At 64.7% G+C, this 57671-nt stretch carries 53 protein-coding genes (2 of these 53 cut by a window edge); 39 read left to right on the forward strand and 14 right to left on the reverse strand.

Annotated features, from left to right (window positions below; translation table 11 throughout):
• Positions 1-1037, forward strand: the 3' portion of a protein-coding gene (locus WKB88_RS02195) for a hypothetical protein (protein ID WP_341392902.1). The gene continues 133 nt to the left of window position 1, outside the view; 1037 of the gene's 1170 nt are visible here — the last part of the coding sequence; the start codon falls outside the window, past its left edge; its stop codon occupies positions 1035-1037.
• 20 nt (positions 1038-1057) lie between these two features.
• On the opposite strand, the gene WKB88_RS02200 is transcribed toward WKB88_RS02195, so the two are convergent.
• On the reverse strand, positions 1058-1789 hold the full coding sequence (locus tag WKB88_RS02200) for a helix-turn-helix domain-containing protein (RefSeq protein ID WP_341392903.1): 732 nt from the start codon (positions 1787-1789) through the stop codon (positions 1058-1060).
• Between the two features lie 217 nt (positions 1790-2006).
• Between WKB88_RS02200 and cynS the strand changes: the two genes are divergently transcribed.
• The 6 genes from cynS (at position 2007) to WKB88_RS02230 (ending at position 7906) form a co-directional block, all read left to right on the forward strand.
• Positions 2007-2459, forward strand: a complete 453-nt coding sequence (gene cynS, locus WKB88_RS02205; protein WP_341392904.1) for a cyanase — start codon at positions 2007-2009, stop codon at positions 2457-2459.
• A 10-nt stretch (positions 2460-2469) separates the two neighbouring features.
• Entirely contained in the window at positions 2470-3297 is an 828-nt protein-coding gene (locus tag WKB88_RS02210) for a formate/nitrite transporter family protein (protein ID WP_341392905.1), read from the forward strand.
• 93 nt (positions 3298-3390) lie between these two features.
• Positions 3391-3936: an NUDIX hydrolase gene (locus tag WKB88_RS02215; RefSeq protein ID WP_341392906.1), complete on the forward strand. Its 546-nt coding sequence runs from the start codon at positions 3391-3393 to the stop codon at positions 3934-3936.
• 190 nt (positions 3937-4126) lie between these two features.
• Positions 4127-5401 carry a hypothetical protein gene (locus WKB88_RS02220; protein WP_341392907.1) on the forward strand — a complete coding sequence of 425 codons (1275 nt, stop codon included), beginning with the start codon at positions 4127-4129 and terminating at the stop codon, positions 5399-5401.
• Between the two features lie 197 nt (positions 5402-5598).
• Entirely contained in the window at positions 5599-6621 is a 1023-nt protein-coding gene (locus WKB88_RS02225; protein ID WP_341392908.1) for a zinc-dependent alcohol dehydrogenase family protein, read from the forward strand.
• 103 nt (positions 6622-6724) lie between these two features.
• A complete protein-coding gene (locus tag WKB88_RS02230; RefSeq protein ID WP_341392909.1) occupies positions 6725-7906 on the forward strand; it encodes a hypothetical protein in 1182 nt (393 codons plus the stop codon).
• A gap of 74 nt (positions 7907-7980) precedes the next feature.
• Here WKB88_RS02230 and WKB88_RS02235 read toward each other — a convergent pair whose 3' ends face one another.
• Complete coding sequence (locus WKB88_RS02235) at positions 7981-9075, reverse strand: AI-2E family transporter (protein ID WP_341392910.1); 1095 nt, start codon at positions 9073-9075, stop codon at positions 7981-7983.
• Positions 9076-9363: 288 nt separating this feature from the next.
• Between WKB88_RS02235 and WKB88_RS02240 the strand changes: the two genes are divergently transcribed.
• From WKB88_RS02240 to WKB88_RS02325, 18 genes are all read left to right on the forward strand, one after another.
• Positions 9364-10488 carry a LacI family DNA-binding transcriptional regulator gene (locus WKB88_RS02240; RefSeq protein ID WP_341392911.1) on the forward strand — a complete coding sequence of 375 codons (1125 nt, stop codon included), beginning with the start codon at positions 9364-9366 and terminating at the stop codon, positions 10486-10488.
• Positions 10485-11438: a carbohydrate ABC transporter permease gene (locus tag WKB88_RS02245; RefSeq protein WP_341392912.1), complete on the forward strand. Its 954-nt coding sequence runs from the start codon at positions 10485-10487 to the stop codon at positions 11436-11438. The genes WKB88_RS02240 and WKB88_RS02245 overlap by 4 nt, the downstream gene beginning before the upstream one ends.
• Positions 11435-12274, forward strand: a complete 840-nt coding sequence (locus WKB88_RS02250) for a carbohydrate ABC transporter permease (RefSeq protein ID WP_207375999.1) — start codon at positions 11435-11437, stop codon at positions 12272-12274. Before WKB88_RS02245 ends, WKB88_RS02250 begins: the two co-directional genes overlap by 4 nt.
• 50 nt (positions 12275-12324) lie before the next feature.
• A complete protein-coding gene (locus WKB88_RS02255) occupies positions 12325-13620 on the forward strand; it encodes an ABC transporter substrate-binding protein (protein ID WP_341392913.1) in 1296 nt (431 codons plus the stop codon).
• A 69-nt stretch (positions 13621-13689) separates the two neighbouring features.
• Positions 13690-14859: an ADP-ribosylglycohydrolase family protein gene (locus tag WKB88_RS02260; protein WP_341392914.1), complete on the forward strand. Its 1170-nt coding sequence runs from the start codon at positions 13690-13692 to the stop codon at positions 14857-14859.
• Positions 14856-16223 carry an ADP-ribosylglycohydrolase family protein gene (locus tag WKB88_RS02265; protein WP_341392915.1) on the forward strand — a complete coding sequence of 456 codons (1368 nt, stop codon included), beginning with the start codon at positions 14856-14858 and terminating at the stop codon, positions 16221-16223. The genes WKB88_RS02260 and WKB88_RS02265 overlap by 4 nt, the downstream gene beginning before the upstream one ends.
• Positions 16220-18187: an SUMF1/EgtB/PvdO family nonheme iron enzyme gene (locus WKB88_RS02270; RefSeq protein ID WP_341392916.1), complete on the forward strand. Its 1968-nt coding sequence runs from the start codon at positions 16220-16222 to the stop codon at positions 18185-18187. The genes WKB88_RS02265 and WKB88_RS02270 overlap by 4 nt, the downstream gene beginning before the upstream one ends.
• Entirely contained in the window at positions 18184-19371 is a 1188-nt protein-coding gene (locus WKB88_RS02275; protein WP_341392917.1) for a CaiB/BaiF CoA transferase family protein, read from the forward strand. The genes WKB88_RS02270 and WKB88_RS02275 overlap by 4 nt, the downstream gene beginning before the upstream one ends.
• Positions 19368-20231 carry an HpcH/HpaI aldolase/citrate lyase family protein gene (locus WKB88_RS02280; RefSeq protein WP_341392918.1) on the forward strand — a complete coding sequence of 288 codons (864 nt, stop codon included), beginning with the start codon at positions 19368-19370 and terminating at the stop codon, positions 20229-20231. Before WKB88_RS02275 ends, WKB88_RS02280 begins: the two co-directional genes overlap by 4 nt.
• Before the next feature lie 54 nt (positions 20232-20285).
• Positions 20286-20606: a hypothetical protein gene (locus WKB88_RS02285; protein ID WP_341392919.1), complete on the forward strand. Its 321-nt coding sequence runs from the start codon at positions 20286-20288 to the stop codon at positions 20604-20606.
• A gap of 149 nt (positions 20607-20755) precedes the next feature.
• On the forward strand, positions 20756-21613 hold the full coding sequence (locus tag WKB88_RS02290) for an HNH endonuclease signature motif containing protein (protein WP_341392920.1): 858 nt from the start codon (positions 20756-20758) through the stop codon (positions 21611-21613).
• 62 nt (positions 21614-21675) lie between these two features.
• Complete coding sequence (locus WKB88_RS02295; RefSeq protein WP_341392921.1) at positions 21676-23151, forward strand: fumarylacetoacetate hydrolase family protein; 1476 nt, start codon at positions 21676-21678, stop codon at positions 23149-23151.
• Positions 23148-23825 carry a GntR family transcriptional regulator gene (locus tag WKB88_RS02300; protein WP_341392922.1) on the forward strand — a complete coding sequence of 226 codons (678 nt, stop codon included), beginning with the start codon at positions 23148-23150 and terminating at the stop codon, positions 23823-23825. The genes WKB88_RS02295 and WKB88_RS02300 overlap by 4 nt, the downstream gene beginning before the upstream one ends.
• Before the next feature lie 92 nt (positions 23826-23917).
• Positions 23918-25435 carry a 5-carboxymethyl-2-hydroxymuconate semialdehyde dehydrogenase gene (gene hpaE / locus WKB88_RS02305; protein WP_341392923.1) on the forward strand — a complete coding sequence of 506 codons (1518 nt, stop codon included), beginning with the start codon at positions 23918-23920 and terminating at the stop codon, positions 25433-25435.
• A 57-nt stretch (positions 25436-25492) separates the two neighbouring features.
• Positions 25493-26608, forward strand: a complete 1116-nt coding sequence (gene hpaD, locus WKB88_RS02310) for a 3,4-dihydroxyphenylacetate 2,3-dioxygenase (protein WP_341392924.1) — start codon at positions 25493-25495, stop codon at positions 26606-26608.
• A gap of 99 nt (positions 26609-26707) precedes the next feature.
• Positions 26708-27493, forward strand: a complete 786-nt coding sequence (gene hpaH, locus WKB88_RS02315) for a 2-oxo-hept-4-ene-1,7-dioate hydratase (RefSeq protein ID WP_341392925.1) — start codon at positions 26708-26710, stop codon at positions 27491-27493.
• The gene (locus tag WKB88_RS02320; RefSeq protein WP_341392926.1) at positions 27478-28278 is read left to right on the forward strand and encodes an HpcH/HpaI aldolase family protein; all 801 of its coding nucleotides are present in this window, start codon (positions 27478-27480) and stop codon (positions 28276-28278) included. Before hpaH ends, WKB88_RS02320 begins: the two co-directional genes overlap by 16 nt.
• Before the next feature lie 13 nt (positions 28279-28291).
• Entirely contained in the window at positions 28292-29725 is a 1434-nt protein-coding gene (locus WKB88_RS02325; RefSeq protein WP_341392927.1) for an MFS transporter, read from the forward strand.
• Positions 29726-29758: 33 nt separating this feature from the next.
• Here the strand turns inward: WKB88_RS02325 and WKB88_RS02330 are convergent, their stop codons facing one another.
• From WKB88_RS02330 to WKB88_RS02340, 3 genes are all read right to left on the reverse strand, one after another.
• Positions 29759-30445 (reverse strand): M23 family metallopeptidase, encoded by a 687-nt coding sequence (locus WKB88_RS02330; RefSeq protein WP_341392928.1) that lies wholly within the window; start codon positions 30443-30445, stop codon positions 29759-29761.
• 94 nt (positions 30446-30539) lie between these two features.
• Positions 30540-30953 (reverse strand): SDR family NAD(P)-dependent oxidoreductase, encoded by a 414-nt coding sequence (locus WKB88_RS02335; RefSeq protein ID WP_341392929.1) that lies wholly within the window; start codon positions 30951-30953, stop codon positions 30540-30542.
• Complete coding sequence (locus WKB88_RS02340; protein WP_341392930.1) at positions 30899-31276, reverse strand: SDR family NAD(P)-dependent oxidoreductase; 378 nt, start codon at positions 31274-31276, stop codon at positions 30899-30901. The genes WKB88_RS02335 and WKB88_RS02340 overlap by 55 nt, the downstream gene beginning before the upstream one ends.
• Before the next feature lie 116 nt (positions 31277-31392).
• Here WKB88_RS02340 and WKB88_RS02345 point away from each other — a divergent pair, with 116 nt between their 5' ends.
• The 4 genes from WKB88_RS02345 (at position 31393) to WKB88_RS02360 (ending at position 34775) form a co-directional block, all read left to right on the forward strand.
• Positions 31393-32325 carry an AraC family transcriptional regulator gene (locus WKB88_RS02345; protein ID WP_341393202.1) on the forward strand — a complete coding sequence of 311 codons (933 nt, stop codon included), beginning with the start codon at positions 31393-31395 and terminating at the stop codon, positions 32323-32325.
• Positions 32326-32427: 102 nt separating this feature from the next.
• Positions 32428-33324, forward strand: coding sequence for an alpha/beta hydrolase family protein (locus tag WKB88_RS02350; protein WP_341392931.1), 897 nt, complete (start codon positions 32428-32430; stop codon positions 33322-33324).
• Between the two features lie 99 nt (positions 33325-33423).
• Entirely contained in the window at positions 33424-34320 is an 897-nt protein-coding gene (locus WKB88_RS02355; protein ID WP_341392932.1) for an alpha/beta hydrolase family protein, read from the forward strand.
• Positions 34317-34775, forward strand: coding sequence for a MarR family winged helix-turn-helix transcriptional regulator (locus WKB88_RS02360; protein ID WP_341392933.1), 459 nt, complete (start codon positions 34317-34319; stop codon positions 34773-34775). Before WKB88_RS02355 ends, WKB88_RS02360 begins: the two co-directional genes overlap by 4 nt.
• 82 nt (positions 34776-34857) lie before the next feature.
• On the opposite strand, the gene WKB88_RS02365 is transcribed toward WKB88_RS02360, so the two are convergent.
• Genes WKB88_RS02365 through WKB88_RS02375 form a run of 3 tightly spaced genes read right to left on the reverse strand, consistent with a single transcriptional unit; the run spans position 34858 to position 38326 of the window.
• Positions 34858-35589 carry a copper homeostasis protein CutC gene (locus tag WKB88_RS02365; protein WP_341392934.1) on the reverse strand — a complete coding sequence of 244 codons (732 nt, stop codon included), beginning with the start codon at positions 35587-35589 and terminating at the stop codon, positions 34858-34860.
• Positions 35586-37127 carry a M81 family metallopeptidase gene (locus tag WKB88_RS02370; RefSeq protein ID WP_341392935.1) on the reverse strand — a complete coding sequence of 514 codons (1542 nt, stop codon included), beginning with the start codon at positions 37125-37127 and terminating at the stop codon, positions 35586-35588. Before WKB88_RS02370 ends, WKB88_RS02365 begins: the two co-directional genes overlap by 4 nt.
• Positions 37128-37168: 41 nt before the next feature.
• The gene (locus WKB88_RS02375; protein WP_341392936.1) at positions 37169-38326 is read right to left on the reverse strand and encodes an ROK family transcriptional regulator; all 1158 of its coding nucleotides are present in this window, start codon (positions 38324-38326) and stop codon (positions 37169-37171) included.
• A gap of 201 nt (positions 38327-38527) precedes the next feature.
• Here WKB88_RS02375 and WKB88_RS02380 point away from each other — a divergent pair, with 201 nt between their 5' ends.
• Genes WKB88_RS02380 through WKB88_RS02400 form a run of 5 tightly spaced genes read left to right on the forward strand, consistent with a single transcriptional unit; the run spans position 38528 to position 44939 of the window.
• Positions 38528-40366, forward strand: coding sequence for a peptide ABC transporter substrate-binding protein (locus WKB88_RS02380; RefSeq protein ID WP_341392937.1), 1839 nt, complete (start codon positions 38528-38530; stop codon positions 40364-40366).
• 43 nt (positions 40367-40409) lie between these two features.
• Positions 40410-41405 (forward strand): ABC transporter permease, encoded by a 996-nt coding sequence (locus WKB88_RS02385; protein ID WP_341392938.1) that lies wholly within the window; start codon positions 40410-40412, stop codon positions 41403-41405.
• The gene (locus tag WKB88_RS02390; protein WP_341392939.1) at positions 41402-42280 is read left to right on the forward strand and encodes an ABC transporter permease; all 879 of its coding nucleotides are present in this window, start codon (positions 41402-41404) and stop codon (positions 42278-42280) included. Before WKB88_RS02385 ends, WKB88_RS02390 begins: the two co-directional genes overlap by 4 nt.
• Positions 42277-44019, forward strand: coding sequence for an ABC transporter ATP-binding protein (locus WKB88_RS02395; protein ID WP_341392940.1), 1743 nt, complete (start codon positions 42277-42279; stop codon positions 44017-44019). Before WKB88_RS02390 ends, WKB88_RS02395 begins: the two co-directional genes overlap by 4 nt.
• A 2-nt stretch (positions 44020-44021) precedes the next feature.
• A complete protein-coding gene (locus tag WKB88_RS02400; RefSeq protein WP_341392941.1) occupies positions 44022-44939 on the forward strand; it encodes an ROK family protein in 918 nt (305 codons plus the stop codon).
• Here the strand turns inward: WKB88_RS02400 and WKB88_RS02405 are convergent.
• Together WKB88_RS02405 and WKB88_RS02410 are read right to left on the reverse strand one after the other, a co-directional pair.
• Positions 44929-46191 carry a glycosyltransferase 87 family protein gene (locus tag WKB88_RS02405; protein ID WP_341392942.1) on the reverse strand — a complete coding sequence of 421 codons (1263 nt, stop codon included), beginning with the start codon at positions 46189-46191 and terminating at the stop codon, positions 44929-44931. The genes WKB88_RS02400 and WKB88_RS02405 overlap by 11 nt on opposite strands.
• Before the next feature lie 10 nt (positions 46192-46201).
• Positions 46202-47566 (reverse strand): MFS transporter, encoded by a 1365-nt coding sequence (locus WKB88_RS02410; protein ID WP_341392943.1) that lies wholly within the window; start codon positions 47564-47566, stop codon positions 46202-46204.
• Between the two features lie 125 nt (positions 47567-47691).
• Here WKB88_RS02410 and WKB88_RS02415 point away from each other — a divergent pair, with 125 nt between their 5' ends.
• A complete protein-coding gene (locus WKB88_RS02415; RefSeq protein ID WP_341392944.1) occupies positions 47692-48531 on the forward strand; it encodes a formate/nitrite transporter family protein in 840 nt (279 codons plus the stop codon).
• On the opposite strand, the gene WKB88_RS02420 is transcribed toward WKB88_RS02415, so the two are convergent.
• Positions 48528-49949, reverse strand: coding sequence for an aminotransferase-like domain-containing protein (locus WKB88_RS02420; RefSeq protein ID WP_341392945.1), 1422 nt, complete (start codon positions 49947-49949; stop codon positions 48528-48530). The genes WKB88_RS02415 and WKB88_RS02420 overlap by 4 nt on opposite strands.
• Between WKB88_RS02420 and WKB88_RS02425 the strand changes: the two genes are divergently transcribed.
• Complete coding sequence (locus WKB88_RS02425; RefSeq protein ID WP_341392946.1) at positions 49948-50883, forward strand: DMT family transporter; 936 nt, start codon at positions 49948-49950, stop codon at positions 50881-50883. The two genes, WKB88_RS02420 and WKB88_RS02425, sit on opposite strands and share 2 nt — an antisense overlap.
• A gap of 25 nt (positions 50884-50908) precedes the next feature.
• Here the strand turns inward: WKB88_RS02425 and WKB88_RS02430 are convergent, their stop codons facing one another.
• The 3 genes from WKB88_RS02430 to WKB88_RS02440 all read right to left on the reverse strand — a co-directional run bounded on the left by WKB88_RS02430 (position 50909) and on the right by WKB88_RS02440 (position 55033).
• Positions 50909-52882, reverse strand: coding sequence for a heavy metal translocating P-type ATPase (locus WKB88_RS02430; protein WP_445818852.1), 1974 nt, complete (start codon positions 52880-52882; stop codon positions 50909-50911).
• The gene (gene cmtR / locus WKB88_RS02435) at positions 52879-53238 is read right to left on the reverse strand and encodes a Cd(II)/Pb(II)-sensing metalloregulatory transcriptional regulator CmtR (RefSeq protein WP_341392947.1); all 360 of its coding nucleotides are present in this window, start codon (positions 53236-53238) and stop codon (positions 52879-52881) included. The genes WKB88_RS02430 and cmtR overlap by 4 nt, the downstream gene beginning before the upstream one ends.
• A gap of 151 nt (positions 53239-53389) precedes the next feature.
• Positions 53390-55033 carry a Na+/H+ antiporter gene (locus tag WKB88_RS02440; protein ID WP_341392948.1) on the reverse strand — a complete coding sequence of 548 codons (1644 nt, stop codon included), beginning with the start codon at positions 55031-55033 and terminating at the stop codon, positions 53390-53392.
• A gap of 201 nt (positions 55034-55234) precedes the next feature.
• On the opposite strand from WKB88_RS02440, the gene WKB88_RS02445 reads away from it, so the two are divergent.
• The 3 genes from WKB88_RS02445 to WKB88_RS02455 form a co-directional block, all read left to right on the forward strand.
• On the forward strand, positions 55235-56299 hold the full coding sequence (locus tag WKB88_RS02445) for an alanine racemase (RefSeq protein WP_341392949.1): 1065 nt from the start codon (positions 55235-55237) through the stop codon (positions 56297-56299).
• The gene (locus tag WKB88_RS02450; protein WP_341392950.1) at positions 56299-56886 is read left to right on the forward strand and encodes a DJ-1/PfpI family protein; all 588 of its coding nucleotides are present in this window, start codon (positions 56299-56301) and stop codon (positions 56884-56886) included. Before WKB88_RS02445 ends, WKB88_RS02450 begins: the two co-directional genes overlap by 1 nt.
• 107 nt (positions 56887-56993) lie before the next feature.
• Positions 56994-57671: the beginning of an alpha/beta fold hydrolase gene (locus tag WKB88_RS02455; protein WP_341392951.1), read on the forward strand. The gene runs 1818 nt beyond the window's last position; the window shows 678 of its 2496 coding nt (coding positions 1-678); the start codon lies at positions 56994-56996; its stop codon lies off the right edge, out of view.

Here is a 57671-nt window from a genome sequence, read left to right on the forward strand (position 1 = left end):
AGGTAGCCAAGGATCCCAACGATCCGGACGATTATGAGGACGGCGGTTCGTTCATACCGTCGAACTCCTTCGACGGCATCGTGGGCAAGGGCTGGAGCGGAGGCAGCGCCAGTAACTTCGGCGGGACTCCTGGAGGAACGGGCGTGATCGGCAGGGGAGGCCGCAACCAGGGCACCGGTGTGTTCGGACTGGGCGGCGGGACACCGGAACCCGGAAACGGCGGAGCAGGCGGCATCGGCGTTCACGGTTTGGGCGGACCGCAAGCCGACTACTTCGCGGATTATTCGACGCCGCCCGGTGCCGGGTTGGTGGGGCAGGGTGGCCGACAGTCAGAACTCGACAATCGGCTAAGGCTCCCTCATGCGGCCGGTGTTATTGGCATCGGCGGAGGAACCGGGCACAATAAGGACCTTTTGCCGGCCCATCAGCTCTCGGACACCGGGGGCGTCGGTGTCTACGGGCAGGGGGCCGGACTCAGCGTGGCTATGGTCCCTCCGCAGGATGAAGCCGGGACGGTTCCGGGCCCGAACGTCGCGAGCGGCCCCCGGGCAGCCGGAGCCGGAGTGCTCGGCCGGGGTGGCGAGTCGACCGAGCCCAGGGAAAGAAGCGCCTCCGGCGTCGTCGGGCTTGCCGGAGGTGTCCCCATCCCCTCCAGCAATCAAACTCTGGGATTCGGAGTGGTGGGGCACGGACCGGTTGGTGTGCACGGCCGCGGCCTGGCCGGGCCCGGTGTCGAAGGCACCTCGGCAGGAGACCGTGGCGGAACTTTTCAGTCTGATCATGCTGCCCAGGTACAGCTTGTGCCCGGTTTTTCCCGGGGGACGTTTCCTCCTCCCACAACGGTGACGCCCACGGCGCTCCCCACCGGACGGGAGGGAGTCGTCCAGTTACCCAAAGACGGCCGGGGCGGGGACCTGATGGTCCTTTCGGACGAGGAACGCAGTTGCACCCTGTGGTTCTGTGTTGAGGGGGTGAATTCCGGGCCGGCGAAATGGGCACAGGTACTGACGGGTCCGGTTTTCGACGGGGTCGCCTGAGGGCTTAATAGCCCGAAAGCTCACACCGCCGGTGACGCAGTTACCCGGCTGGGAGCCATGCCGTAACGCTGCCGGAAGGCGCGCCCGAACGACCCGGGATCCAGGAACCCTGAAGCCAGGCATGCGCTCTGCACTCCAGCCCCCTGTTCCAGCAGTCCTCGCGCATGCTCCAGCCGCACGCGGCGGATCTCGGCAGCCGGCGACGTCCCGGCCTCGGCAAAGACTGCCTGCACCGCACGGAGGGAAAGGTGCGCTCCGGAGGCGAGCTCCGCCGTCGTGAAGTCCGGGTCTGTGAACCTGGCCTCGATGGTGCGCCGCATGGATTCGAGCAGTTCGGCACGCACCTGCTCAGCAGGCGCCCGGTGCGATGGTCCGCGCCTGCGCAGGTCGCGCACCATCACTGTCTGACTCCGCGGCAACGGGTTGAAGCTCAGGAGCGTGCTGCGTTCGGATCCCACGCTGCGGGTAGTCCACTGCACCGGGCGCGCGTCCCCTGCGCGGGTTACGAACCATTCCATCGCAGGGGCGGAGCCGGCAGATCCGACAATCGGGCACTCGTGCCCCGGGTACGGGGAACCGTCCGGGCGGCGGCAGTGCAGAAGGTCGTGGCTCGGACCGCCAACGACGTCGTCGTCTCCCCGGTAGCCCAGGAACCGAACTGCGGCCTTGTTCGCGAGAGAGACCAGACCCTGGTTATCAATGACCCACAGGGGGACCGGTGCTTCACGGATGACCTGTATCAGCAGATCCATTTTTAATCCTTTCCTGCGCTTTCCATCGGCCCCCGGTCTAACACCTTACGAACGGCGGAAGGCGGAGCAGTTGCCGGTTTGTTTCGCGCAGGTAAAGAGTGAACTGCCTGCGTTTTTTGCAGGTATCCCTTCGCAAAAAGCCTGTTTCCGGCGCTCATCCGCCTCCTACGTTGTTGTTGCGGCAAGTGCCGGCAGAACTACTCAGGAGGAAACAGAAATGACTAACTGGAACGCGAAACGAGATCAGGCCACGAGCAGCGTGCGCAGCGCCGTCGCCCGTTCGGATTCCTCCTGGGCTGACCTCGCCGAGCAGCTTGACCGCCCGCTTCTGTGGACCATTGCAGCCTTGCTCGGTTCCCACCCCGTTCCGGCTGAACTCGCCGAGAAAGCCGGAGAGCTTCTGGATCTGGATGAGGAAACCGTGCTGGCCCTGCAGGAGCAGCCGTACAGGATCATGGGCGATGAGCTGAAGGCAGATCCGACGATTTACCGGTTCTACGAACTGCTGGCCGTGTATGGGCCGGCACTGAAGGAGGCCATCCACGAGGAGTTCGGCGACGGCATCATGAGCGCAATTAACTGCAACGTGGAGCTGACCCGCCGTGAGGATCCCGAGGGTGACCGCGTGCGGGTCATCATTGACGGCAAGTTCCTGAAGTACCAGTGGTAGGGGGCCGGCGATGAGTTATGTAATTCCGAAGGACTTTGCAGTCCGTATGATCGACGCCGGCCAGGCCAAAGTTGCGCTGTCCACGCGCGACACCCTGATCCGCAGCTACATGGCAGGTGCCATCCTGGCGCTGGCCGCGGCCTTTGCCGTCACGATCAGCGCCCAGACCGGTTCGCCGCTGCTCGGCGCCGTCCTGTTCCCCGTCGGCTTCTGCATGCTGTACCTGCTCGGGTTTGATTTGCTGACCGGCGTGTTCACCTTGGTGCCGCTGGCCTGGCTGGACAAGCGCCCGGGTGTCACCTGGCGCTCGATGCTCCGCAACTGGGGGCTGGTGTTCGTCGGCAACTTCGCCGGCGCGCTGACCACCGCACTGCTGATGGCCATTGTCTGGACGTACGGCTTCTCCGCCGAGGTGAGCGAAGTCGGAAAGGCGATCGGGCACCTCGGTGAAGGACGCACCGTGGGCTACGCCGAGCACGGCGCAGCCGGCATGCTCACCCTCTTTGTCCGCGGCATCCTCTGCAATTGGATGGTGTCCACCGGTGTCGTCGGCGCGATGATGAGCGACAGCCTGCCCGGCAAGGTGATCGCCATGTGGATGCCGATCATGCTCTTTTTCTACATGGGTTTTGAGCACTCCGTGGTCAACATGTTCCTGTTCCCGATTGGCCTGATGCTCGGCGGTGAGTTCACCCTGATGGACTACTTGATCTGGAACGAGATTCCGACCGTGCTCGGCAACCTGGTGGGCGGCCTGACGTTCGTTGGGCTGATGATCTACGGAACGCACGCCCGGACGGCGCCCGGGCGGCAGTTCGCGGCAAAGGTGAAGGTCTAGCTTCCGGTAACGACGACGTCGGGCCGTTTGCTTCCGAAGGGCCCGACGCCGCGTTTGTTAAGACGGGCGTGCTGCCTGCGGCAAGATATAAGGATGCCACTTGACCACCTGCTCACAAGCCTCAGTGCACTTCCTGGTTCAGAACCGCGAGACGCGTATCTGCGGTTCCTCAACACAGCCGGCGATGCCGCTCTCTACAGGAATGGCGGCCCGGAGCATGTCACGGGGTCATGCTTCGTCTTTTCGCCTGGATTTGATCGTGTTCTCCTGTGTTTCCACGGCAAGGGGCAGTTCTGGGTGCAGTTCGGCGGTCACGTTGAGTCGGCGGACGCGTCGGTGGCAGATGCCGCACAGAGGGAGGCCCGCGAGGAGTCCGGAATTGGCGATCTTGTCCTGCTTAGCCCCGCGATCATGGATCTTGACCGGCACGATCTGCACGCGGGATTCTCGTGCGCCGCTCATTGGGATGTCGGGTTCGCCGCTGTTGTTGCGCCGTCTGTCGTCACGTCCGTGAGCGATGAAAGCGAGGATGTCCGTTGGTTTCCGATCAACGAATTGCCGGCTCAAGTGCCACCAAGCTTCCGCGCGCGCTTGGAAAAAGTCCGGCACGCGGCCATGGCGCTGACTGGCGCTCACTAATCAGCAAACCACCGGCGGGTTGAGTCATGGTGTGTCCTTTCCGAGCTGCTGCAGGAGTGATCCGAAGAAAGCCGGCATCGGCCGAGCACTTCGAAAAGAGACAGGAGAGCGGCGGTTTGACTGACTCCTGTGCGCCGCTTGGGAGAGAATGATCCAGCGATTCAGCATTTACTTTCGACAGGAGCAAACGGTGGATGACGAGATCCAGTTGATTAATGACGGCGATGGCCTGGCAGTCATTGGTGACCCAGGCGCCGTCGACCGTTTCCTGTCCTCCGAAGGCCTGGAGTCGAAGGATCTGGGGCTTCGCAAACTCGGCCCCACCCTCGGTAAAGCAGCCGGTGTAGCCGAAATGGGTTCGCAGATCGCTGCCAACTCCGGGCGCTGGGTGAAGCTGACCGAGGAATCCGCGCAAGCCATAAAGAAATTCGGCCTGATGAAGAACTCTCAAACGGGGCTCAGCATGGGTGTCGTGCAGGCCAAGGGGCAGGGCGGAGGCATCAAAGCAATCGTTCAGTTCAGCAGCGGGAATGCATCCAAGCTGGCCAACCCCGCACTTCTGGCTGGCGCAGCGGGCATCATGGCGCAGGCAGCGATGCAGCAGAGCATGGATGAGATCACCGACTACCTCGCCGCTATTGACGAGAAGGTTGACGACATTCTGCGCGCCCAGAAGGATGCAGTGCTGGCGGACATGCTGGGGGTGGATTTTGTCATCGAGGAGGCACTGACCGTCCGCGCGGAAGTGGGCCGGGTGTCCGACGTGACATGGTCGAAAGTGCAGGCGACGTCAGGCACGATCGGCCGGACGCAGGCGTATGCGCTGCGTCAGCTTGAAGCCTTGGCGGAAAAGCTCGAAGAAAAAGCAGGGGTCGGGGACCTCGCCAAGGCAACAAAGAATGCCGAGGAAAAGGTGCGGGAGTGGCTTGCGGTCCTCGCGCGTTGCTTCCAGCTCCAGGACGCCCTGAACATCCTTGAGCTGGATCGTGTTCTTGATTCCACGCCGGAGGACCTTGACCAGCACCGCCGCGGTTTAAAGACCGCCCGACGGCACCGGACCGAACTCATAGCCCGGAGCACAGGGCGGCTGATGGCCCGGCTGGATGCCGCTGCTGGAACGGCAAACGCAAAGGTCTTGCTGAACCCCACATCGTCCCGCGCCGTCGTGAAGTCCAGTAACCACGCCGCTGCCGGCATTGCTGACTTCCAGGGGGTGCTTGGCATCGATACCGGGCGGGAGGCGTTGGAAGCCAGGCTGTGGCTGGAGGCAGCGGAAGACGTCAAAGACCGAGTTGTCGGTGCGGGGGCCGACGGCGTGGATGCGGCGAAACGGCTCAGCATGGAAGGTGTGGACGCCGCTAAACGGATGGGGACCGGCACCATGGGCAAGGCGAAATCGGTATCTGGGAAGGTGGCCTCCCGGCTCGCCGAGCGGTCAACCCGCTGGCGGCGCGACGCCGATTAGCGCCAAACGGGCGGATTAGTGCTCCGTGCCCAACCGACGACGGCGTCGAGCGATCCCCGCACCCCATGCTCCCGGAGCGCGTGCGACGCCGGATTGCCCGGCCGGTGTCCGCTGCCACCGGCCGGGACTTCCCGAGCGCGGAGGGCAATGGTCTGCTGGATAAGGAACTGCAGAGGATCTTTGAAGGGAGCAACCCCATGCGCGGAGTAGTCATTCATGCCCCCGGTGACATCCGGGTGGAGGACCGCGGAGACCCGCGGATCATTGAACCAACCGACGCCGTCATCCAGCTCGCCGCAACCTGCATCTGCGGCTCCGATCTCTGGCCATACCGCGGCATCGAAGATGTTCCGGCCGTTGCGCCGATGGGCCATGAATACGTAGGCACCGTGACAGAGGTTGGCAGCGAGGTCCGCACGGTGAAACCCGGAGACTTCGTCGTCGGATCCTTCTGGGCCTCCGACAACACCTGCGAGATTTGCCGGGCCGGTTTCCAAAGCCGCTGCGTCCAGGCGCAGCCGATGGGCGCTATCGGCACCCAGGCGCAGTTCGCCCGCATCCCGCTTGCCGACGGCACCCTGGTTGCTACGCCCGGCCAGCCCGACGCCGACCTGCTGCCATCGCTGATGGCCGCCTCCGATGTGCTCGGCACCGGCTGGTTCGGTGCCGTGGCCGCCTCCGCCGGTCCCGGCAAGACCGTGGCGGTGGTGGGCGACGGTGCCGTCGGGCTCCTTGCCGTCCTGGCCGCCCGCCAGCTCGGCGCCGAGCGGGTTATAGCCATGAGCCGGCACCCCGAGCGGCAGGAACTGGCCCGCCGCTTCGGCGCCACCGACATTGTTGCCGAACGCGGCGACGACGGCGTGGCCGTCATCAAGGACATGACGCACGGGCTCGGAGCACACTCAGTAGTGGAGGCAGTGGGGACACAGGAATCGATGATGCAGGCGGTCCGCTCCACCCGGCCAGGCGGGCACATGGGATTCGTGGGCGTATCCCACGATGTGGCGCTGCCCGGGCTGGAATTGTTCTTCGCCGAGATCAACATGCTTGGCGGGCCGGCACCTGTCCGCCGGTTCCTGCCCGAACTGATCGACCTGATCTGGAACCGGACCATCGATCCCGGCCAGGTCTTCGACCTCACACTTCCCCTCGAGGACGCCGCGGAAGGATACCGGGCCATGGACGAACGCCGGGCGGTGAAGGTACTGCTGACTCCCTAAATCATGCTCAGTGCCGTCCAGCCGGGGCCGTCGCCTCTATTGCGCGGCGGACATCTGCTGGACACTGAAGACATAGGCCCCGGGACCGCGGAAAGGCATTCCGATGAGACTTCCTTCTCCTGCCCGGCGGGCTTTCTCCGCAGTTCTCACCGTCTGCATTCTGCTTCTGGCCACGGGGTCAGGTGCCTTCGCCTCATCCCCGGTTTCCAGCCCACAGACCGCGCCCTTTGCCGTGGTGAACGACGGCACCGGTCCGCAGTTCTACAGCGGACTGAACATCGATGTCCAGGATGACGTTTCCGGGGACGTGTACGCCTCCGGGCAGAGCGTCACCATCAGCGGAAATGTCACGGGGGATGTGATCGCGGCAGCCCAAACGATCACCATTACCGGCAACGTCGACGGAAACGTGCGGCTCGCCGGGCAGGACGTGAACATAAGCGGTGACGTTGCGCGCAGCGGAACGATCTTCGCCGCAACCCTCACCATCACCGATGCCGGGTCATTCGGGGAGGATCTGGTGGGTGCCGCGGGTGACATCGCCATCAATGGTGCGGTCGGCCGTGATGTCGAGGTTGGCGTTGGGAACCTCACCATCAGCGGGACGGTCGGGGGCAACCTCACGTACAACTCCGACGAGGAGGCAAACATCTCCGCGGATGCTGTCAGCGGCACCGTGGAGCGCATCGCCCCGGAGCCTGAGCAGGAGCCCTCGGCGGGGGAGAAGTTCGTTGGGTGGCTGCTCGGGTTGCTGTATGCGCTGGTTGCGCTGAGCCTTATCACGGTGCTCGCGGGCTGGCTCTTCCCCCGTTTGCTGCACCGGGTGACCGACCGGCTCCTGCCTCGGCCGTGGCGGGCGCTGCTGGTAGGATTCGTGGCATCAATCGCCGTTCCGTTTGTGGTGCTGCTCCTTCTGGCCACAGTCATCGGGGCGCCCCTGGGGCTGTCAGTCCTGTTGGTCTGGATCACGCTGACGCTCGCCACCTTCGTCTTCGGCGCCTATTTCATTGGACGGCTGATCTTCCGCGGCAACCAGCACCCAGTGATCAAAGCGCTGGTCGGGGGTCTGATCCTCATTGTCGCGCTGCACATTCCGTGGTTGAACATCGTCGTATGGCTGGCCATGGTGTTCCTTGGACTGGGTGCCCAGCTGCTGGCAATCTACGACCGTCGTCCCTGGCGCCGCGTACCGCCAGCTTCCGACGTCTCCGGCGTCTCCGGCGTCTCCGGCGTCGAGCAGCGGAGGGGCGAGGGCGGGGGCCTTCCCTCAGTCTCCGACCCGTAGTGAAGACGAGCTGGCCGCTCTGTGAAGATTTACCCAGTGGTTGTATCGCTTCACCGTCGATGAGTTGCACGCACTCATTCCGGGTTACGAGGTTCATCCGGAAGCGCCGGGGCGTCCTCCGGGTCATCATCTCCGCTGATCCAGTGTGCAAAGCGCGAACCGGGATCCCCGCCGATGATCAGGAAGCGGGCAAAGAGAGTGAGCGGCACAGCCAGCAGCGAGCCGACCGCTCCCAGCAGGGTTGTCCAGAGGACCACCGAGGCGAAGGTCAGCGTGACGCTTAGCCGAACTGTTTCCCCCACGAACCGGGGCTGGACCAGCACTTGGAGAGTGACGTTGACGATGCAGTATATGGCCAGCACCAGCAGCCCCAGCCCCCAGCCGCCAACCGCGACAGCGAGCACGACGGGAGGCACCACGCCGAGGACGAAACCGATATTGGGGATGTAGTTGGTAACGAACGCGAGCACCGCCCAGACGAATGGACCGGGTACACCGAGCAGCCAGAGGGCGAGTCCGTCAATCACCGCGACGATCAGCCCGAAGATCGAGTTGACGAGGAAGTACCGGTTGGTTCCGGCGGTGAACCGTTGGAAAGCGTGCAGTCGCCGGCTGCTCGCCTCCGCGAGCTCCTTCGGGGGGTTCTGCCACCGTGCAGCATCCATCCCGAGAAACATCGCGTAGGCGACGACAAAAAAGACGGCCGTGCCCAGACCCAACAGTTGCGTGCCGGCGTTGAAAACGGTCGTCAGGAGGGTTGACGGCTGGATTGCCCCGGCAACCTCGTCCATCGACACGGTGCTGAATCCGAGGCTTTGGAAAAACGAATCAAGTGTCTCCGCGCTCTCTTCCAGCTGGCCTGCATAGGTGGCCAGAATGCTCCCGAATTGCCCCAGAGCCAGAAGGACCAGCACTGCCAGAACCACCAGGATTCCCCACGCGATTGCCACGACGACGAGCGTGCCTACCCAGCTTGGGGTGCCGCGCCGATCCAACGGTCTTCGTGCGGGCAGAGCGATAATGATGAGCGCAGCGGCCAGCACCAGCGGCGCCAGGATCGATCGGCCTGCCCATACCGTCCAGCAGGCACCACCCGCAGCCGCCAGAGTCAGCAGAATCCGTGTTGGCCTTGCAAGTCCGGGTGTCCCGGGCGGCTCACGATCACTCATGGGGCCTCACAGTTATCAGGGAACGACGACGCTAAAGTCCAGGTTCCGCTGCTTCTTCCCGGCGGCCCCTACCACCACAGGTTGGCGCACAGGGCAATCTCCGTCTAGAGGGGAGTCTTGCAATGCGGCGTCTCAGAGGCGGGAATTCTTCATTCCGTCAGAAAGCGGGCAGGCAACGCGGCCGAAGCCTGAAGCTGCTGGCGGCGTGACGCCTATTAGCGCAGCGAGTTCCACATTGCTGGCTCCCTATCCCTCCGCAAAAGTCATGCTTGACACAACAGCTCATCAATGGAATCGTCTCGTGCATCCACTGTAAACGTTTACAACACTCGAAGGAGAGCGTTGGCTCGGGTCACTATCACTCAGGTTGCGGCACACGCGGGCGTTTCTGTCGCGTCTGCTTCACGGGCGCTCAACGGGCTCATAGCGAGCCCCCAGACGGTTGCGAAAGTGCAACACGCAGCCGAGGAACTCGGTTACGTAGCTGATGCGACGGCACAGTCCTTGAAGCGGGGCCGAACAAACCAACTCGCCTACGCCGTTGCCGACATCGGCAACCCGGTCTACGTCGAGATGATGACCGCGGTGGAACGGGTCGTCTCGGCATCCGGCTACCGGCTGGTGCTGTCCTCGATGGGTACGTTGTCCTCCTCGGTCGACGTGGTGCGTGACCTGAGCCGGGGATATGTCGACGGCATGATTCTGTCGCCGCTTCGCGTCACGGATGAGCTCCTTGCAGTGCTGGCGAAGACGCCGGTGCCGGTCGTCGTACTGGGACATTTGCCGGACAACCGGAGCATTGACAACGTGCGTGCGGATTCGCGCACAGCCATGCGTCTTGTCGTTGACCATCTCGTTGCCGAGGGCCGACGTGATGTCACTTTTGTGAACGGACCCAGCGACACCACCCCTGGTGCTTTCCGGCGCGACGGATTCGCCGCGGCGGTCGCTGCGCACCCGAAAATTCTGGCGCGGAGCGTCGAGGCTGAGGACTTCACCATCGCAGCCGGCTACGCCGCGGCCCGCCTAGTGCTGTCCGATGAATCACGTCCCGATGCCATCGTCGCGGCCAACGATCTGATCGGGATCGGCGTCATTCGGGCCGCCGAAGATTTTGGGCTGTCCATTCCCGGCGACATCGCCGTCACCGGTATTGATAACACGGAGCTCGCCGGAGTCGTCCGGCCGGGCCTCACGAGCGTGGACCTTGGCGCAGAAGAGCGCGGCCGTGCCGCAGCGGAGCTGCTGCTCCAACGCATCATGGACGCTGAACGTCCCGCGCACACCATTGCCGTTGCGCCCTCGCTGGTTGTTCGCGGATCATCCCTTGCACGCAGGCCGGACCCCGCCTCATCTCCTATGCGTGAACACACTGAACACACCGATCTCAATGAGGAGAGGGAAGCCGGATGAGTACCGCAGCCACAAGCACTCCACGCGAGGTGAAGGAGGCACCGCGTCCCGTGAGACGGGTCGGCCACCGCGTTCGCGCCCAGCGGCGAGAAGCCATCACCCTGGTGATCCCCGCGCTCCTGCCGATTATCATCTTTTCCGTTATCCCGCTTGTCAGCGGAGTTGCACTCGGCTTTACCGACGCCACGCTGAAGCGGAATGCAGAGATCAACTTCATCGGTTTTGGAAACTTTATTGAACTCTTCGGCGACCACCGTTTCTGGGGATCTTTCGGCATCGGCATTGTCTGGGCCGGATCAGTCGCACTTCTCACCCTCGTATGTGCCATGGGACTGGCACTGTTGCTCAACAGTGATTTGCGGCTGAAGGGCCTGACCCGGGTGCTTGCCTTAATCCCCTGGGCGATGCCGCCCGTGGTAATTGCGATTGTGTGGCGGATGATCTACAACCCCAATTCAGGTCCGCTCAACGGCATGCTCGAAGTGTTCGGTATTCCGGGCATCAACTGGCTCGGGGACTTTTCCACCGCTCTGCCCGCCGTCATTGTGGTGGGAGTCTGGGCGGGAATTCCGCAGACCACTGTCCTGCTGCTGGCCGGCATGCAGTCCATCTCCGCGGAACAGCATGAGGCAGCTGCAGTCGACGGTGCCGGCGCGTTCCGCCGGTTCTGGCACATCACTCTCCCGGCCCTTCGCCCGGTTGTTTTCGCAGTGACAGCTCTGGACTTCATCTGGCAGTTCAACTCCTTTGGCCTCATCTATGTCCTCACTGAAGGCGGCCCCGGCGGGCGGACGATGATACCGCCGCTGTTCACCTACTTGGAGGCCTTCCGCAACCGCGAAATCGGATACGCCTCGGCAATGGGTGACGTGCTCGTCATCGCGATCCTGCTGGTTCTGTCTCTGTACCTTGTCAACCAGTTCCGTCAGACAAAGGGAGCACGTTCATGATCTCCAGGCGTCCCTGGTACGCGACGGCGCTCATGTACGTCGCGCTCACCGCATTTCTCTTGTTCCTCGGGTTCCCGCTGCTGTGGCTGCTGTCGGCGTCGTTCAAATCCTCAGGAGAGCTGAACTCGCTCGCCGTCAACCTGCTGCCGGCCACATGGGACTTCAGCAACTACGGTTCCGCTCTCGAGCGCCAGAACCTTCTGACCGCCGCCGGCAACTCGGTGCTGGTATCCCTCGCAACGATGGTGATCACCGTACTGCTGTCGATGCCGATGGCATACGCCCTCGCCCGCCTCAAGGGACGGCTTCGCGCCGCCGGTACGGTGTGGATACTGACCAGCCAGGTATTCCCCTCGATTCTCATCATCATCCCGTTGTTTCTGGTGCTGCGCACGATCAATCTCAACGACACCCTGCTTGGACTGACCCTCGTGTACGTCACCTTCACCCTGCCGTTCACCCTGTGGATGCTGCAGGGTTACGTCTCCGCTATTCCCGCGGAGCTGGAGGAGGCCGGTGAAATGGACGGCGCTTCGCGCATCACGATTCTGCGGAGGATCATCCTTCCGCTGCTCGCACCGGGGCTGGTGGCAACGGCCATGTTTACCTTTGTCTCAGCCTGGAATGAGTTCTTCCTCGCCCTCGTCCTGCTGCAGAGCCCAGAGCTCTACACACTTCCCATCGCCCTGCGTTCATTCCTGGGCGCGGAAGGGCAGACCCAGCTGGGTCCGCTGGCAGCAGGGGCCATTCTCGCGACCATTCCGTCGCTCATCATCTTCACCATCCTGCAGAAGAAGCTGACCGGCGGAATGCTCGCCGGAGCAGTCAAAGGCTGACCCTGCCCACTAAGAAAGATCGACCACAACAGAACAAGAAAGCGAGCATTATGAAGAGAATACGAGGCATTGGCGCCGTCGCGTTCGCGGGCGTGACCATCCTCGCCCTGAGCGGTTGCCAGCAGGGCAGTGCCAGCAATGAATCGGAGAACGCCGACGGCGGCCCCGTGACCCTCCAGTTCCAGTCGCTGTCCGACCAGCCAACCACCCAGGCTGCCGTGAAATCCATCGTCGATCAGTGGAACACGGAGAACGAAGACGTTCAGGTAAAGATTGTCCAAGCCGGATGGGATGGGACATTCGACAAACTCATCACCCAATTCACCGGCGGAACGGCACCGGACATCATCCACTATGAGGCGAGTTCCATTGCCTCCTTCGCGGCGGACGGCTACCTCGCTGACCTGACCGACCACATCGACGAGGACTTGAAGTCGGACATCTCCGAAGGGATCTGGGACTCTGTCACACAGGACGGAGAAATCATCGCCTATCCGTCCACTTTGCAGTCCTACATGGTGTTCGCCAACGCTGATCTACTCAAAGCTGCCGGGATGGAAATTCCCAGCGGCGACACCATGACGTGGGAGGAGCTGCAGACGATTGCCCAGGCAACAACCACCGGTGGCAATTACGGCATCGGATGGGGTCTTGGGTCGCCCACGGCGACGATGATGAGCCTCTCGCTCGGTTTCGACGGTGGCTTCTTTGACGGAGAGGGCACCGACGCGTCGATCGACGTCGGCGACTCCGAGCTGGCGGTGCCCGAACTTATTCATGAAATGGCCTACACCGACAAATCGATCGAACCCACGTCACTGACACAATCCGGGTCGGACGTGCTGGCCTCGTTCTACGGAGGCAAGGTCGCAATGACCGTGCAGGGATCCTTCCAGGCGACGAACATTGCCAACGACGCCCCCGAAGGATTCAACTGGGTGGCGCTGCCTCCGCTCGAAGGTTCAGCCGGCGCCATCCAGGCAGCAAATCCGCAGACCTACTCGGTGAACGTCGATTCCGAGTACGTGGAGGAGTCGGCTGATTTCCTCAACTTCTTCATGAGTGCCGAGAATCTGGCCTCGATCGCCTACGCCGACGCACTCATCCCGTCATCCAGCTCTGCCAGGACCGAGGTGGAAACACTGGCCGCGGACAACCCCGCCTGGGCCCAGGTGCTGGCATCGGGCGAAGGGCTGCAGGGACCGCCGTTCCTCAAGGTCGAAAAGTACACGGAGTGGAAGGACACCATCGCCACCCCGGCCTTCCAGCAGTACCTGGCTGATCAGATCACCAGCGACGAGCTCGCTAACCAACTTTCCACCGGCTGGACTGACATCGCCGGCTGATGACGCGCGGGGGTGAGCCGCCGGCTCGCCCCCGCCGTCGTCGTTTTCGGAGGTAAACAAGGAGTGAGAATGAACGTGTTGCAGAACAAAGTAGCCGGAGTACTGACAGGGGCCGCCGTGGGAGACGCCTTGGGCGGTGCGACGGAGGGCTGGACCCCCGAGCAAATCGAAGAGCGCCACGGCGGCCGGGTCGAGGGCATCGTGGGGCCCTTCCTCGCCGATTGGAAAACTGCGCGGCCGATTGCGCCCTACCACAAGGGTGACGGACATGTGACCGACGATACGCTCATGACCCATGCTCTCGTGGAGGTCTACACCAAGCAGCGCCGGCATCTTGACGCCTACGACGTCGCCAGCGATCTGGTGCCGCTGATGATCGGTGAACGGCGCTGGGTCCCAGAACTCGAGGACCATGCCCTGATCCTGCAGCGCGTCTTCCTCGCCGAAAAGTGGATCGTCGCGAAACTGCATTACGGCCATGCCGACCCGCGGGAAGCGGGTGTGGGAAACATCGTCAACTGCGGAGCCTCCATGTACATGGCGCCGGTCGGACTCGTGCACATCGGCGACCCACAGGGTGCCTATGCCGAGGCTATCGACATTGCCGGAGCTCACCAGTCGTCCTACGGACGTGAGGCCGCAGGCGTATTCGCGGCCGCAGTGGCAGCATCCGCTGCTCCCGGCGCAACCGTCGCCGACGTACGGCAGGCCGTGCTGGATGTCGCCCACGACGGGACCGCCGCAGCCATCCGTGCCGTTTTTGACGCCGTCGATGCTTTCCTTGCCGACGGCGGATCGGATGACCCGCGGGATATCGCCCGGGTTGTGCGCGCCGCTGTTGCGCCGTATGACACGGTGGGGGAGCAGTACCGCGCCCCGGCGATGGATGCCCGCCTGCCGTCGCGCACCAAGTCGATCGAAGAGCTGCCTGCGGCGCTCGGGTTCGTCATCGCCCGCAACGGAGACCTTCGCTCGTCGGTGCTCGACGCCGTCAACTACGGTCGCGACGCCGACTCGATCGCCACGATGGCCGGTGCCATCTGCGGTGGTCTCCACGGCATTGAAGCAGTGCCCACGGACTGGGTCACTGATGTTACGGCCGCCAGCCGCCTCGATCTGGATTCCGTGGTGGCTGCGATGACGGAAGTGGTGAGTGATATCGCCCGGGCGGACGCAGATCGTGCCACACAACGAGCCGCGGCCCTGGAATCGCTGCTCGACCCGGTATACGCGAAGTGAGGCTGACATGGTCCCAGCCGGAGGACTTGGTCGCCGCCGAGCTGGCAGCTCTCCGAGAGCAGGGGGTCGCCGAAGCCGAAATTGCGCCGATTGAGCGCCGGTGGGCGGAAGCCGGCGGCTCGACGCAACTCGCTCCATCAGGGGCGAGCGCTGAACCCGCAAGCCAAGAGATCCGTGCCCTCGCACGCACGGTGCTCGACGAGCTGCAGACCCTGCAGACGCCGAGCGCCGGGGAACCGGACGAGTGGGAGGACATCGTCGCCCTGCTCCCGCCGGCCGCTCCAGGTATAAGGACATCCCTGAACTTCGAACGGATGCACGGGGCATGGCTTGGCCGGGCGGCGGGATGCCTGCTCGGCAAGCCCGTAGAGAAGATTCCCCGCGAGGGCATCGAGCAGATAGCCCGGGCAACCGGTAACTGGCCGATCCGGTCCTACTTCACTGCGGTGGGGCTCCCACGGGAGATAGCGGAGCGCTGGCCCTGGAACCGCCGCTCCGCGCCCACCTCGCTGGTCGAGAACATCGACGGGATGCCCGAGGACGACGATCTGAATTTCCCCATCCTCACCCTCGAGCTGATGGAGACACACGGCCGCAATCTCTCCACAGAGCACTTTGCAGAAGCCTGGCTGGCGGCACTGCCGGCGGGCAGGGTCTTCACCGCTGAACGAGCGGCGTACCGGAACATTCTCGATGCCCGCACCGTTCCGGATACGGCGCGGCACCACAACCCGTTCCGAGAATGGATCGGCGCGCTCATTCGGGCCGACGTGCATGGCTGGGCTCATCCCGGGGATGTGCGCGCGGCTGCCGCATCGGGCTGGACCGATGCGCGGTTAAGCCACACCCGCAACGGCATCTACGGTGAGATGTGGGCTGCTGCTATGTGCTCAGCGTCCCTCACCGCGACCTCTGCCGATGCTGTGCTGGACGCCGCAGACACGGTCGTACCGCCGGATTCACGTCTGGCTGCCGCCGTACGTCTCGGCCGGCAGACAGGTACGGCCCTCGCTGAAGGATCGCTGACCTCTGCCGCGGCACTCGACGTGCTCCATGCGGAGTTCGACGGTATGCATTGGGTTCATACTCTCAACAACGCGGCGCTCACAGCATGCGCCATCCAGGCCTACGGCGGGGACTTCGGTGCCGCCATCGCGCTCGGAGTCTCGGGTGGATGGGACACTGACTCGATCGGCGCGACCATTGGATCCATCGTCGGCGGGCTTCTGGGCGCTGACGGAATTGGGGAGGCCTGGACCGATCCGCTCAAGGACTCCGTCGCGACCTCTCTCCCGGGCGGCGCCGAGCGGTCCATCCGTGAACTCGCAGAACGCACCTTCCGGTTGTCGGAGGGAACATCATGAGCGGCGGTTTCAACCCCATGCAGCCCCGTGAACTCGATCTACCCACCCGGGTGCCGCTCGAGCTGAATCTGATGAGCGGGGAAGCGGCAGCCGCGCTTGATGACGCCAAGATTTTTGCGGCGCCTGCCGACCCCGATGACCTTGCCCAGTGGCGCGCCCAGCTCAATGTGTGGCGGGATGGTGCGCGAAAGCGCCATGGCGAGCCCACCCGGTACGACGACGACGCCTCCGCCTGGGCAAGCAGATGCTTTACCGTGGCGCAGGTCTGGTTGTGGGACGAGCTGTTCTTCGATTTTGAGGCGCAGCGTTTCACGCCCGAGCGCTTCCTCGCTGACGCGCACGAGCGTTTCGGCGGGCTTGACGGCGTCGTACTGTGGCACGCCTATCCGGTCATCGGTATTGACGACCGCAACCAGTGGGACTTCTACGATGTCCCGGGTCTTGCAGAAGTTGCAGCGACGTTGCGCGCTGCCGGAGTCGCAGTGTTCCTGGACTACAACCCCTGGGATACGGGGACCCGCCGGGCAGGCGACGATACAGATGAGCTCGCGGCGGCAGTGCGCCGCCTCGGTGCGGACGGAGTATTCCTCGACACGCTGAAGAAGGCAGATCCCGGACTGGTCACTGCGCTGGATGAGGCGCGTCCCGGCATCGGCCTCGAAGGCGAATCGAAGCTCGCAACCGAGCGGATCGCTGACCATACGTTGTCCTGGGCACAGTGGTTCGCCGACTCCGAGATGCCCGGTGTCCTCCGCGCACGGTGGTTTGAGCGGCGGCATATGCAGCACCACATTCGCCGCTGGCACCGAGACCATGCTGAAGAGCTGCGCTCGGCCTGGCTCAACGGTGTTGGAGTCATGGTGTGGGAGGTGGTTTTTGGAGCCTGGGTCGGCTGGAATGACCGGGATGCCGCGACGCTCCGCCGCATGCTTCCCGTCCAGCGCGGATTCCACCGTTGGCTCGTCGAGGGGGAGTGGACACCGCTCTCGGTAGCCGACGGCCCGGTGATGGGATCGGCTTTCGAACTCGACGGTGTCACGTTGCTGCTCCTGGTGAACACCTCGAATGTGGATGCCCAATACCGTATGCCCGGCAGCGGCTGGCGGCCGCTGCACGCCGGTGACACAGCGAGCACGGTCACCGTGCCGGCCGGCGGAATAGCCGCTGCGGCGCGCATTGGTGCCGGTGCCGACGCACCCGATGAGCTCGACGTCGTCCATGCCGCTCTCGCCGGGCAAACCGCTCAGTCTGATACGTCCTTTCGGCACCGCCCGGTACGCCGCATGAGCGCGCCTGACTGGAACGGCCCCGTTGCTCCGGCATCCAGCCGGGCTATCCCCACCGTCACTGTCGCGGCCGGCGAATACACCCTGACCGTGTGGTTCCGGATGCGTGAGACGGGCATGTATGACGGAGCGCCCTACGTGGACGAGTGGAAGCCGCTGCCTCCCCGCCTCCACGACCAGCGCACGCTGGACCGGAATGTTGTCCTCCCGCGGCCGGTTTCAGTTGCCGCCGCAGAGGTGAGCGAAGCCGAGTACGCCCGTTTCCTCGACGCGATCGGAGAGCATACGGATGCCCGTGACCCGGAGCGTCCCGCGACGAAGGTGACGTTCTCCCGGGCCCGCGAATACGCGGCCTGGGCCGGCGGCCGGCTCCCCACCGAGGACGAATGGCAGCTTGCAGCAGCCCGCCCCGGTTTTCTGCGCAGAACGCCGGAAGTGTGGAACTGGACGGAGTCCGAACATTCGGACGGCCGCACCCGCTTTGTCATGCTCAAGGGCGGCAGCGCACACCGGTGTGAGGGCTCGGACTGGTACTTCGACGGCGGTGTGAAGTCGCCGGAGTTCAGCGCCAAGCTGCTTTTGCCCGGACTCGGCCAGGATGCTTCCAGCTCTGTCGGGTTCCGTATCTGCACCGAGCAGCACAATGACCAGGCGCTTGAAGAGGAGGGAACCGCATGAGCCCGCTCAACGGTCTTCGCGTCGTGGATGCTTCGACGCTCTTTGCCGGCCCAATGGCAGCAATGCATTTGGGTGACATGGGCGCCGACGTCGTCAAGGTCGAACATCCAAACCGGCCGGATCCTGCGCGGGGTCACGGGCCGAGCAAGGATGGACAGAACCTCTGGTGGAAGACCCTCGGCCGCAATAAGCGCACTGTAGCCATCGACCTGCATACGGCAGGCGGGCGCGACGCGTTTATCCGCCTTGCCCGTACCGCGGATGTTGTCATCGAAAACTTCCGTCCCGGGACGCTGGAACGCTGGGGGCTGGACTATGCCGCGTTGTCCGCGGAGAACCCCGGGCTTGTTCTTGCCCGTGTTACCGGATTCGGGCAAATCGGACCTTATAAGAACCGGCCGGGGTTCGGCACCCTCGCCGAAGCGATGAGCGGCTTCGCATCATCCACCGGCGAGCCGGACGGGCCACCGACACTTCCGCCGTTCGGCCTCGCGGACGGCGTCGCATCACTGGCAACCGCCTACGCGATCATGGTCGCGCTGCACTCGCGTGACAAGGACGGCAAAGGCCAGGAAGTCGACGTGGCCATCATCGAGCCGATCCTTGCCATGCTTGGCCCGCAGATCACGCGCTGGGATCAGTTGGGCACCGTGCAGCCGCGCACCGGCAACCGCTCCGTCAACAATGCGCCCCGCAATGCGTACCGCACAGCCGACGGTTCCTGGGTGGCGGTGTCCACGAGTGCGCAGTCCATTGCTGAGCGCGTGGTCGCGCTGGTCGGGCGCCCCGAGCTTGCTGATGAGGAATGGTTTGCCAGCGGAGCAACCCGTGCCGAGCACGCCGACCTCCTCGATGATGCTGTTGGGGCATGGATCGTCCGGCACTCGCGGGAGGAGGTTATTGCCGCGTTCGAGGCTGCGGAAGCCGCGGTGGCACCGATCTATGACCCTTCGGACATTGTTGCCGATCCCCAGTTCAATGCACTCGGTACCATCCACCGTATTAAGGACGCAGACCTCGGCGACATGGCCATGCAGGGACCGCTGTTTCGGATGTCCAGAGATGAAGCGAAGATCGCGTTCACTGGGCGGGCGCATGGTGCGGACACGGATGCCGTGCTGACCGAGCTGGGGTACTCGCCCGACGAGTTGGCGGTGCTGTACGGCGACGGAAGCATCCGATGAGCCGGCCAATCGTGGTAGCGCTATACGCACCCGCTGACCGGCCCGAGCGCTTCGAGAAGGCGCTGCGGGCCGGGGCGGATGCGGTCATTGTTGATCTCGAAGACGCCGTCACCGCATCGCGCAAGGCGGATGCCCGTGCGGCGCTGACAGACTTCGCCGCCGCATGGGAGGCTTGCGGTGAGGGCGCCCCCGCCGTGCAGGTCCGGCTGAACGCGGCCGGATCCTCGGCTCATGACGCCGACGTCACAGCGGTCGCCGCGCTTCCCGCTGCCTTCGGGGTGCGGTTGCCCAAGACGCAGTCAGCTGCCGACGTTGAGGCTCTTCGGGCCGCACTGCCCGGGCGTCAGGTGCATGCACTTCTGGAATCCGCTCTATCTATTGAGCGTGCCTTTGAGATCGCCTCCTCGGGAGTATCCACCATTGCCACTGGAGAAGCTGACCTCCGGGCTGAACTGGGGGTTCCCGCCGGGCCCGGCGGGGAAGCGGGTCTGGCCTGGTCACGCAGCCGCATCGTCAATGCGGCCGCGGCTGCCGGCCTGCCCGCCCCGCTGATGGCGGTTTACGCCGATGTCGTGGACGTTGAGGGTTTGGAGGCCAGCTGCCGCGCCGGCCGCGCCCTGGGCTTTTCTGGACGAACCGCCGTGCACCCGCGGCAGCTGGACATCATCCGCCGTGTTTTTACTCCTGATGCCTCGGAGGTGGCCCGGGCACAGAGCATTGTCGACCAAGTGAGCGCCGGGGCAGTCGACGGCACCGGAGCGTTCGTGCTGGAAGACGGCACCTTCATTGACGTGGCAATGGTGCGGGCCGCCGAGCGGGTCATCGCCCTCGGCGGCGCGGAGCCGCGTCCCGGAGGTTGATGATGGTATGCGCGGGGCGCCGCGCTGGCGCTGTGGACGGTGATGTTGTGCGCGGTGCTGGTGCTGCTTGGCGTGGGCGATCCTTCGTTGATCGCTCTGGGCGCGCTAGCTGGTGTCGGGTTTGGTGCGTCGGCGGTGCGAAGTGCCTACCGGGTCCAGCCCGACTGGACAGCTCATCCCCTTGACACCCCGTTCGGCCCGACGCCGAGCGCGCAGGCCGGCTCAATGGTCCGCAGCGTGGACACGACTTTGCTGGCGCTAGTTCCGCTGCTGCTCGGACCTTTCCTGGGGTACGTGCCCAGGGTTCTGCTGCTTGCGCCGGCTGGGTTTTCGGCGGTGTGTGTTCTTGTGATGATGTATACGTGGGTGAAATAGTACCTCGCATGAAGGACCCTCGGTCGTCAACTTCAACACTGCTGAAACCCGATCGTCCCAAAAGGTACCCCGGCCTATTTCGTGCTCTACCATTGGTCCAATGACGAAAAGGTCACCGGACCAAATAAATATAAGACGGAAGAAACACCATGAAGAATCTGTCTAGGACTCCTCCTGTAGATATCAGGCGACAACTGCGTCAAGAGGTTGGCTTCGGCTGTCCGGTTGAGGGATGTGGCAATCCGTACCTTGAGTACCATCATTTCAATCCATCTTGGGCCACAAAACAACATCACAATCCGGAGGGAATGGTCGCGCTATGCCATGAACACCATGCCAAGGCTGACGCTTGGACCATCGAACAGACGACGGCCCTAAAGAAGCCGAACTTATCTAGAATCGAGGTGACGGGCCGTATAGAGTGGCTGCGCCAAGACATTCTGGCAATCGTGGGCGGAAACTACTACTACGAGACAGAGAATATTCTTGTCTTGAACGATCAAAACAGCATTTGGTTTGAGCGGGATGAAGATAACCACCTGCTCCTGAACGTATTTATAAATCTGCCCGGCGAGCAACCAAAGACGATCCTCCAGAACAATGACTGGATCGTCTTGGGTAACCCCGACGACGTAGACAGCCCACCCAACGGCTCCTTGCTCGAAGTAAAGTATCCTGATGGCGACTATATTCGCCTGAAATTTAAAAATTACGTCTCGCCAGAATCACTGTTCAATCAATACACGGACTTATCGCGGTTTTCTGGTGAACTCACATTTCCTCTAATTACTGCCGAACTCACGATGAAGATTGGTGCCGCTGGGATCGAACTCGGCACGTCGAAGACCACACTTCCCGGAAACATAACCTTCACTGGCAACTTTGTCAGCGGCCCCGGGACCGCCTTCTCGATCGAGCTACCTTCCAATGGGACTCAGGCAATACAGAGCATTCTACAAAAAAACGATCACCTGCTGAGTCAGGAATACGGACACCCCGTGTCTTGACGTGACCCCGACCACATGGCACTCTGGATGATATACGATTTCGTACTTGATCCAGGAGAGACATGTCCCCGAGCAATGAAGCCACCACGGACACGCTGAAGCAGGCCGGCAAGGTTATCGCCGTCCACATCAACTACCCCTCGCGGGCAGCAGAACGCGGACGCACCCCGGAGCAGCCCTCCTACTTCCTCAAGCCCGGCACCTCGCTGGCCCTGTCCGGCGGCACCGTCGAGCGCCCGGCCGGCTGCGAACTGCTCGGCTTCGAAGGCGAAATCGCCCTCATCATTGGCAAGACCGCCCGCCGCGTCAGCATCGAGGACGCCTGGGGACACGTCGGGGGAGTGACTGCCAGCAACGATCTGGGCGTGTACGACCTGCGCTGGGCCGACAAGGGCTCCAACCTGCGCTCCAAGGGCGGCGACGGGTTCACCCCCGTAGGCCCGGCCATCCTGGACGCCACCGACGTCGACCCCGCAGCCCTGCGCATCCGCACCTGGGTCAACGGCGAACCGGCACAGGAGGACACCACCGCGGACCTGCTCTTCCCGTTCGCTCAGCTGGTTGCAGACCTCAGCCAGCTGCTCACCCTGGAACCCGGCGACATCATCCTTACCGGAACCCCGGCCGGCGCCTCCGTTGCCGTCCCCGGCGACGTGATGGAAATCGAAGTCGACGTCCCCGCCACGGGCGTTACCACCGGCCGCCTCACCACCACGGTCAGCGAGGGCACGACGGCGCTGGCCGCCTTCGGAGCGCAGCCCAAGATCGACGACAAGCAGCGCGAAGAAGCCTGGGGCTCCGCCGAAAAGGCCGGCCTCAAGGCCGAAGAAGAGCAGAAAACCCTTACCCCCGAGCTGAAGGCCAAGCTGGAGTCCGTGGCCACCGCCACCCTGTCCTCGCAGATGCGCGCCCGCGGCCTGAACAACGTCTCCATCGACGGACTCAGCGGCACCAAGACCGGCCGCAAGGTTGTCGGCACCGCGCGCACCCTGCGCTTTGTCCCGAACCGCGAGGACCTCTTCAAGTCCCACGGCGGCGGTTACAACGCACAGAAGCGCGCCATCGACTCCGTCCGCGACGGAGAAGTCCTGGTCATGGAAGCCCGCGGCGAAAAGGGCACCGGCACTTTGGGCGACATCCTCGCCCTGCGCGCCAAGCACAACGGCGCCGCAGCCATCATCACCGACGGCGGCGTCCGCGACTACTCCACCGTGGCCGGCATCGACCTGCCCGTCTACTGCGCCAACCCGCACCCCGCGGTCCTTGGCCGCAGGCACGTCCCCTGGGACACCGACATCACCATTGCCTGCGGAGGCGCCACCATCCAGCCCGGCGACATTATTGTGGCCGACGACGACGGCATCCTGGTTATCCCGCCGGCCATCGCCGAGGAGCTGGTGGAAGCCTGCATTAAGCAGGAGCACCAGGAAGAGTTCATCGCCGAAATGGTCAAGGCCGGCCACGGCGTCGACGGCCTCTACCCGATGAACGCCGCCTGGAAGGAAAAGTACGAGGCCTGGGCGGCGGAACAGGCATGACCGGCACCGGCACGGACACCGGCTCCAAGTCGGAGCAGGCGTACGTCCAGCTCAAGCGGCGGATCCTCGGCGGTGAAATGAGTTCCGGGTACCGGCTGGTTCTCAGCAGCATCGCCAACGATCTGGGTTTCAGCGTGGTGCCGGTGCGGGAAGCCATCCGCCGGCTTGAAGCCGAAGGCCTGGTGCACTTTGAACGCAACGTCGGGGCGACCGTGGCCGGCATTGACCCGGACCTGTACCTGCACACCATGCAGACGCTGAGCATCATCGAAGGCGCGGCCACCGCCCTGGCAGCGCCTGCGGTCAACGGTGAGGAACTGGCTAAGGCGCGTGTGCTGAACGAGCAGATGCGCGAGGTGCTGCAGGATTTCGATCCGGTCCGCTTCACCCAGCTGAACACCGAGTTCCACGCCCTGCTTTACGCCCGCTGTCCCAACCCGCACATCCTGGACCTGGTCCACCGCGGCTGGTTCCGGCTCAGCAGCATGCGCACCTCCACCTTCCGGTATGTGCCCGGCCGGGCACATGAGTCGGTGGCGGAACACGACGCGCTGCTGGACCTGATCGAATCCGGCGCCCCGGCGCCCGACGTCGAACACGCCGCCCGCGCGCACCGCACCAACACCCTGAATGCATTCCTGGCCCAGAACAACCAGCCCCCGTCCCCGATCTAGAGACTCCCCGTTCTAGAGACTCCCCGTTCTCAAGACTCCGGTCCACAGACTTCCCCTTCAGAACCTCCCGATAAGACGAAAGAGAAAAACCAATGTCACAGCACTTCGTCCCCGAGGACCTTCCCTCGCACATCCAGCACTTCATCAACGGCAAGTTTGTCGACTCGGTCAACGGCGCAACCTTTGACGTCCTGGATCCGGTCACCAACAATACCTACGCCACCGCCGCCGCGGGCCAGAAGGAAGACATCGACGCCGCCGTCGCTGCCGCCCGCGACGCCTTCGTCAACGGACCCTGGCCGAAGATGAAGCCGCGCGAACGGGCCCGCATCCTCAACAAGATTGCCGACGCCGTGGAAGCCCAGGAAGAACGCCTGGCCGAAATGGAAACCTTCGACACCGGCCTGCCCATCACCCAGGCCAAGGGCCAGGCCCTGCGCGCTGCCGAGAACTTCCGCTTCTTCGCGGACCTGATCGTGGCCCAGTTCGACGACGCCATGAAGGTCCCCGGCTCCCAGATCAACTACGTGAACCGCAAGCCCATCGGCGTTGCCGGGCTCATCACGCCGTGGAACACCCCGTTCATGCTCGAATCCTGGAAGCTCGCCCCGGCCCTGGCCACCGGCAACACCGTGGTGCTCAAGCCGGCCGAGTTCACCCCGCTCTCCGCCTCCCTCTGGGCGGACATCTTCACCGAAGCCGGCGTTCCCGCCGGTGTGTTCAACCTGGTCAACGGCCTGGGCGAGGAAGCCGGCGACGCCCTGGTGAAGCACCCGGACGTGCCGCTGATCTCCTTCACCGGTGAAACCACCACCGGCAAGACGATCTTCCGCAACGCCGCGGAGAACCTCAAGGGCATGTCCATGGAGCTCGGCGGCAAGAGCCCCTGCGTCATCTTCGCGGATGCTGACCTAAACGCCGCCATCGACTCGGCCCTCTTCGGCGTCTTCTCCCTCAACGGCGAACGCTGCACCGCGGGCTCGCGCATCCTGGTGGAACGCCCGGTCTACGACGAGTTCTGCGAGCGGTTTGCCGCCCGCGCCAAGACCATCGTCGTCGGCGACCCGCATGACCCCAAGACCCAGGTGGGCGCCCTGGTGCACCCCGAGCACTTCAAGAAGGTTGCCTCCTACGTGGAGATCGGCAAGACCGAAGGACGCCTGCTCGCCGGCGGCGGACGCCCCGAAGGCCTGGAGGAGGGCAACTACATTGCGCCCACCGTCTTCGCCGACGTCGCCCCGGACGCCCGGATCTTCCAGGAGGAAATCTTCGGCCCCGTCGTCGCCATCACCCCGTTCGACACCGAGGACGAGGCGCTGGAACTGGCCAACAACACCAAGTACGGCCTGGCCGCCTACATCTGGACGCAGGACCTGACCCGGGCGCACAACTTCGCGCAGAACACCGAGGCCGGCATGGTGTGGCTGAACAGCCACAACGTCCGCGACCTGCGCACCCCCTTCGGCGGCGTGAAGTCCTCCGGCCTGGGCCACGAGGGCGGCTACCGCTCCATCGACTTCTACACCGACCAGCAGGCCGTGCACATCACCCTGGGCAAGGTCCACACCCCCAAGTTCGGGACCGACGACGCCGCCAAGGTTGACGGCTAGGCACTCTCCGCCTGCCCGCGTCCCCGACATCTTTACAGTTTGCAAAGGAGCATTCCCATGAGCATTTCCGCCATCAACCCCAACCCGATCCCCACGCCGGGCATCCAGCCGCCGGACATTGTCCGCTGCGCCTACATGGAGCTCATCGTCACTGACCTGGCCAAGTCCCGCGAGTTCTACGTGGACGTCCTGGGCCTGCACGTGACCGAGGAGGACGAGAACGTCATTTACCTGCGTTCCCTGGAGGAGTTCATCCACCACAACCTGGTGCTGCGCAAGGGGCCGGTTGCCGCCGTCGCCTCCTTCGCCTACCGTGTGCGCACCCCCGAAGACGTGGACACCGCCGAGGCCTACTACAAGGAACTGGGTTGCCGTACCGAACGCCGCGCCAACGGCTTCACCAAGGGCGTGGGCGACTCGGTTCGCGTGGAGGATCCGCTGGGCTTCCCGTACGAATTCTTCTACTCCGTGGAGCACGTCGAGCGGCTGACCCAGCGCTACGACCTCTACTCCGCCGGTGAACTCGTGCGTCTGGACCACTTCAATCAGGTCACCCCCGACGTCCCGCGCGGCCGCGCCTACCTGGAGGACCTGGGCTTCCGCGTCTCCGAGGACATCAAGGACTCCGACGGCGTCACCTACGCCGCCTGGATGCACCGCAAGGACACCGTCCATGACACCGCCCTCACCGGCGGCGACGGCCCCCGCATGCACCACGTGGCCTTCGCGACCCACGAAAAGCACAACATCATCCAGATCTGCGACAAGATGGGCGCCCTGCGCATCTCCGACCGGATTGAGCGCGGCCCCGGCCGGCACGGCGTCTCCAACGCCTTCTACCTCTACATCCTGGATCCGGACGACCACCGCATCGAGATCTACACGCAGGACTACTACACCGGCGACCCGGACAACCCCACCGTGACCTGGGACGTGCATGACAACCAGCGCCGCGACTGGTGGGGCAACGCCGTCGTTCCCTCCTGGTACACCGAGGCTTCCCTGGTGCTGGACCTGGACGGCAACCCGCAGCCGGTCACCGCACGCACCGACACTTCCGAAATGGACGTAACCATCGGCGCTGACGGCTTCTCCTACACCCGTCCGGCCGACGACGGCGGCACCTCCGCGGGTGAGGCAGCCAAGGGCTTCAAGATCGGCACCCAGCTCTAATCCCAGCAGGACAGCGAGGTGCGACGGCGGCGCCGGCCCGGCGCCGTCGTCGCACCCGCCCCGGACGAAGAGAAACCGGACCGAACAGAAAGTAGTGCCGTGCTAGATAAACAGACCATCCAAGCGGTGGCCGATGAACTGCTCGAAGCCAAAGAGACCCGCACCCCGGTCCCGCTGCTGACCGCACGCTATCCCGACATGACCATCGAGGACTCCTATGCCGTGCAGAACCTGTGGCGGGAGCGGCTCATTGCCTCCGGACGATCCCTCGCCGGACACAAAATCGGCCTCACCTCCAAGGCCATGCAGGCCGCCACCGGCATCACCGAGCCCGACTACGGCGTCATTCTCGATGACATGGTGCTGGAGAACGGCTGCACCCTGGACTGGGACTCCTACACGCATCCCCGCATTGAAGTGGAGCTGGCCTTTGTGCTCGGCAAGCCGCTGTCCGGTCCGGGCTGCACCATCTTCGACGTCCTGGATGCCACGGACTATGTGGTGCCCGCCCTGGAGATCCTGGATTCACGGATCGAGATGCAGGGCCGGACCATCGTGGACACCATCTCCGACAACGCGGCAATGGGCGCCATGGTGGTGGGCGGGAACCCGGTGAAACCGGCCGACGTCGACCTGCGCTGGGTCTCGGCCCTGCTCTACCGCAACCAGACCATCGAGGAAACCGGCGTGGCCGCGGGCGTGCTGAATCATCCCGCCGCCGGTGTCTACTGGCTCGCCAACAAGCTCTCCGCGCACGGCACCTCGCTGGAAGCCGGAGAAATCATCCTCGCCGGATCCTTCACCCGCCCCATGTGGGTCTACAAGGGTGACTCGGTGCTCGCAGACTACGGACCGTTGGGAACCATCACATGCCGATTCGAGTAGAAGAACCCTTCTCCGCGCGGCTGGCCGGCGGGAGCCGGCAGACCGGAATGTGGGTCTGCTCCGGCAGCCCGCTGGTGGCCGAAATCTGCGCCGGCTCGGGCCTGGACTGGCTGCTGATCGACGCCGAGCACAGCCCCAACGGCCTGGAATCACTGCTGGCCCAGCTGCAGGCGGTGCACGGCTACCCGGCAGTGCCGGTGGTCCGTCCGCCGTCCGGGGACGCGGTGCTGCTGAAGCAGTACCTGGACCTGGGCGTGCAGAACCTGCTGATCCCCATGGTGGACACCGCGGAGCAGGCCGCAGAGATGGTCCGCGCCGTCCGCTATCCGCCGCACGGCATCCGCGGCGTGGGCAGCGCCCTGGCGCGTGCCTCGCGGTGGAACCGCATTGACGGCTACCTCGAGAACGCTGCGGAGAGCATCACGCTGCTGCTGCAGATCGAGTCCGCCGCCGCCGTCGAAAACGTGGCGGAAATCGCCGCGGTCGACGGCGTGGACGGGCTCTTCATCGGCCCGTCCGACCTCGCCGCCTCCATGGGCCACCTCGGCCAACAGGACCATCCCGAGGTGCTGGCCGCCGTCGAGCACTGCATCCGTGCGGTGAAGGCGGCCGGAAAACCGGTGGGCGTCAACGCGTTCGCCGAAGCAACCGCCCGGCGCTACATCGAGGCCGGCGTCGACTTCATCCTCGTGGGCGCCGACGTCGCGCTCCTGGCCCGGGGCAGCGAGGCCCTGGCCGCAAAATACATTCCGGCTGCGGACGACGACGCCCGCGCCAGTTACTGATAAGGACCCTCCCATGGCTTCTGTCTCCGGCATCTCCCCGCCCCCGTCATCGGCGCCGCGCACCAGCGCGAAAGACAACCGGCGGGTCGCCTTTGCCACCCTGATCGGCACCACCGTCGAATGGTATGACTTCTTCATTTACGCCACCGCGGCCGGGCTGGTGTTTTCCACCCTCTTCTTCGAACCCGCCGGCAAGGAAATCGCCACCCTGATCGCCTTCGCCTCGGTGGGACTGAGCTTCCTCTTCCGCCCTCTCGGCGCCTTCCTGGCCGGACACTACGGCGACAAGATCGGCCGCAAGGCCATGCTCGTGATCACGCTGCTGCTCATGGGCGGGGCCACCACGCTGATCGGCGTCCTGCCCACCTACGAGACGGCCGGCGTCTGGGCACCGATCCTGCTGCTGCTGCTGCGCATCATCCAGGGCATCTCCGCCGGCGGTGAATGGGGCGGCGCCGTGCTGATGTCGGTGGAGCACGCACCGCGGAACCGGCGCGGGCTCTTTGGTTCCTTCCCCCAGCTGGGAGTGCCGCTGGGCATGCTGCTGGCCTCCGGCGTCACGGCGCTGATGACCGGCGTGATCTCCCCGGGCGACGAGTTCATCGAGTGGGGCTGGCGGCTGCCGTTCCTGCTCAGCATCGTCCTGATCGGCGTCGGCTTCCTGGTGCGCATGTCAGTGAACGAGTCTCCGGTGTTCGAGGAGATCTCCGAGAAGAAGCAGCAGACCAAGATGCCCATTGTCGAGCTGATGAAAAACCACTGGAAGCTGGTGGTCCTGGCGGCCCTGGTCTTCGCCGGCAACAGTGCCGCCGGGTACATGACCACCGGCGGGTTCATCCTGAACTACTCGACCAACCCCGAAGGTTCCCTGGCCATGGACCGCACGGACGTGCTCCTGGCCGTCTCCGGATCGGCTGCTGTCTGGTTCCTCTTCACCCTGATCAGCGGACTCATGGCCGACCTGATCGGGCGGAAGAGGACCTACCTGATCGGGTTCGGCATCCTGGCGCTGACGGTTTTCCCGCTGTTCTGGCTGATCAACACCGGAAACCTCGCGTTTATGTTCGTGGGCCTGGCCCTGTTCTCCGTGGGACTGGGCCTGACCTACGGTCCGCAGGCCGCCTGGTACAGCGAGATTTTCCCGGCGTCGATCCGGTTCTCGGGTGTTTCAGTGTCCTACGCGCTGGGCGCGATTGTCGGCGGCGCCTTTGCCCCCACCATCGCCCAGGCGCTGGTGCAGGCAACCGGCAGTACGCTGGCGGTCTCCGGTTACCTGCTGCTCATGGTGGCCATCGCTACGGCTGCCACCATCATGCTGCGCGACCGTCCCGGCATCGACCTGTCCATCCGCAACCAGGCGGAGCAGGAAGTCGGAGCAACCATCTTCGACAAGCGCCGGGGCGTCTCCACCGACGACGCCGTCCGGCCGGATGCCGCTCGGGTCTGACCTGGTAAGCGCGGTTGGCTTAGCCGGCTCGGGCTAGAGCGCCTCGACAATCGAGGACTCCTCCGGCAGCGTGTTCCGGCGGTCGATGAAGGCACCGGCGCGGGGGAGCTTTTCGCTGAAGGACGTGAAACTCAGCGGAAGCCCCCGCGCCGTCCGCGGGTCTGCGGCGTCCATCGCCTGCAGGTGCACGTGGGGCTGCGTGGAATTTCCGGAGTTGCCGCAGGCACCGATGTGCTCGCCCTCGCTCACGCGGGAACCTGCGGCAACCCGGACGGAACCGAACTGCAGGTGCATCACGCCCACTACGGCGCGGCCGTCCTCCGCGGCGATGAGAATGTAGTTGCCCCCGATGGCTTCGATCCCGCTCCGCAGCCGGGCCGGCTGGCCCAGCACGTACGGGATGAGGGCCAGCTGGGACCGGCGGGCCCGGTGGTCGTCCTCGCCGTCGTGCACCGCAACAACTGTTCCGCTGACCGGGGCCAGGATCTGGCGCCCGAAGGCGAAGAAGAGCTCCGGCGGCTCCGTGGCGAACGCCGACCGCCAGCTGACCGCGGGCGCCGTCCGTCCGGCGTCGTCCACCCCCACAAAATCGATTGCATAAGTGGTGGCGAGCAGATGGGTGCCGTGGCTGGGCACCCGGCGCAGCGGGCTGTTTTCCACTTTCCACTTCCCGGTGAAGGGAAGGGACACCGGGACGGTCCGGTCCTGGCCACTCGTCATGGTTCCCTTGTACACCAGGCCTTCCGGCAGGGTAAATCCTCTTGGGACGCTGCCGCGCGGGTCGGGCGGAACCGCGCGGGCGCCGGCAGCCGCTCTACCAGGGGAGCGGGCCGTCCTCGTCGGTAAAGGTGCCGGTGGGCCCGCCGGCGGGGATGGTGGCCATCCGGACGGCGGCAAGGGCACCCTGGGCCGGAGTGCGGGTACCGCGGAAACCGTTCAGGTCCGTGGCCACGAAACCCGGGCAGACCGCATTGACCAGGATGCCCTCCGGTGCGAGTCCCTTGGCGTATTGCAGCGTCAGGGAAGTCAGGGCCGTTTTGGAGGGCGCGTATCCGGCGGCGATCGGATCCGTGCTGGCAGGGTCCGAAACCGCGGCAAGGGACCCGGCAACACTGGAGACGTTGACGATGCGTGGTGCGGAAGAGAGGCGCAGCAGGGGCAGGAAGGCCGCGGTCACGGAAATGACCCCGAAGAAGTTGGTCTCAAAGACGGAGCGGATCTCGTCCACCTCGGCGAGCCCGGCTGCTGGGCTGCGAAGCTGACGCCCGGCGTCGCCACAATCCCGGCATTGTTCACCAGCGCATCCAGCCGCCCGAATTGGCGTTTGACCGCATCCGCCGCGGCTGCCACCGAGGCGGGATCGGTGACATCGAGTACGACGGCGACGGCGCTGCCGCCCCCCGCGCGGAGTTCCGCTGCGGCGCGTTCACCGGCGTCGGCTTTCCGCGCCGCTACCACCACCGTGTGGCCAAGGGCAGCCAACTGGCCGGCAATCTGGCGGCCGATGCCCTTGTTGGCGCCGGTGACGAGGGCAATCATTTGCTCATTCATGGGACTCCTAAAAATCTGCAGCCGACCCGATCGGGAAGACACCTCCAGTCTGCCCACCTAGTCCCGTACGAGGAATAACAAAAAGTCCGCATATTTTGCTCTAGAGTACAAACGTGATGGATGACCGGTTATCGGAGGTGCTCGACCTCATTGAGGTGAGGAGCATTATTTCGGGCAGCACCGCGGTGTCCGGACGGTGGGAAACCGAAAGCAGCATCGATGAGGACCTGAAGTTCTTTGCAGTGGTGCAGGGCACGGTGCGTCTCTCCACAGACGGGTCGACGACACCCCTAATCCTGGCGGGCGGCGATGTTGCCGTCCTCAACGGCCGGCGCTGGCTCAGGCTGGAGGGCGGAAGCGGCGACGCCGCGCCGCAGCTCCTGGAGCCGCCGGCCAGCGGAACCTTTGTCCGACTGGGCGAGGGCGCCCCGGGCGCCGAGGACATTGTCATCGGCGGTCGAATAGCCGTGAACGCCACGGGCAGGGAGCTGCTGCTGCAGGCCCTTCCGTCCGTGGCGCACATCAGATCGGGAACGGATGCCGCACCGCACCTGCATGACCTGATCGACCGGCTGTTCACGGAGGTGTCGAGCCCCCGGGCCGGCTCCGCCTTTGCCGTCCGCCAGTACGGACAACTGCTGCTGGTGGAAGTACTTCGGGCCTTCATGCAGAACTCGGAGCTGCCCCGGGGGTGGCTGAAGCTGGTTGCCGATGAACGGTTGCGGCCTGCCGTTGCACTGATCCACGACCGGATTTCCACGCCGCCCAGTCTGGAAGACCTGGCCCGCGCGGCCGCCATGTCCCGCACGGCCTTCACCGAACGGTTCCGCGAAGCGGCGGGCACGCCGCCCCGGTCCTACGTGAACCAGTGGCGGATGCTGGTGGCGCAGCGGGAACTGCAGTCGGGCGATGTTCGGATCCGGTCCCTGGCCCTTGACCTTGGCTATGCCTCCGAGAGCGCTTTCAGCACGGCGTTCAAGCGCAGCGTGGGTGAGTCGCCACTGCGCTACCGGTCAAGGATGCGGGCGCCGCAGCAGGCGACGAACTAGCCACAGCCGTTTGAGCCACAGGCGACGAACTGGCGGATGAGGCAGGCAGCCGGCTGCGCGTCGCAGGTACGCGGAACCCGGCGTCCTGCGTATATTGTTCGCATGCCCAACAAGAACGCGTCTCCGGTCACCTCTGAGCAGGTCACGATCCCCGTGGCGGCCGGGGGAGCGGTCGCCGGAATCCTGCGCACGCCCTCCGGGAGCCTGCCGACCGCTGCCGTGGTCATCCATTCCGCAACTGCAGTCGCGCAGCGGCTGTACACCGGCTTTGCCGAGTACCTGTGCGAGAACGGATTCGCCGTCCTCACCTACGACTACCGCGGAATAGGAGCCTCAGGGAGCCCGAAAGTGAACCGGAACCTGCGGATGCGGGATTGGATGGAACAGGACGTTCCGGCAGCGGCCGAGTGGATGGCCGGCCGGTACCCGGATCTTCCGCAGTTCGCCGTCGGGCACTCCCTCGGCGGCCAGGCCCTGGTTCTCAACAACGGAACAGAGGGTCTTGCCGGCTTTGTCGCCGTCGGGTCGCACGGCGGAGTCACCCGCGCCGTCAAGGTCCGGAAGGAACGGATTCGGGTGACCCTGGTGCTGCGGGTGGTCGGCCCGCTGTGTGCCCGGGTGCTGGGTTTCGCTCCGGCGCGGCGGCTGGGACTGGGAGAGGACATGCCCGCAACCGCGGTGCTGGAATGGAGCGGCTGGTCCCGGCAGCCCGGTTATTTTTTCGACGACCCGAGCATGCACGCCGCCAAGCGAGCCGCCCAGGTAAAGGCCGATGTCCTCGCCGTCGGACTCAGCGACGATCTGTGGGCCACTCCGGCCCAGATTGGCCCGTTCTTTGGCCATCTGGTGAACGCGCGCGTTGAGCGCCGCAACTACACGCCCGACGACGGCGGCGTCCCTGCCATCGGACACATGGGTTTTTTCCGGCGCAGCGTGAAGGACAGCCTGTGGCCTGAAGTCCGGGACTGGCTCGGCGAGCGGATTCCCAACCGGTCCTGACCCGGTGACCACCGAACGGCTCCTCTGACGGAGGTGCCGGATAACGGGAGCCAGGCACAGGGCTACTTGAAACCGCGGGTCCCGTGTATATTGCTTCGCATGCGAAATAACAGTGTGGCAGCGGTCACGTCCGAGCGAATCTGTATTCCTGTGCCTGCGGGCGGCGCGCTGGCCGGCACCCTGCGTCTGCCGGCCGACGTCGCGCCCCGGGCCGCCGTCGTCGTCCATCCGGCAACTGCGGTTGCCGAACGCCTGTACACCGGCTTTTCGGAATATCTCGCGGAAAACGGGTACGCGGTTCTCACCTATGACTACCGGGGGACGGGCGCGTCCGGCAGCCCGAAGGCCAACCGGAGCCTGCGGATGCGGGACTGGATGAACCAGGATGTCCCGGCCGCCGCCGGATGGATGGCCGGGCGGTTCCCGGACCTGCCGCAGCTGGCCGTCGGACACAGCATAGGCGGGCATGCGATGGCACTGAACAACGGCACGGACGGACTGCTGGGGTTCGTGGCCATCGCCTCGCACGCGGGCGTCACCAAAACCATCTCGGATCCGAAGGAACGGCTGCGCGTGGGACTGGTCCTGCGGGTCCTCGGCCCGCTCACCGGCAGGCTGCTCGGCGTTGTGCCGGGCCGGAAGATGGGCCTGGGCGAGGATATGCCCGGTGCCGCCATGCTCGAGTGGAGCCGCTGGTCCCGCCGGCCAAACTACTTTTTCGACGATCCGAGCATGCAGGCCGCCGAACGCGCCGCCCGGGTCAGGGCCGAAGTGCTGTCCGTCGGTTTCAGCGACGACCTTTGGGCCACGCCCGGGCAGATCAACGCCATCTACGGCCGGCTTCCCAACGCTTCACTGGAGCGGCGCACCTACACCCCCGACGACGCCGGTATGCCCGCTATCGGGCACATGGGCTTCTTCCGCCGCGGGGGCAAGGAGAAACTGTGGCCGGAGGTCCTCGCCTGGCTGGACGAACGGATCGCGACGCAGCGGTGAAGCAGGACGACGACGGCGGGGCGCACGACGGCGGCCGGAGACGTCCGCCCCGTCTGATCTTCCTCACGCTGACCGCCGAACGGCGGCTGCGCCGGTGGATCGGGCGCCGGGGCGAGGACCGCGGCCTCAGCGCGGCAGCCTCCGGAGTGCTGCTGTACCTGGCCACCCGTCCCGGCGCGAGCACCGGCGAGGTGGCCGACGCAGTGGATGCCTCCCCGGCGGGACTGAGCGGGCTGCTGTCCCGGCTCGAGAAGTCTGGACTCATCACCCGGGCACCGGATCCGGGGGACCGCCGGACCATCCGGGTGAACCTGACCGCTGACGGGAAGGCCGCGCTCGGAGCGGTGCAGTCCGTCCTGGGCGAGCTGAACGGGAAGATTACCGACGGGTTCAGCGGCGAGGAACTCGCCGTCGTCGCCCGGTGGCTGCGGCATGTCGCTGAGGTGCTGGACTGAGGCTGGTCCGTCAAACCCGGATCCGACCAGCAAAATCGCCGGCGGGGGCTGAAAGATCCTACGGCGATGGCGGCGGAACAGGCTATCCGTGGGACACAGCTGCAATCACTGCTGAAACCAGCTCCGGGCTAGTAACGTCATACTGGCTCGGTCCGCCTCCGGGGCCTGACCTACCTCCGCGACGCTGTTCCCGCGCGGAAAGATGGATACCGTCGAGTCCGCGAAGTGCGGCAACGTCTTTTGCGGCTATTCCGCCACCGGCCTGAATCTGCGGTTTCCCGGAGGCGTAGCGCCGCAATTGTTCCAGGACCCCGGCCCCTTGACGGGAGATCTCCGCTCCGCCGGAAGTGAGTATTCGATCCACGCCCAGAGCACGCAGCGGGTCAATAAGGTCCCGGACGTGAATACCGTTTTCGATCAGCACATCGACGCATCTATGCACGGTGATTTCCGCGGCGGGATTCTCCTCCCGTGCTGCAGCGATTAGGACCTGCAGCGCTTCGGCATCGAGTGCTTGGTCACCGTGTGTTAGGGCTCCAATCACCACGCCGGCCGCGCCGGCGCGGACCGCGTGGCGGATATCAGCAACCATGAGGGCGGTTTCTGCTGGAGAGTAAACATAGTCGCCGGCGCGCGGGCGGATCAGGACGTGTACGGCAATGCCCACGGACACCGCCTGCTCGATCGTAGCCAAGGACGGGGTGAGCCCGCCAAGTGCCAGCGCCGTGCATAGCTCTATCCGGTCAGCCCCCTTTTCCATGGCTGTTTGTGCGCCTGCCAGGTCTTGGACAGCAATTTCAACCCGGGGCCTCATGAGGCACCTGCTGAAACAGCTGCGTAGACCGTAGCGCTCAGATCGGGACTCGGCATGTCGGTGTCAAAGGGGAACATGGGCCGGTCAATCTTCCGGTGACCTAGCCGGATCAGGTCCTGATCTACGCCGCCGGGGGTCAGGGCCAACCGCCAATCCGCAGCGAGCTCAAACAGCTCGGGTTCCAGATAGCCGATTTTGACCACCAGAATGTCAGCATCGAAGACGGTAAGCCCGGCTGCGGCAAAGTCTGATATCCGATGGTACGGCTTGCGCCGCTCGGTGATGATGGCTTCAATTGAACCTACTTTGATGACCGCGACCCGCCCGGAAGTGTCATCGCCACCAGTCGCCCGTAACACCACGCCGGCAAGTGTGACAGGGCCCGCGTGGATGGAGTCGACACCGGCACCGACCGCAATTTCGACCTCCGCGCCTACTCCCGCGTCGTGGCACGCGGCGACGGCATCGGCGTCGAAGACCGATGCAACGACGGTACGGGGCCCGGCTTCCCCGAAGCGGGCATCCTTGACGAGCTGGGTCAACGTCCAAGTGACGTCCCCTGAGCCTCCAGCTGTGGGGTTGTCCCCGGAATCTGAAAGCACGAACGGGCGGGCGGCGCCCGGTTCCAGCGCGGCACTTAGGCACTCTTCCAATGGTGCTGCGGGTGCCACAAAGCGGAAGTCCTGCCGCGCTTCCCAGACGCTCCGGGCAAGCTCGGATGCCTTATCTCCAGCGAGCCGAGCATCGTCCCCGGTCACGACGACGGAGGCGTAGCAACGCGGCTCGTCTGCCCATGCGTACCCTATCCAAATAGATGCATCCACAATGCCGTCCAAGGCCTCTATGCGTGGAATAGCATCGTAGATCCGCTTTGCCGGATCCAATCGGGTTGAGGTCTTTTCGCCGGGCAGCAGAACCGGGATTCGCACGTGCGCCTTCGCCGGTGCCCCCGTTCCGTCGGCCAGCCTGACAAGCAGGTTCTTCATGGCTCGGGTTTTCGTTTCCTGCTCGTCTTCGTGCGGTGCCATGCGATAGCACGTCATCAGATCACACACCGCGACCAAATCCGCCGAGACATTGCCGTGCAGGTCCATTGTGGCGGAGATCAGGGTGCGCGGGGACCCTGATCTGGCGCTGACCTCGTTCAAAGCGGTTCGGACTGCAGATGCCAAATCCGCTTCGGCGTCCTCTCGTCCCACAACGGTCATGGCCCCGTGGATGTCCAAGAGAAATCCGTCGAAGGGCCCGGACTTGTGAATCATCTCCACCAGTTCTGATTTCAAAGCTTCATAAACCTCGGGCAGGACCATGCCGCCGGGAAGCGACCGGGCATGGACCAGGGGGAACCACTCCGCAGTACCGGCCACTTCCGGAGAATACCCGCTGCTAACCGGCTGCAGGGCGGTGTAACGCGATAGCAGCTCCCCGTTCCTGGTGAAGTTGAAGGCGTCGAAACCTGAACGGTGGGGTGAGAAGTTTGATGATTCGATAGACATTCCGCCCATACCGATGCGGGGGCGGTGAGATTGTGAACTCATGCTGGGGGACTCCTTTGGCTGATGCAGGGCGGTGTCGGGTCTTAGCCGGCGGGGCGCGTGAGCGAAGCGGGCAGGGTTCGGGTGTTGAGCAGATGCATGATGGACAGCTCGGCGGCTCCAATCAGCCCTGTCTCGACGCCCGGTTTGGATGCCTCAACCCGCAGTCCTGACGTAACCAGCGGTAGGCAGCGTTCATAGAGCTGGGATCGTACGGCGGCTACATATACGTTGGCTGACGAGAGGCCGCCGGACAGGTACACGTCTCCTGGATTGAAGAAATTCACCACTGTGCTGAGGGCCAACCCCAGCTGTCTGCCAGCTTCACGGACCACTCCATTCGCCGCGGGATCCCCGTCCCGCACCTTCAGCAGGACTTCGTTGATGTTCTTGACGGCAATACCGGATTCCGAAAGATCGCGGACAATGGCAGCGCCGGATGCGATCGTTTCCAGGCATCCGCGATTCCCGCAGGAGCACATCCGGTCATTGGCTGCTTCGACCTTGGTATGCGTGATGTCCCCGGAAGCATAGGACGAACCGCGGTAAAGCTCGCCGCGCGCGATGATGCCGGTACCGATGCCTGTACCAGCCAGAACGGTGATTGAGTTTGTCGCGGCGTCGGTCCGGGACAGGAACTCGCCCAGGGCAGCCAGATTTGCGTCGTTGTCGGTGACAGTAGGAACGGAGAGTGCGCCTTCCAAGAGTGCTCCAACATCCTGTCGGTGCCACCCGGGCATGCGGGCGGGTGCTATGACCGTCCGGCTTTCGGTGTCCACCGGGCCGGGTAATCCGATCCCTGCGGCGAGCAGGTCGCCGCCGGTGCTCCGTATCAGCGCCTGAACCTCCTTTGCCAGCAGGTCCACTGTCGCTTCTGGCCCGTCGGCAACGTTCACGACAATCGATGTGGAAGCCACCACGTTCCGCGACAAGTCCGAGAGGCCTACGGTGGCATGCCGGGCACCCAAGGCGATAACCGCGGTCCGCCCCGAACGATGAGCGATCGAGAGAAGGCGTCCGGGCCGACCGCCGAGCGAAGGGGCTACTCCCTGCTCTTCAATAACTCCGGATGCGATAAGTTCCGTAACTTTTGCGGACACCGTGGAGGGCGCTAGCCCCAGAGACTTCGCCAAGGCGGAACGCGTGGTGGGCTCAACGGAAATTCTGCGGAGTACATCGACGGCGAGATTGCCCGCGCTCATGGGTTTCCTTTCGGTGGATGTGCACTGTTTCATCACGAAGGACCGCAGATGGTTCTGAATCCGAAATTCATAAACGATTGGAAGTTCCAAAAACGAACTTTGTGCTCTAGATTACACATAGTTCTTCCAAGAACGTATGTACTTTGTTCGCGTTCGAATTAAGTGGATTCCCGGTCACCGACCCGTACAGGAGAAACTCCCATGCCTAGAGACCACAAACGATTGAAAGTGAGCCTGACCGCCGCCATCGCTGCGGCGGCACTGCTGCTCACCGGATGTTCTGCAAGTTCCGGAGGCCAAACGGAGACCTCCGGCGGTGACGCCTCTGTGCCGGCCGGGGTGGACACTGATACCGTCAACTACGCACTTCCGCCTAACGCCACACCGAACTGGATCTTGCCCATCGGGACGGCGGGCAAGATGGCTACGCATAATTCCTCCATCACTCAGGCCCTGTGGTCTCCGCTGATGACCTTTGACGGTTCCAAGGGCGAGATGAAGCTGGACCTTGAGACTGGTATTGCGGACAAGATGGAGTATTCCGAGGACGGAACGTCGGTGACTTTCCATCTGCGGGACATGAGCTGGAGCGACGGCACGCCTATAACCACCCGCGACGTTGAATTCTGGTTCAACCTGATTGGGGCGAACAAGGAGGCCTGGGGCGGATACAAAGAGGGTCGCCTTCCGGACAACATAACGAACATCGATTACACCGATGAGAAGACATTCACGCTGACCTTCGACAAGGTCTACAACCAGGATTGGCTGTCCTCCACCCAACTCATCAGCATCAAACCCTTGCCGCACCATGCATGGGCAAAGACGGCGGACGATGCCCCGGCCGGCGACGGTGACCGTACGGATGAGGGCGCCAAAGCGATCTTCGGATACCTTGTGAAATCAGCGGAGGACATGTCCTCCTATGCGAGTAACCCGCTGTGGCAGACCGTTTCCGGTCCCTTTGCGCTGGGTGGTTTCGACAACTCCGGAAAAGTCACCCTGGTCAAGAATGATGCCTACAGCGGCAAGGACACCGCGCAGGTCCAGACCGTCAACCTGCTTCCGTTTACGTCTGCGGATGCGGAAGTAAATCTGCTGCGTTCCAAGGGCATAGATTACGGCTACATCCCCACGTCCCTTATGGACCAGAAATCACAGTTTGAATCGAACGATTATGTGATTGACCAGTGGGAAGGATGGGCAGTCACTTACATGCCCTACAACTTCAATAATCCGGAGATGGGGAACACCTTCAAGCAGCTGTACGTCCGCCAGGCGCTGCAAAGCGCCATCGATCAGGAGACTATTTCAAAGACCGTTTGGAAGGACGGCGCCAACCCGGTCTACGGCCCGGTTCCCCAGGACATCGACTCCTCTTATCTGTCGGATGAGCAGAAAAACAATCCGTACCCCTTTGATTTGGACAAAGCAAAGCAGCTGTTCGCGGACCATGGGTGGGAAGCCGGTTCTGACGGCGTTCTGGTGTGCGAGGACGCAGGAATCGGTAACAGCCAATGCGGCGAGGGCGTGGAAGCCGGAACCAGGATGGACCTGACCATGATGGTCCAGTCAGGCTCCGACGAGGCGGATAAGCAGTTCGCCGCGATGCAGTCATCCTTCCGCGACATCGGCGTCGCAGTGACGTTCGACCGGGCTCCGCTCAACACCGTGCTTAACCGGACCGTCCCCTGCGAACCCGACGCCGCGGACTGCTCTTGGCAGTTTTCCTACTTTGGGGCCGCCGGCTCCTGGTACTTCCCCGCGTATCCCACAGGGGAACGAATCTTCGCCACCGGCGCTTCCGTGAACTTCGGCAACTACTCGAACACTGAGGCCGACCAGCTGATGGGCGATGCCCTGGAAACGAATGATCCCGCCACCATGCAGAAGTACTCCGCACTTCTGGCCGAGGACCTGCCGGTGATGTGGCTTCCTAACCCCGTTTACCAGGTCTCAGTAATCCGCGAGGGCCTGACCGGTACAACACAAGACCCCACGGCTAATTTCTTCCCCCAGCGCTGGGGCTGGAACAACTAACCCGGATTCCTCGAACCAAGTAAACCAAGAAGGAGAATCGCTGATGTCGACCACCGCCACTCGCGATCGCTCAGGGACACGGATGTTTGGCTGGTTTTTGGCCAAGCGGCTTGTGCAGGCGGCGGTCGTCATCGCGATCGTCTCAATAGTTGTCTTCATGCTGCTTCAGGCACTCCCGGGCGGGCCAGCCCGGGGGATCCTGGGACAGCAGGCTACGGAGGCACAGATTGAGGCCTTCAACCACGAGATGGGCTTCGATCTGCCTCTCGTCCAGCAGTATCTAAATTATGCAGGCCAATGGCTCCGCGGGGATCTGGGCCGATCATTTGTCATGAACACCGAGGTCTCCGATGTAATCATGCAGCGGCTTCCGAAAACGCTGGTCTTGGCTCTGACTGCCGTGCTTGGTGCTCTGGTGGTTGCGATCCCGCTCGGAATGGCCCAAGCGCTCAGGCGTAACAAGCCCTTCGATTATGTGATGACCGGGCTGAACTTCATTGTGTATTCAACTCCGAGCTTTTTCCTGGGATTGCTGCTCATTATGCTCTTCAGCCAGGTGCTCGGATGGCTTCCCGCCAACGCGCCGCAAGGAAACAGTGTGGCCGAAATCCTTGCCCATCCGAAGGAAATGATCCTGCCGGTACTCACCAGCGGGCTGGCCGGCGTGGCCACCTTCTCGCGCTATATGCGCTCATCCACCATCGATAATCTGCACGAGGATTACGTTCGGACGGCCAGAGCAAAGGGGACCCCGGCCAACAAAGTGGTTTTTCGACACGTCCTGCGAAACTCCCTGACCCCGGTGGTGACAATGCTCGGCTACTACCTGCCAGTAATGTTCGGTGGTGCGCTGGTGGTTGAGCAGCTCTTCAACTTCCCCGGGATGGGCCTGCTCTTCTGGAACGCAGCTCAGACGAGCGACTTCCCGGTTCTGCTGGGTTGTGTCCTGGTCATCTCAGTGGCGACCGTCATTGGATCGTTGCTTGCCGACATCACTCAGTTCATTCTCGACCCCCGTGCCCGTGGAGGTGCCCGATGAGTGCCATATCGCTCGACCGTCCTGCCCAGAAATCCCCGGGGGCGCGCGCCCTGCGGCAGTTCCGGTCCAACAAGCTGGCGCTTCTGGGGGTGGGCATAGTGCTGGCCTTGGTGGTTTTTTGTTTTGTAGGGCCGCTCGTCTATCCGACAGAACAGGTCTCCACCAACCTGATGCAAGCGGACCTGCGGCCGGGCCAGGACGGGCATCCGCTCGGTACTGACGGTCTGGGGTACGACGTTCTGGGACGGCTGATGGTAGCAGGCCGCACGTCCATCCTCATCGGTCTCGCCGCCGGTGTGCTGGCAACTATCCTTGGCGCGCTGTGGGGATCGATTGCAGGTTACCTCGGCGGAGTGGTGGATTCTGCCATGATGCGGGTTGTAGATGCCGGCATCGCCATCCCCGGCATCTTTCTGCTGCTCGTAATATCCGCTGTCGTCCGGCCGAGCGAATGGATGTTGGTGCTGATTATCGGCGCGGTCTCTTGGCTGGTACCGGCCCGGCTCACGCGTGCGGAAGCCTTATCCCTGAAGAGCCGGGAGTATGTCCTGGCGATCAAGGCAACCGGCGGAAGTAATCGGCGTGCCATATTGCGGCACATCATCCCGAATACCATCGGCACCGTCGTGGTCAATGCAACCTTTCAGGTTGCGGACGCCATTCTGTTGATCGCGTATATCAACTTCCTCGGAATGGGCCTGCAGCCGCCGGCCACTGACTGGGGTGCCATGCTTTCGGACGGCATATCCTCCGTCTATTCCGGCACCTGGTGGCTGATCTTTCCGGCGGGAATCGCCATAGTCCTGGTCGTGAGCGCCTTCAACTTCATAGGTGACGGCCTCCGCGACATGTTTGATGTAAGGGGTAGATCGTGAGCAGCGCGAGGACAGCACCGGCAACACGTCTTGTTCCAGCGCTCAGCGTTAAAGACCTGACCGTTGACTTCAAGACGGACAACGGGACGGTCAATGCGGTCCGAGGGGTGTCGCTTGAGATCGCGCGTGGGGAGGTGCTGGCACTTGTCGGGGAATCCGGCAGCGGAAAGTCCATCACGTCCTTGGCGGTCATGGGCCTGCTTCCGGGCAACGCCCGGACTGAAGGCGTTGTTGAAGTTGACGGCACCAGCGTCTTGAATGCCTCGGAATCGGTCATGAATGCAACCCGCGGCAACGTGGTGTCGATGGTCTTCCAGGAGCCCATGACCGCGTTAAATCCGTCCATGAAGGTGGGCAACCAGGTGTCCGAGGCGATCCTGAACCATAACAAACTATCAAAATCCGAAGCTGGTAGGCGTGCTGTCGCGCTCTTGGATGATGTCGGCATACCCGACGCTGAGGCGAAGGCGAACAGCTATCCGCATCAGTTGTCAGGAGGCCAGCGCCAACGTGTCGTCATCGCCATAGCCTTGGCCTGCAACCCCACCATGATCATTGCCGATGAACCCACGACTGCACTCGACGTCACGGTGCAGGCCGAGATACTGGAACTGCTGCGGGGATTGGTGAAGGACACCAACACGGCTCTGCTGCTGATCACCCACAATATGGGCGTGGTGGCAGATCTGGCCGACAGGGTCGTTGTGATGAACGCCGGCAAAGTCGTCGAAACCGGTTCCTCGGTGCAGATACTCACCGCCCCCGCCGAGCCCTACACCCGGGCTCTGCTCGCCGCTGTACCCACTCTTCCCGAGGCGCAGTGGGACAGGATTATTGCCGAAGAACGTGCGGGACAATTCGGCAGCTTCGAGGAGCCTGTCGCTGAACCACCCAAAGACGCCATTCTGGACATGCGGGGGATATGCGTCGATTACAGCTCCGGCGGGCACAAAGTCCGTGCCGTCGACAGGATCAACCTGTCGATCGCACAGGGGGAGATTGTGGGCCTGGTGGGTGAATCGGGCTCAGGAAAATCCACGCTCGGAAGGGCTCCTCTGGGCCTGGTTCCGATCACGGCGGGCGACATCACACTCTTCGGTGCGCCCCTTGGCGCCGTTTCCCGTCGTCAGTTGCGGAAGCTGCGTTCACGCATCGGAGTTATTTTCCAGGACCCGGGCGGATCCTTGGATCCACGGATGACGGTGGGCGACTCCATAGCTGAGCCCTTGGTTATGCACGGCATCGAGGGCCGCCGGCCCGACCGCAGGCAACGGCACAGCCGGGTCGACGAACTGCTTGACGCCGTGCGCCTACCCGAGGGTACGGCTTCCCGTTACCCTCATGAGCTGTCTGGAGGGCAGCGACAACGTATCGGCCTGGCGCGCGCCCTGGCCCTGACACCGGAACTGTTAATCGCTGATGAACCCACCAGCGCCCTGGACGTCTCGGTACAGGATGAAGTGCTGTCGCTGCTATTGGACTTGCAGAAGGAATTTGGCTTTGGTTGCCTGTTCATCAGCCACGACCTAGCGGTTGTCCATTCCGTTTGCCAGCGCGTAACAGTGATGCGGAACGGCCGGGTCGTTGAAGCCGGAAACACTGCCGAGGTGCTGCTGCACCCTCAGGCATCCTATACACGCCGTCTTCTGGCCTCTGTCCCGAGTCCCAATCCGATCACTCAAGCGGAACGCCGCAACGCGCGACGGGCCCTGATTACCGCGAAGTCGACGGTCGCCTGACCATGTATCCACGGCTAGGAATAGACATCGGCGGGACCAAAATCTCCGCTGTCGTTATGGATGAAGACGGAGTTGTCCGGGGCAGGGCGGTACAGGACACACCGGCCGAGCACGGCGGAGATGCGATAGTGGCGGCTTGTCACTCCGCAGCAAGCATTGCAACGGCCCGCGCCGGAGTTACTCCTCGCGTTGCGGGAGCCGGAGCGGCAGGCGTGATTGATGCCGACGGCGTTGTCTTGGCAGCGAGTGATTCCTTCGCAGGATGGGCAGGCTACGCGCTCGGTGATGAACTCAACCGTAGCCTGGGTATGCCGGTGCGCGCGGGGAACGACGTTGCTGCATTTGTTCTGGGTGAGCAGCGTTTCGGAGCCGGGCGATTCTTGCCCAACTTCTTCGGGATTGCATTAGGCACGGGCGTGGGTGGAGGTCTGGTCCTGGACTCCGCCCTGCACACGGGTGAAACCGGCGCTGCGGCGGAAATAGGACACATCCCTGGGTTTGGCGACAGGCTGTGTACCTGCGGCCGCAGGGGACATTTGGAGACACTGGCATCAGGGCGTTCCATTGCTACGTTGTTTGCAGAGGCAACGGGAAGGCAGCACACTGCCAAGGAGATAGCAGAGCTGGCCCGCGGAGGCGACGCGGATGCTGAATCCATATTCAGAGCTGCCGGTGCCGGGGTGGCGCGGGCAGCATTAATTGTTTCCGGGGTTCTGGACATTTCCACCATCGTAATCGGGGGCGGAGTTGCCCATGCCTGGGATCTGCTGCAGCCTGCAGTAGATGCCGAGCTGCTCAGCTCGCCGCCCATATCAGGAAATCCCGTCAGCATTCTCAAGAGTGCGCTGGGGTCCGATGCCGTGGCCATCGGTGCCTCTCAGTTTGCGGATTCGCTGCCTTCGGCGCGGGTTATCTGCTGAGGGTCGTTGCACCGGATTCGGGGTTCGGGGCAGTCGCCCAGAACGCCAGCGCCGCGACCGGCAGCACCACGCCCAGGCTGGTGAACAGTTCCAGCGCCGCCGGCCCCTGCCCGCTCACCGTTCCGGTCAGCATCATCGTGATGGTGATTGAGGAGAGCATGAACACCGGGATCATGGCCGCCAGCAGGACGATGCCTGCGGCGCGGACCCCGGCCCGCCGCCGTCGTACCGCCACCCACAGCGCCGGCAGGACCATGGCGATCCAGACCCAGTGGTGGAACCAGGAAATCGGTGAGATCGCCAGCATCACCACGGCATTGGCACTGATCGCAGCGAGCAGGTCTCCGCGCTCATCCGAACGCCGGATCGCCAGGAAACCCAGAACGACGACGGCAACCGAAGCCAGCAGCCACAGCGGACGCTGCAGCTGCTCGGGCGTGCCCAGATGCGCAATCAGCGAGTTCAGCGACACGTTGTACATATCCGTCGTGTCGCCCACCCGGTTGGAATCGAAGAGCGAATCGAACCAGAAGATCCGCGACTGCTCCGGCGAGGCCAGCCAGCCCGCGGCCACCGTTGCCGCAAACGTGATGCCAAGAGTCAGGATTGCCCGCCAGTCGCGCCGGACCAGGAAGATCAGCCCGAACGCCAGCGGCGTGAGCTTGATTCCGGCAGCCAGGCCGATCAGCGCACCGCGGGGAATCCGTCCCGCGGGCCGGACCAGATCCGCCACGATCAGCACCATCAGCATCGGATTGATCTGCCCGAAACCCAGGCCTTCGCGCCACGGCCCGAGCACGCCGATCAGCAGGGTGGCGAGCACGACGACGCCGGCCGTCCCGCCCAGCGCGGTCCGGAACCGTTCCGGAAGGACGTTGTTGTTCCGGAGATAGCGGGCGGCCAGGAGCGCGGTCAGGACCAGGCAGACGCACGAGGTGGCCGTCAGCAGCACCAGCCCCGCGGCCTCCGGCAGGAACGCGAACGGCGTCAGCAGCAGGGCTGCGAACGGGGGATAGGTGAACGGCAGCCCGCGGGTGTCGGTCTGAACCAGGCTCGGATCATAGAGCCGGTGCTCGCCCATGCCCAGGAATGCCCGGGCGCCCTCCCGGTACACGGTGAAGTCCAGTCCGTGGATCTGCGCGCCCACGACCACCAGCGCCAGCGCCGCCGGCAGTCCGAGGAGCAGCCAAAGGAGGTTGGCCCGGGTGAAGGTGTGCTGCCGGGACCCCTGGTCCGCCGTCGATAACGCCATGCCTGTCAGTCTAGTTGTGCCGCCCCAGCCCGCGGAGCGCCGGCCGGCCCAGGAAGCAGGCCGCGATGAGCGCGGTTGCGGCTCCGCAGCCGGCGATCACCGGTGCCGGACCGATGACATCGCTCAGCCAGCCGAGCAAATTGTTGGCCGCGAGCAGCGGCACCATCTGCGCAAGCAGCGCAACGGACTGAACACGCCCCAGATACGACTCGGGAACCGCCAGAAGCAGCAGCGGCGCTGCCTTGGCGCTGAAGATCCCGGTTCCCAGGCCGGCGACGACGGAGAGCCCCCCGCACAGCACCACCCCCGGGATGAAGGCCATTGCCACCATGGCCCCGCCGCACAGCACCAGGCCGGCCACCGGCGGAAACCAGGCGAAAGCACGCCGGCCGCGCGCCACAATAACGAGCACAACCACCGCCATCCCCGCGGCATAACCCCCTGAAACGGTGCCCGCCGCCGCGGCGTCCCAACCCCGGCTGCGCGCCAGCAGCGGAACGAGCAGCGTGGTCAGCGGCAGCACCAGGCCGGAGACGGCGGCCAGCAGGCCAAGGACGGCGCGCACCTGCGGCAGGCTCCAGGCCAGCCGAAGGCCGTCGGCTGCCTCAACCAGCACAGAGCGGCGCGGGGCGGGAACCCTCGGCATGCCGCCGGGCCCGGGAGCCCCGTCTGTACCCGGCCCGGCAGCCTCCGGGGCAGCGTCTCCGGCGTTGCCGGTTGCGGCACGGCGCAGCGACAGGAGCACCAGGAACATGAAAAGGTAACCGACCGCAGCCCCGGCGGCGCTGCCGGCCAGCGTCAGCCAGGCCACAACGAAGCCTCCCGCTGCCGGCCCGGCCGCGGCGGTGAGCTGGATCAGGGCCTGCCGTGCCGCCGTTGCCCGCAGCAGGCTCGTCCCGGGCGTCAGGAAGCGCGGGAAGGAGCCCGACGCCGGCCGGTAGAAGGCATCGGCCGTTCCCAGGAGTACGGCTGTGGAGAGCAGAAGCCACAGCGGCGTCCCCAGGGAGAACACCAGTACCGCGGCGGCGGCGGAAACGCAGAACATGAACGCGTCCGTCCGGATCATCGTTTTCCACGGCCCCGACCTGTCCGCCGCCACTCCTCCGTGAAGGGAGAAGAGCACGCGCGGAAGGGTGAGCGCTGTCAGAACCATGCCGGCGGCTACGCCTCCGTTGGCCGACGCAGCCCAGCTCAGTCCAAACGACAGGATCTGGGTTCCCAGAAGGGTCCAGACCGTGCCGAAAAGCCACCACCAGTACGACGGCGAGATGCCCGCCTCGGTGCCGGGAGGACTGCCGGGCGGGCTGCCGTGCCGCTGACCAATGCGCTGATGCATATCCCGCTCCCCGTTAATCTGGTGTTCCGGATCACTCACTGATCTAGAAGAGTAGATCACTTATCGGGATATGTCAGGGATTCCGCTTTTCCTCAGCAGGCTTACTGTTTAACCCAACCGGGAAACGCGGCTCCGCGCACCGGCACCGGCACCGAAAGGACACCATGAGCGAGGAACGCCGCAGGGAAATCGGAGAATCCGAAGCGCCCGTTGAGGATGAACTGCAGGAGTCCTTTGACAACACGGTCACGGAAGGTGCTGAACGGCTGCACCGGACGTTCCGGACCATCCTTGTCACCGGCGTGTTTGGCGGACTGGAAGTCGGGCTGGGCGTGATGGCCTATCTGGCAGTCCTGCACGAAACGGGAGACCACCTGCTGGCGGGAATTGCCTTCAGCGTGGGGTTGATTGCCCTGTACCTCGCGCACAGCGAGCTGTTCACCGAAAACTTCCTGATGCCGGTTGCCGCCGTGGTGGCGAAGGAAGGAAGCCTGAAGCAGCTGGGCAAACTCTGGGGCGGCACGCTGCTGGCCAATCTCGCCGGCGGCTGGGTGTTCATGTGGATTGTCATGCAGGCCTTCCCGCAGTGGGAACCCACGGTGGCCGAATCGGCCAAACACTTCACCGACGCACCGTTCTCCCTGCAGACGGTTGCACTGGCCATCCTGGGCGGCAGCACGATTACCCTGATGAGCCGCATGCAGCAGGGGACGTCCTCGGACCCGGCCAAGATCGTCGCCACCGTCATCGGCGGCTTCCTCCTGGCCGGGCTCCAGCTGTTCCACTCGATTCTGGACTCGCTGCTGATCTTCGGCGCCATGCAGTCCGGTGCCGGAATTTCCTACCTGGAATGGCTTGTCTGGTTCGCCTACACCCTGCTCTTCAATATGGTGGGCGGCCTGGTGCTGGTCACAGCCCTGCGGCTGGTCCGGACCAAGGAACTGCTGGCCGAGCGCCGGCGGGAAGCACCCCGCGACCCGGACGCCTCCCGCGGCAACGGCTAGGGCCCGTTCTGCTGCCGTGCCAGCGCGCTGCCGATGATCCGGGCGCCCTCGGGGAACGCGCCCGGATTCTGCCCGGAATAGTTCAGCCTCAGATGCGGTCCGGTGGGCTCGGCCGGAAACCACTCGTTCCCGGTCCCGACCACCACGCCGTCGCTCTCGCAGTCCCGGACCAGCCGGAGCAGGTCCGTGCCCTCCGGCAGCCGCAGCCACAGGTTCAGTCCGCCGCGCGGCAGCACCGGCAGCTCCGCCCCCGGGACATGTTCGCGCAGCGCCGCAGCCAGCAGATCACGGCGGCCGGCCAGCTGCCGGCGCAGTCCGCGCAGGTGGGTTCCCCACGCGGGCTGCGTCACGACGTCGAGCGCCACCGCCTGCAGCAGCGGACTGACATACATGGACTGCGCCTGCGTATCGGCCAGGATGCGTTCCCGGGCCGGACCGCGGGCCACAATACCGGCCACCCTTACCGCCGGTGACACGCTCTTGGTCAGCGACCGCAGGTAGACCACGTGCCCGCCGTCGTCGCGGGCCGCCAAAGGGGCAGGGTCCGCGCTGATGCCGAAGTCGTGGGCCCAGTCGTCCTCGATCAGGAACGCGCCGAACCGGCGCACCACACCGAGCACCTCGGCCGAAAGATCCGGCGTCCACTGGATGCCCGTGGGGTTGGCGAAGGTGGGCTGGGCGTAGAAGGCACGAGCGCCGGTCTGCTCAAAGGCGCGCACCAGATCTGCGAGATCGGGGCCGTTGGCGCCGCTGGGGACCGGAACGACCTCCACCCCGGCCTGCTCGGCGGCGAGAATGGCGCCCCAATACGTGGGCGACTCCATCAGCAGCGGCCGGCCGGCGCCCACCAGTGCCCGGAAAGCGGTGCTGAGTCCGCTTTGGCTGCCGGGGAGGACGACGACGTCGCCCGCCGCCGGGGGAGCGGCGCCGGCCGGAGCGGCAGCTTCCAGCTCCGCGGCAAACCAGGCCTGCAGTTCGGGCAGGCCCGCGGCGGGGGAACGGCTCACCGCGGCACCGCTGCGGGCGGCCCGCGTGAAGGCCGCCCGGACCAGCCGTTCGGGCAGCAGCTCCCGGTCGGGGTAGCCCGAGTGGAGGGCAATGACGTCGTTGGGTGCGGTGCGCAGGGCTGCGGACAGCTGCGGCAGGCGTGCCTGCGGGGACCCAAGTGCCGCGGTCTGCCAGCCGTAGTCGTGCGGGCGTGCCAGCCGGGCGGCACGGACAAAGGTGCCGACGCCGGGACGGCTTTCGACCATCCCCTGTGCGCCCAGGATGCGCAGGGCCTTTTGCACCGTCACCGGACTTGCACCGTACTGCTCAACCAGTGCCCGGGTGGAGGGGATCCTGGCGCCGGGCGCCGCCGTTGAAATCCAGGCGCGCAGCCCTGTGGCGATGCGAGCACTGCTGCTATCGTGAGACATGACACAGCATAGTAGCGCTACTCGCCGTCAGGCACCACTGCTATCGGCGCCGGGCCCCGGCCTGAAGGCCGGGCTGGGGTGGGGTCTGCTGGGCGTTGCCGCATTTTCCCTGACCCTGCCGGTGACCCGGATCGCAGTGGAGGACGGCGGTCTCTCCCCGCTCTTCATCGGTTCCGCCCGTGCCGTTATAGCCGCCTTCCTGGCAGCGGCCGCCCTGGCACTCACCAAGCAGCACTTTCCGCAGCGGCGGCAGTGGGTGCGCCTGGCCCTGGTGGCCGGAGGTGTGGTCCTCGGTTTTCCCCTCCTGACATCATTCGCGCTGACAACGGCTCCGGCCAGCCACGGCGCCGTCGTCATCGGCCTTCTGCCGGCGGCCACCGCCGTTGCCGCCGTGCTGCGCGGACATGAGCGTCCGCCGCTGTTCTTCTGGATCACGGCAGCTGCCGGCGTCGCCGCGGTTGTGGTGTTTGCGGCCCTCCACGGCGAGGGACTGGGCGGGCTCCAGTGGGCCGACCTGCTGCTTTTCGGCGCCGTAGCGGCGGGCGCGGTGGGATATGCCGAGGGCGGCCTGCTGGCCCGGGAACTTGGCGCCTGGCAGACCGTTTCCTGGGCGCTCGTCCTTGCGGCACCGCTCATGGCGGTGCTGACGGCGGTAGCGGCTGTCCGGCAGCCGCCGTCGGGCTCTCCCGGCGAGTGGGCGGCGCTCGCCTACCTCGGCGTTGTCAGCATGTTCCTCGGATTCTTCGCGTGGTACCGGGGACTCGCCATTGGCCCCATGGCCCAGGTCAGCCAGATTCAACTGGTCCAGCCGGTGCTGACCATCTGCTGGGCGGCCCTGCTCCTGGATGAACACCTCACCTGGCCCACGCTGCTGGGCGGGGCGGCGGTAATCGCCTGTGCCGCGGCATCCGTCCGGGTCCGGCTGCGCCGCTAGGTCAGGACGGTGCCGGGATTCAGCTTCATGAGGCGGTGGTGGGAGAGATGCTGCGAAGGGAAGCCTGCGGGTCCGCAGGAGAACCCCCGGACTGAACCGGGCGCGTTTTCGTTCGAGCTGCGCGTAGCCCGTTGAGGATGACGATGACCTCAGCCACCTCATGGATCAGGACTACGGCGGCCAGGCCCAGGACACCCGTGACGGCCAGCGGCGGAAGCACCGCGATGATCAGCAGCGAGAGCACGATGTTCTGGTTCATGATCCGCTGGCCCTGCCGGGCATGGGCAATGGCTCCGGGAATCAGGCGCAGGTCGTGGCCCGTGAAGGCGATGTCGGCAGATTCGATGGCGGCATCGGAGCCGGCGGCTCCCATGGCGATCCCCACCTCCGCGGCGGCGAGAGCCGGGGCGTCATTGATGCCGTCGCCTATCATCGCCGTCGGCGTTGCGGCGTTCAGCTCGCGGATGGCATCGGACTTGTCTTCGGGTCGGCATTCCGCACGGACATCCTCGATTCCGCCCAGTGCAGCGAGGGCACGGGCGGTGCGGGCATTGTCTCCCGTCAGCATGGTGACGCCGATGCCTCCGGCGGTGAGGGCGCGCACGACGTCGGGAACTTCCGGGCGCAGCTCGTCGCGCACTCCAATAGCGCCAACGGTTGCACCCCCGCGGTGAACGACGACGACGGTCATGCCCGAGGATTCCAACCGCTCCACCGCCCCTGCGAGATCCCCCGCATCGAACCGGCGGGGACTGCCGATGCCGACGACGGCGCCGTCGACCGTGCCGTAAATGCCGTGCCCGGCTTCCTCCGTAATGCCGGTGGCGGCCGCTGTTTCAGGTGCTGCCCGGGTGATGGCGGTGGCGAGGGGATGGGTGCTGTGCTGTTCCAGGGCAGCAGCCCAGGCCAGAACCTGGCGCTCGCTGGTTCCATCGACAGCCAGCACCTCGGTGACGGTGGGCTGGTTCCGCGTCAGGGTGCCGGTCTTGTCCATGGCTAGGTGGCGGATTGAGCCGAACCGCTCAAAGGCCGCGCCGCTTTTGATGATGACACCGAATTTGCTGGCCGAGCCGACCGCCGAGACGACTGTAATCGGCACCGCGATAGCCAAGGCGCAGGGGGAAGCGGCGACCAGAACGATCAGGGCGCGGGTGATCCACAGTTCAGGATCGCCCAGCAGTGAGCCAATCAGGGCCACCAATGCGGCGAGGATCAGCACCCCGGGCACAAGGGGGCGGGCGATGCGGTCGGCCAAACGGGCACGTTCGCCTTTTTCGGTCTGCGCCTGTTCGACCAAACGCACGATCGTCGTGAGGGAGTTGTCGGTCCCTGCGGCGGTCGTCTCGATTTCCAAGACGCCGGAGGTGTTGATCACGCCGGCGGAAACGTCGTCGCCCGGCCGGACCTCTACGGGAATGGATTCACCGGTGATCGCCGAGGTATCCAGGGAGCTGCGTCCGCTGCGGATAATGCCGTCGGTTGCGATCCGCTCTCCGGGTTTGACGAGCATCAGCTGACCGGCCTCGAGGTCCCTGACACGGACCGAAAGCGGTTCGCCGTTGGTGAGGATGTTCGCGGTCTGGGGAACGAGTTTTAACAGTGCCCGCAGTCCGCTGCGGGCCCGGTCCATGGCCTTGTCTTCCAACGCTTCGGCGATCGAATAGAGAAACGCCAGCGCTGCGGCTTCCTCGAGGTAACCCAGGATGACCGCCCCGGTGGCGCTCATGGTCATCAGCAAGGCGATGCCGAGCCTGCCCTTGGCCAGGTTGCGCATGGCGCCGGAAACGAATGTCGACGCCCCCAGCAGCAAGCCCGCCCAGAAAAGCACGGCAGCGAACACTTCCATCCCTGACCAGTGGGCGATCATCCCGGCGGCAAAGGCAAGGCCGGACGCGAGGGGAATCATGATTCCGCGGTCACGCCACCATGCAGTGCCGGCTTCGGGCTCGGGCTCGGCGAAGTCCGGGTTCGGTTCGTCAGGTGCACAGCACGAGCTCATGCGCCGGCTCCGGCCTCGCAGCAACCGGGAACCGGGCATTCCCGGTCCAGGCAGGCTGCGCTTTCATCGACTGCCAGGGTCACATCGATCAGGACAGTCAGGGCGTGTGCCAGATGGGGATCGGCAATTTCATAGCGGGTTTGTCGGCCCTCGATTTCCCCCACAGCGATGCCGCAGTCCCGCAGACAGGCCAGGTGGTTGGAAACGTTGGAGCGGGTCAGGCCCAGGTCCCGGGCCAGCCCTGCTGGGTAGGCCGGGCCCTTCAGCAGGGCCATGAGAATGCGCGAGCGGGTCGGGTCGGCCATCGCACGACCGATCCGGTTCATCACATCGAGTCGTGAAGAAATGGTCAGCATACAGTGACCATACAGCAACGGCTGAACTGTTGAGAGCCTACGCAGGGCTCGTGCCGAGCACCAATCCGGACCACCAAGATCATTCCCGCCAACCACATTCCCCGACGGGGGCCATGACCCGGGCCGCCGGGCCGCGCCGCTCCCGTTCGGCTTAGGTCTCCGGCGCCGGAGGCGAGGTTTCGCCGGAATCGCCGCCGCCCGGATCGCCGCGGGATGACAGCCGGAGTTCTTCCACATCCAGGGAGGACTGCACCTGCAGCAGGACGGCGTCGTCAATTCGCCGCTCGTCCCGCAGCCGGATTACGGTGCCGCGTTTGAGGGCCAGCAGTGCCAGACCCAGGTCCCGGTATTGCGCCGCACGCGCAAGGTGCCGGGCGCCGTCGTCGTTCCCCTGATCCTCGTCCTGCAGCGCGTTGAGCGTGGCCAGGCGCCTTTCATATTCGGTGCGGACCTCGTCGGCGACATCCGGATCAGTTCCTAGCTCAGCGGCGACCTGCGGCAATGCCTCAAGCGCATTCGCGACGGCTGAAGTTTCCGCCAGCTGCTGCTCTTCCTTCCGCCGGGCCGCATCCAGCGGCATTCTGGCCCACCGTGCGATCACCGGCAACAGCGGGGCCTGGACCACCAGTGTCAGGATGATGACGCCGGTGGCCACGAAGATGATCAGATCCCGGTAGGGAAAGGGCGCACCGGATGCGGTGTACTGCGGGGTCGCCAGGGCGGCGGCCAGCGATACGGCACCGCGGAACCCCGCCATCCCGCTCACCACCCGGATCCGGTTGTTGACGCGCGGTTTCAGCCGGCGTTCGCGCCGGTCCAGCAGCCGGAAGACGTACGCATCAAGAAACAGGTACAGCAGACGGACGGCAACAATCACCGCGGTCACCACGGCCACCAGGAACAGGCCCTGCGCCAGCTGCCGCCCGGGCAGGTCGCTGACGGCGCGCGGCAGCTCCAGCCCCACCAGGACAAACAGGGCTCCGTTGAGAAGAAAGGTGGTCAGGGACCAGAACGCCTGCCCCTGCTGACGTGTGTCGGCGCGGATAATCCGCGGACCCGCCTGGCTCATCGCCAGCCCCACAACGACGACGGCGAGCACCCCCGAGGCGTTGATGAGTTCGGCCAGGACAAATGCGGTGAACGGAGTCAGGATGGTGACAACGTTGCCCAGCAGGGGATCCTGAACCCGCTTTCTGACGCGGAAACTCAACCAGACGGTCACCAGGCCTGCTGCGATGCCGCCCAGATAGGCCAGCAGGAACAATCCGGAAATTTCGAGCGTGTTCAGTTGTTCCGTTCCGGCCGTGATCCCAACCGCCACCCCATAGATGACCAGGGCCGTGCCGTCATTAATCAGGCTTTCCGCCCGCAGCAGCGTGACGTAGCGGTGCGGAAGGACCCGCGCCAGGGCGCCGACGGCGGTGGCGTCCGTGGGGGCAATGGCAGCACCCAGAACCCTGGCCGGGCCCCACGGCAGGCCGAGCGCATGGCCAGCGACGGCGACCGCCCCGGCCGTCGCCACCACCAGTGCGGTTCCCATCAGGACGATACCGCGCTGGTTGCTGCGAATCTCGCGCAGCGAAGTGGTGATGCTTTCCCAGTACAGCAGTGCCGGCAGGAAGAGGAAAAGCACGGCCTCGGGCGGAAGCTCCACCCGGGCCAGCGCCGGAATGAAACCCAGCACAATGCCGCAGCCCAGCAGGAACACCGGTGCAGGCAGGCCCCACCGCCGCGCTGCCAGTGTGCAGAGCAGCACGGCCGCGGCAAGGATAACGACCAGTTCGGAGGCCAGCATGTCAGCCGTCCGCAGGGCAGCCGGAGCTGTTGTCCATCCCTCAACGGTAGAGCGGGCCCGGATGCTGCGGGAGGGTGGGTGCTGCGCGTGCCGTTTCAGGACCGCCGGTGTTGCTGGTGTTGAATGGGCGGAACTGCCGGCGGTGAAAGTAACCGAAGACGAGTGGACATCCGAACCGAGCCCGCAGGGAAGGACAATTCAGTGAACCCCGACAGAGATGCCCCCTATCTGAGGCTGGACCCGGTGATTCTGGCAGCCAACATCGACAGAATGGCGCGTTCCGCCAAAGCCCGCGGGCTCGCCCTGTGGCCGCACGCAAAGACGCACAAGTCGCTTGAGGTTGCGCGGCGGCAGCTCGACGCCGGTGCGGCTGGCTTGACGGTCGCAACGGTGGGTGAGGCTGAAGTCTTTGCCGCGCTCGGTGTTCCCGGTATTTTCATCGCGTATCCGCTGTGGGTCACCCAGGAGCGGGCACGCCGGCTTCGTGCCGTGGCGGAGAGGACGCAGCTGCGTATCGGCGTCGAGTCCCTGCCGGCAGCTGAACAGCTCGCGCAGTTCAAGATCCCGGCGGACGTCATGATCGAGGTGGACTCCGGCCACCACCGCAGCGGCCTTACTCCAGCCGCAGCCGGTGAACTTGCCGCACAGGCTGGAAACCTTGGCCTGAAAGTGGCGGGCGTTTTCACCTTTCCCGGCCACAGTTACGCTCCGGGACAGGGAAACGGTGCTGCCGGCGACGAGGCAGCTGCCCTGACGGAGGCGCTCGCCGCAGCGAAGGCCGCCGGTGCCGCTGCCGACGCCGTTAGCGGCGGCTCCAGCCCGTCCGCCGCCCATGCTCAGCCGGTGCTTACCGACATCCGGCCCGGAGTCTACGTCTTTAATGATGCGCAGCAGTTGGAACTGGGAGCATGCGCTGCCGAGGACATCGCCCTGAGCGTGGCGGCCACCGTCGTCTCCAAGTCCGGGGGACGGGTCATTCTGGATTCGGGAACGAAGACACTGGGTGCCGACCGGCCGGCCTGGACCACCGGATACGGCCGGCTGCTCGAGTATCCTGATGCCCGGATTGTTGCCGCGTCCGAGCACCACGCCACGGTGGAGCTCCCGGGCCCGCTGCCCGCACTGGGCACCCGGGTGCTGGTCGCGCCGAACCATGCGTGCAATGCGGTGAACCTGCACAACTACTATGTCCTGTCATCTACAGGCCCCGGCACACCGGATCCTGCCGCTACTATGTGGGCCGTGGACGCCCGGGGGATGAACTAATGAAACACATCGGCATTCTGGTTTTTGACGGAGTGGAAGAGCTCGACGCCGTCGGCCCCTGGGAGGTGCTTGCCTACTGGACCCGGCATTACCCGGAGGACGGGTACGACGTCGCGCTGCTCTCAGCCGACGGAAAACCGGTGATGGCGGCAAAGGGAATGCTCCTGACCCCGCATCTGTCCCGTGCTGACGCTCCGGAGTTTGACGTTTTCCTTCATCCCGGCGGTTTTGGAACACGTGCCCTGGCCAAGGACGAGGACCATTTGGACTGGATGCGCGGCCTGCGCTCGCAGGTTCCGCTGATGACCAGCGTCTGCACCGGAAGCCTTGTGTACGCTGCCGCCGGCCTGCTCGCCGGACGCCCGGCCACCAGCTACTGGGACTCGCTCTCCACGCTGGCTGAGCTGGACCCCAGCATCGACGTGCGGCAGGACGCGCGCTGGGTCGACGACGGCGACGTCGTCACCAGCGCGGGCGTCAGCGCCGGCATCGACATGGCCCTGCATCTGGTCCGCCGCCTCGCCGGTGAGGATAGGGCCCGCGAGGTGCGCCGCGGAATCCAGTACGATCCCGAGCCGCCGGTCTAGCCTGTCCGTTGGCTTGCCCGGAATGCGCAGGGAATGTCGGCGGGGTCCGATAGTCTCGGTTTCAGCGGCATAAAGGCGTGCCGGCGACCAACAACGGGGGAGTGCTCATGGCATCCGGAAACACCGTGGAACACCTGGACGTGCTGATCATCGGTGCCGGGTTGAGCGGCATCGGCGCTGCCTGCCGCCTTCGTACTGACCACCCGGACCGCTCCATAACCCTGCTGGAGACGCGGGGCCGAGCGGGCGGCACCTGGGACCTCTTCCGGTATCCGGGCATTCGCTCCGACTCGGACCTGTACACCTTTGGGTATGACTTCCGTCCCTGGCGCGAAGAGAAGGCCATTGCGGACGGGCCAAGCATCCTGCGGTACCTGGAAGAAACAGCGGCCGAGTACGGGGTTGACCGCCTCATCCGCTACCACCGCCGTGTGGTCTCGGCGGACTGGTCCAGCAGGGATTCGCGCTGGAACATCCGAGCAGAGGTGACGCGGACTCCCGAGCCCGGTCCGGACGGAACCCGGGCGGAACCGGTGGGCACCGGGGAGTTTCTGGAGTTCACGGCCAACTGGATCTTCAATGCCGCCGGATATTACACCTACGACAAGGGCTATCTGCCGGACCTCCCGGGAGCTGACCGCTTTCCCGGCACCATCGTGCACCCGCAGCACTGGCCCGAAGACCTCAAGGTGAGCGGAAAGCGGGTAGCGGTCATTGGCAGCGGAGCGACAGCCGTCACGCTGGTGCCCGCGCTGGCCGATTTGGGTGCACACGTGACCATGGTG

It is taken from the genome of Arthrobacter sp. G119Y2, from assembly GCF_038069765.1.
In the GTDB taxonomy this organism is placed as follows: Bacteria; Actinomycetota; Actinomycetes; order Actinomycetales; family Micrococcaceae; genus Arthrobacter_B.

Coding starts and splice junctions, on each gene's coding strand:
- WKB88_RS02425 (WP_341392946.1), top strand. CDS start 49,948: ATGACACAGCATAGTAGCGCTACTCGCCGTCAGGCACCACTGCTATCG.
- WKB88_RS02275 (WP_341392917.1), top strand. CDS start 18,184: ATGAGCCCGCTCAACGGTCTTCGCGTCGTGGATGCTTCGACGCTCTTT.
- WKB88_RS02240 (WP_341392911.1), top strand. CDS start 9,364: ATGGAATCGTCTCGTGCATCCACTGTAAACGTTTACAACACTCGAAGG.
- WKB88_RS02430 (WP_445818852.1), bottom strand. CDS start 52,882: ATGAGCTCGTGCTGTGCACCTGACGAACCGAACCCGGACTTCGCCGAG.
- WKB88_RS02350 (WP_341392931.1), top strand. CDS start 32,428: ATGCCCAACAAGAACGCGTCTCCGGTCACCTCTGAGCAGGTCACGATC.
- WKB88_RS02245 (WP_341392912.1), top strand. CDS start 10,485: ATGAGTACCGCAGCCACAAGCACTCCACGCGAGGTGAAGGAGGCACCG.
- WKB88_RS02260 (WP_341392914.1), top strand. CDS start 13,690: ATGAACGTGTTGCAGAACAAAGTAGCCGGAGTACTGACAGGGGCCGCC.
- WKB88_RS02230 (WP_341392909.1), top strand. CDS start 6,725: ATGAGACTTCCTTCTCCTGCCCGGCGGGCTTTCTCCGCAGTTCTCACC.
- WKB88_RS02390 (WP_341392939.1), top strand. CDS start 41,402: ATGAGTGCCATATCGCTCGACCGTCCTGCCCAGAAATCCCCGGGGGCG.
- cynS (WP_341392904.1), top strand. CDS start 2,007: ATGACTAACTGGAACGCGAAACGAGATCAGGCCACGAGCAGCGTGCGC.
- WKB88_RS02385 (WP_341392938.1), top strand. CDS start 40,410: ATGTCGACCACCGCCACTCGCGATCGCTCAGGGACACGGATGTTTGGC.
- WKB88_RS02420 (WP_341392945.1), bottom strand. CDS start 49,949: ATGTCTCACGATAGCAGCAGTGCTCGCATCGCCACAGGGCTGCGCGCC.
- WKB88_RS02415 (WP_341392944.1), top strand. CDS start 47,692: ATGAGCGAGGAACGCCGCAGGGAAATCGGAGAATCCGAAGCGCCCGTT.
- WKB88_RS02295 (WP_341392921.1), top strand. CDS start 21,676: ATGTCCCCGAGCAATGAAGCCACCACGGACACGCTGAAGCAGGCCGGC.
- WKB88_RS02365 (WP_341392934.1), bottom strand. CDS start 35,589: ATGAGGCCCCGGGTTGAAATTGCTGTCCAAGACCTGGCAGGCGCACAA.
- WKB88_RS02210 (WP_341392905.1), top strand. CDS start 2,470: ATGAGTTATGTAATTCCGAAGGACTTTGCAGTCCGTATGATCGACGCC.
- WKB88_RS02290 (WP_341392920.1), top strand. CDS start 20,756: ATGAAGAATCTGTCTAGGACTCCTCCTGTAGATATCAGGCGACAACTG.
- hpaE (WP_341392923.1), top strand. CDS start 23,918: ATGTCACAGCACTTCGTCCCCGAGGACCTTCCCTCGCACATCCAGCAC.
- WKB88_RS02370 (WP_341392935.1), bottom strand. CDS start 37,127: ATGAGTTCACAATCTCACCGCCCCCGCATCGGTATGGGCGGAATGTCT.
- WKB88_RS02280 (WP_341392918.1), top strand. CDS start 19,368: ATGAGCCGGCCAATCGTGGTAGCGCTATACGCACCCGCTGACCGGCCC.
- WKB88_RS02400 (WP_341392941.1), top strand. CDS start 44,022: ATGTATCCACGGCTAGGAATAGACATCGGCGGGACCAAAATCTCCGCT.
- WKB88_RS02300 (WP_341392922.1), top strand. CDS start 23,148: ATGACCGGCACCGGCACGGACACCGGCTCCAAGTCGGAGCAGGCGTAC.
- WKB88_RS02355 (WP_341392932.1), top strand. CDS start 33,424: ATGCGAAATAACAGTGTGGCAGCGGTCACGTCCGAGCGAATCTGTATT.
- WKB88_RS02330 (WP_341392928.1), bottom strand. CDS start 30,445: ATGACGAGTGGCCAGGACCGGACCGTCCCGGTGTCCCTTCCCTTCACC.
- WKB88_RS02250 (WP_207375999.1), top strand. CDS start 11,435: ATGATCTCCAGGCGTCCCTGGTACGCGACGGCGCTCATGTACGTCGCG.
- WKB88_RS02340 (WP_341392930.1), bottom strand. CDS start 31,276: ATGAATGAGCAAATGATTGCCCTCGTCACCGGCGCCAACAAGGGCATC.
- cmtR (WP_341392947.1), bottom strand. CDS start 53,238: ATGCTGACCATTTCTTCACGACTCGATGTGATGAACCGGATCGGTCGT.
- WKB88_RS02450 (WP_341392950.1), top strand. CDS start 56,299: ATGAAACACATCGGCATTCTGGTTTTTGACGGAGTGGAAGAGCTCGAC.
- WKB88_RS02225 (WP_341392908.1), top strand. CDS start 5,599: ATGCGCGGAGTAGTCATTCATGCCCCCGGTGACATCCGGGTGGAGGAC.
- WKB88_RS02215 (WP_341392906.1), top strand. CDS start 3,391: ATGCCACTTGACCACCTGCTCACAAGCCTCAGTGCACTTCCTGGTTCA.
- WKB88_RS02320 (WP_341392926.1), top strand. CDS start 27,478: ATGCCGATTCGAGTAGAAGAACCCTTCTCCGCGCGGCTGGCCGGCGGG.
- WKB88_RS02325 (WP_341392927.1), top strand. CDS start 28,292: ATGGCTTCTGTCTCCGGCATCTCCCCGCCCCCGTCATCGGCGCCGCGC.
- WKB88_RS02440 (WP_341392948.1), bottom strand. CDS start 55,033: ATGCTGGCCTCCGAACTGGTCGTTATCCTTGCCGCGGCCGTGCTGCTC.
- WKB88_RS02200 (WP_341392903.1), bottom strand. CDS start 1,789: ATGGATCTGCTGATACAGGTCATCCGTGAAGCACCGGTCCCCCTGTGG.
- WKB88_RS02345 (WP_341393202.1), top strand. CDS start 31,393: ATGGATGACCGGTTATCGGAGGTGCTCGACCTCATTGAGGTGAGGAGC.
- hpaD (WP_341392924.1), top strand. CDS start 25,493: ATGAGCATTTCCGCCATCAACCCCAACCCGATCCCCACGCCGGGCATC.
- WKB88_RS02375 (WP_341392936.1), bottom strand. CDS start 38,326: ATGAGCGCGGGCAATCTCGCCGTCGATGTACTCCGCAGAATTTCCGTT.
- WKB88_RS02235 (WP_341392910.1), bottom strand. CDS start 9,075: ATGAGTGATCGTGAGCCGCCCGGGACACCCGGACTTGCAAGGCCAACA.
- WKB88_RS02255 (WP_341392913.1), top strand. CDS start 12,325: ATGAAGAGAATACGAGGCATTGGCGCCGTCGCGTTCGCGGGCGTGACC.
- WKB88_RS02270 (WP_341392916.1), top strand. CDS start 16,220: ATGAGCGGCGGTTTCAACCCCATGCAGCCCCGTGAACTCGATCTACCC.
- WKB88_RS02380 (WP_341392937.1), top strand. CDS start 38,528: ATGCCTAGAGACCACAAACGATTGAAAGTGAGCCTGACCGCCGCCATC.
- WKB88_RS02405 (WP_341392942.1), bottom strand. CDS start 46,191: ATGGCGTTATCGACGGCGGACCAGGGGTCCCGGCAGCACACCTTCACC.